Source organism: Stenotrophomonas sp. NY11291 (assembly GCF_023277365.1).
In the GTDB taxonomy this organism is placed as follows: Bacteria; Pseudomonadota; Gammaproteobacteria; order Xanthomonadales; family Xanthomonadaceae; genus Stenotrophomonas; species Stenotrophomonas geniculata.
The window spans coordinates 3,326,820-3,383,822 of record NZ_CP096975.1; the positions used below are offsets into that span (position 1 = coordinate 3,326,820).

52 protein-coding genes and 3 tRNA genes (1 of these 55 cut by a window edge) are annotated in these 57,003 nt (G+C 66.1%); 7 read left to right on the forward strand and 48 right to left on the reverse strand.

Translation table 11 applies throughout. The annotated features are described in order from the left end of the window. The 4 genes from rplT to thrS form a co-directional block, all read right to left on the reverse strand. Positions 1-178, reverse strand: partial view of a 50S ribosomal protein L20 gene (gene rplT / locus M1L61_RS15615; protein ID WP_005410435.1) — the start only. It extends 182 nt beyond the left edge of the window; the window shows 178 of its 360 coding nt (coding positions 1-178); the start codon lies at positions 176-178; its stop codon lies off the left edge, out of view. Between the two features lie 11 nt (positions 179-189). Next, positions 190-387 (reverse strand): 50S ribosomal protein L35, encoded by a 198-nt coding sequence (gene rpmI, locus M1L61_RS15620; protein ID WP_005410436.1) that lies wholly within the window; start codon positions 385-387, stop codon positions 190-192. Positions 388-652: 265 nt separating this feature from the next. Further along, positions 653-1,180 (reverse strand): translation initiation factor IF-3, encoded by a 528-nt coding sequence (gene infC / locus M1L61_RS15625; RefSeq protein WP_345779138.1) that lies wholly within the window; start codon positions 1,178-1,180, stop codon positions 653-655. A 63-nt stretch (positions 1,181-1,243) separates the two neighbouring features. After that, positions 1,244-3,145, reverse strand: a complete 1,902-nt coding sequence (gene thrS / locus M1L61_RS15630; RefSeq protein WP_010486466.1) for a threonine--tRNA ligase — start codon at positions 3,143-3,145, stop codon at positions 1,244-1,246. Positions 3,146-3,573: 428 nt separating this feature from the next. Here thrS and M1L61_RS15635 point away from each other — a divergent pair, with 428 nt between their 5' ends. The 3 genes from M1L61_RS15635 to M1L61_RS15645 are packed head-to-tail and all read left to right on the forward strand — an operon-like array spanning position 3,574 to position 5,703. Continuing rightward, complete coding sequence (locus tag M1L61_RS15635) at positions 3,574-3,870, forward strand: hypothetical protein (RefSeq protein ID WP_005410439.1); 297 nt, start codon at positions 3,574-3,576, stop codon at positions 3,868-3,870. Next, complete coding sequence (locus M1L61_RS15640) at positions 3,870-4,133, forward strand: hypothetical protein (RefSeq protein WP_043401932.1); 264 nt, start codon at positions 3,870-3,872, stop codon at positions 4,131-4,133. Before M1L61_RS15635 ends, M1L61_RS15640 begins: the two co-directional genes overlap by 1 nt. 10 nt (positions 4,134-4,143) lie before the next feature. Continuing rightward, positions 4,144-5,703, forward strand: coding sequence for a PepSY-associated TM helix domain-containing protein (locus tag M1L61_RS15645; protein ID WP_248853755.1), 1,560 nt, complete (start codon positions 4,144-4,146; stop codon positions 5,701-5,703). A 24-nt stretch (positions 5,704-5,727) separates the two neighbouring features. On the opposite strand, the gene M1L61_RS15650 is transcribed toward M1L61_RS15645, so the two are convergent. The 29 genes from M1L61_RS15650 to M1L61_RS15790 form a co-directional block, all read right to left on the reverse strand. Then, a complete protein-coding gene (locus M1L61_RS15650) occupies positions 5,728-6,132 on the reverse strand; it encodes a VOC family protein (RefSeq protein WP_100446314.1) in 405 nt (134 codons plus the stop codon). Positions 6,133-6,222: 90 nt separating this feature from the next. Beyond that, entirely contained in the window at positions 6,223-7,413 is a 1,191-nt protein-coding gene (locus M1L61_RS15655) for a glycoside hydrolase family 18 protein (protein WP_100446316.1), read from the reverse strand. A gap of 277 nt (positions 7,414-7,690) precedes the next feature. Next, positions 7,691-9,799: a polyribonucleotide nucleotidyltransferase gene (pnp, locus tag M1L61_RS15660; RefSeq protein WP_248853756.1), complete on the reverse strand. Its 2,109-nt coding sequence runs from the start codon at positions 9,797-9,799 to the stop codon at positions 7,691-7,693. Between the two features lie 151 nt (positions 9,800-9,950). Continuing rightward, positions 9,951-10,211: a 30S ribosomal protein S15 gene (rpsO, locus tag M1L61_RS15665; protein WP_005410445.1), complete on the reverse strand. Its 261-nt coding sequence runs from the start codon at positions 10,209-10,211 to the stop codon at positions 9,951-9,953. A 173-nt stretch (positions 10,212-10,384) separates the two neighbouring features. Further along, positions 10,385-11,293 carry a tRNA pseudouridine(55) synthase TruB gene (truB, locus tag M1L61_RS15670; protein WP_043401948.1) on the reverse strand — a complete coding sequence of 303 codons (909 nt, stop codon included), beginning with the start codon at positions 11,291-11,293 and terminating at the stop codon, positions 10,385-10,387. 105 nt (positions 11,294-11,398) lie between these two features. Then, entirely contained in the window at positions 11,399-11,782 is a 384-nt protein-coding gene (rbfA, locus tag M1L61_RS15675) for a 30S ribosome-binding factor RbfA (protein ID WP_005410447.1), read from the reverse strand. Positions 11,783-11,914: 132 nt separating this feature from the next. Beyond that, positions 11,915-14,560 carry a translation initiation factor IF-2 gene (gene infB / locus M1L61_RS15680; protein ID WP_248853757.1) on the reverse strand — a complete coding sequence of 882 codons (2,646 nt, stop codon included), beginning with the start codon at positions 14,558-14,560 and terminating at the stop codon, positions 11,915-11,917. 92 nt (positions 14,561-14,652) lie between these two features. After that, complete coding sequence (gene nusA / locus M1L61_RS15685; protein WP_006458580.1) at positions 14,653-16,164, reverse strand: transcription termination factor NusA; 1,512 nt, start codon at positions 16,162-16,164, stop codon at positions 14,653-14,655. 4 nt (positions 16,165-16,168) lie between these two features. After that, positions 16,169-16,759 carry a ribosome maturation factor RimP gene (rimP, locus tag M1L61_RS15690; RefSeq protein ID WP_005410450.1) on the reverse strand — a complete coding sequence of 197 codons (591 nt, stop codon included), beginning with the start codon at positions 16,757-16,759 and terminating at the stop codon, positions 16,169-16,171. Between the two features lie 402 nt (positions 16,760-17,161). Further along, positions 17,162-17,238: transfer RNA gene (locus M1L61_RS15695), tRNA-Met, on the reverse strand. Between the two features lie 82 nt (positions 17,239-17,320). Continuing rightward, a tRNA-Met gene (locus M1L61_RS15700) sits at positions 17,321-17,397 on the reverse strand. Between the two features lie 127 nt (positions 17,398-17,524). Continuing rightward, positions 17,525-18,985, reverse strand: coding sequence for an NADH-quinone oxidoreductase subunit NuoN (gene nuoN / locus M1L61_RS15705; RefSeq protein WP_005410451.1), 1,461 nt, complete (start codon positions 18,983-18,985; stop codon positions 17,525-17,527). 15 nt (positions 18,986-19,000) lie between these two features. Beyond that, a complete protein-coding gene (locus tag M1L61_RS15710) occupies positions 19,001-20,509 on the reverse strand; it encodes an NADH-quinone oxidoreductase subunit M (protein WP_005410452.1) in 1,509 nt (502 codons plus the stop codon). Positions 20,510-20,532: 23 nt separating this feature from the next. Then, positions 20,533-22,698 (reverse strand): NADH-quinone oxidoreductase subunit L, encoded by a 2,166-nt coding sequence (nuoL, locus tag M1L61_RS15715; RefSeq protein ID WP_248853758.1) that lies wholly within the window; start codon positions 22,696-22,698, stop codon positions 20,533-20,535. Positions 22,699-22,705: 7 nt separating this feature from the next. After that, positions 22,706-23,011, reverse strand: a complete 306-nt coding sequence (nuoK, locus tag M1L61_RS15720) for an NADH-quinone oxidoreductase subunit NuoK (protein WP_006381125.1) — start codon at positions 23,009-23,011, stop codon at positions 22,706-22,708. Next, positions 23,008-23,664: an NADH-quinone oxidoreductase subunit J gene (locus M1L61_RS15725; RefSeq protein WP_010486441.1), complete on the reverse strand. Its 657-nt coding sequence runs from the start codon at positions 23,662-23,664 to the stop codon at positions 23,008-23,010. The genes nuoK and M1L61_RS15725 overlap by 4 nt, the downstream gene beginning before the upstream one ends. Before the next feature lie 9 nt (positions 23,665-23,673). Beyond that, positions 23,674-24,162 carry an NADH-quinone oxidoreductase subunit NuoI gene (nuoI, locus tag M1L61_RS15730; protein WP_005417924.1) on the reverse strand — a complete coding sequence of 163 codons (489 nt, stop codon included), beginning with the start codon at positions 24,160-24,162 and terminating at the stop codon, positions 23,674-23,676. Positions 24,163-24,166: 4 nt separating this feature from the next. Further along, positions 24,167-25,261, reverse strand: a complete 1,095-nt coding sequence (gene nuoH / locus M1L61_RS15735) for an NADH-quinone oxidoreductase subunit NuoH (RefSeq protein ID WP_006381129.1) — start codon at positions 25,259-25,261, stop codon at positions 24,167-24,169. Next, positions 25,258-27,492 carry an NADH-quinone oxidoreductase subunit NuoG gene (gene nuoG / locus M1L61_RS15740; protein WP_248853759.1) on the reverse strand — a complete coding sequence of 745 codons (2,235 nt, stop codon included), beginning with the start codon at positions 27,490-27,492 and terminating at the stop codon, positions 25,258-25,260. The genes nuoH and nuoG overlap by 4 nt, the downstream gene beginning before the upstream one ends. Further along, the gene (nuoF, locus tag M1L61_RS15745) at positions 27,489-28,829 is read right to left on the reverse strand and encodes an NADH-quinone oxidoreductase subunit NuoF (protein WP_010486436.1); all 1,341 of its coding nucleotides are present in this window, start codon (positions 28,827-28,829) and stop codon (positions 27,489-27,491) included. Before nuoF ends, nuoG begins: the two co-directional genes overlap by 4 nt. 4 nt (positions 28,830-28,833) lie before the next feature. After that, the gene (gene nuoE / locus M1L61_RS15750) at positions 28,834-29,361 is read right to left on the reverse strand and encodes an NADH-quinone oxidoreductase subunit NuoE (RefSeq protein ID WP_006381132.1); all 528 of its coding nucleotides are present in this window, start codon (positions 29,359-29,361) and stop codon (positions 28,834-28,836) included. Between the two features lie 97 nt (positions 29,362-29,458). After that, positions 29,459-30,766, reverse strand: coding sequence for an NADH-quinone oxidoreductase subunit D (locus M1L61_RS15755; protein ID WP_010486430.1), 1,308 nt, complete (start codon positions 30,764-30,766; stop codon positions 29,459-29,461). Next, positions 30,763-31,512: an NADH-quinone oxidoreductase subunit C gene (locus M1L61_RS15760; RefSeq protein ID WP_010486428.1), complete on the reverse strand. Its 750-nt coding sequence runs from the start codon at positions 31,510-31,512 to the stop codon at positions 30,763-30,765. The genes M1L61_RS15755 and M1L61_RS15760 overlap by 4 nt, the downstream gene beginning before the upstream one ends. A 33-nt stretch (positions 31,513-31,545) precedes the next feature. Beyond that, positions 31,546-32,100 carry an NADH-quinone oxidoreductase subunit B gene (locus M1L61_RS15765; protein ID WP_005410463.1) on the reverse strand — a complete coding sequence of 185 codons (555 nt, stop codon included), beginning with the start codon at positions 32,098-32,100 and terminating at the stop codon, positions 31,546-31,548. Beyond that, the gene (locus M1L61_RS15770) at positions 32,091-32,447 is read right to left on the reverse strand and encodes an NADH-quinone oxidoreductase subunit A (protein ID WP_010486426.1); all 357 of its coding nucleotides are present in this window, start codon (positions 32,445-32,447) and stop codon (positions 32,091-32,093) included. Before M1L61_RS15770 ends, M1L61_RS15765 begins: the two co-directional genes overlap by 10 nt. Positions 32,448-32,558: 111 nt before the next feature. Continuing rightward, positions 32,559-32,643: transfer RNA gene (locus M1L61_RS15775), tRNA-Leu, on the reverse strand. Positions 32,644-32,694: 51 nt separating this feature from the next. Next, on the reverse strand, positions 32,695-33,132 hold the full coding sequence (gene secG / locus M1L61_RS15780) for a preprotein translocase subunit SecG (protein ID WP_010486424.1): 438 nt from the start codon (positions 33,130-33,132) through the stop codon (positions 32,695-32,697). Between the two features lie 31 nt (positions 33,133-33,163). Next, positions 33,164-33,919, reverse strand: a complete 756-nt coding sequence (gene tpiA, locus M1L61_RS15785) for a triose-phosphate isomerase (RefSeq protein ID WP_010486422.1) — start codon at positions 33,917-33,919, stop codon at positions 33,164-33,166. A gap of 685 nt (positions 33,920-34,604) precedes the next feature. Next, positions 34,605-35,540: a 2-oxoglutarate and iron-dependent oxygenase domain-containing protein gene (locus M1L61_RS15790; RefSeq protein ID WP_010483082.1), complete on the reverse strand. Its 936-nt coding sequence runs from the start codon at positions 35,538-35,540 to the stop codon at positions 34,605-34,607. Between the two features lie 194 nt (positions 35,541-35,734). Between M1L61_RS15790 and M1L61_RS15795 the strand changes: the two genes are divergently transcribed. From M1L61_RS15795 to M1L61_RS15805, 3 genes are read left to right on the forward strand one after another with little or no spacing between them, the layout of a single operon-like run. After that, complete coding sequence (locus M1L61_RS15795) at positions 35,735-37,621, forward strand: sulfatase-like hydrolase/transferase (RefSeq protein WP_248853760.1); 1,887 nt, start codon at positions 35,735-35,737, stop codon at positions 37,619-37,621. Between the two features lie 20 nt (positions 37,622-37,641). Then, entirely contained in the window at positions 37,642-38,787 is a 1,146-nt protein-coding gene (locus M1L61_RS15800) for a glycosyltransferase family 4 protein (RefSeq protein WP_248853761.1), read from the forward strand. Beyond that, a complete protein-coding gene (locus M1L61_RS15805) occupies positions 38,780-39,637 on the forward strand; it encodes a polysaccharide deacetylase family protein (protein WP_248853762.1) in 858 nt (285 codons plus the stop codon). Before M1L61_RS15800 ends, M1L61_RS15805 begins: the two co-directional genes overlap by 8 nt. 81 nt (positions 39,638-39,718) lie before the next feature. Here the strand turns inward: M1L61_RS15805 and glmM are convergent, their stop codons facing one another. From glmM to trpB, 5 genes are all read right to left on the reverse strand, one after another. Beyond that, on the reverse strand, positions 39,719-41,080 hold the full coding sequence (gene glmM / locus M1L61_RS15810) for a phosphoglucosamine mutase (RefSeq protein WP_099560518.1): 1,362 nt from the start codon (positions 41,078-41,080) through the stop codon (positions 39,719-39,721). Beyond that, a complete protein-coding gene (gene accD / locus M1L61_RS15815) occupies positions 41,080-41,955 on the reverse strand; it encodes an acetyl-CoA carboxylase, carboxyltransferase subunit beta (protein WP_005410473.1) in 876 nt (291 codons plus the stop codon). Before accD ends, glmM begins: the two co-directional genes overlap by 1 nt. A 215-nt stretch (positions 41,956-42,170) precedes the next feature. Next, a complete protein-coding gene (trpA, locus tag M1L61_RS15820; RefSeq protein WP_248853763.1) occupies positions 42,171-42,980 on the reverse strand; it encodes a tryptophan synthase subunit alpha in 810 nt (269 codons plus the stop codon). 1 nt (position 42,981) lies between these two features. Beyond that, on the reverse strand, positions 42,982-43,659 hold the full coding sequence (locus M1L61_RS15825; RefSeq protein ID WP_043400989.1) for a hypothetical protein: 678 nt from the start codon (positions 43,657-43,659) through the stop codon (positions 42,982-42,984). Then, positions 43,656-44,873, reverse strand: coding sequence for a tryptophan synthase subunit beta (gene trpB, locus M1L61_RS15830; protein WP_019336660.1), 1,218 nt, complete (start codon positions 44,871-44,873; stop codon positions 43,656-43,658). The genes M1L61_RS15825 and trpB overlap by 4 nt, the downstream gene beginning before the upstream one ends. Before the next feature lie 96 nt (positions 44,874-44,969). Between trpB and M1L61_RS15835 the strand changes: the two genes are divergently transcribed. Next, on the forward strand, positions 44,970-45,857 hold the full coding sequence (locus tag M1L61_RS15835) for a LysR family transcriptional regulator (protein ID WP_019336661.1): 888 nt from the start codon (positions 44,970-44,972) through the stop codon (positions 45,855-45,857). Between the two features lie 48 nt (positions 45,858-45,905). On the opposite strand, the gene M1L61_RS15840 is transcribed toward M1L61_RS15835, so the two are convergent. The 10 genes from M1L61_RS15840 to prmB form a co-directional block, all read right to left on the reverse strand. Next, complete coding sequence (locus tag M1L61_RS15840) at positions 45,906-47,762, reverse strand: peptidoglycan-binding protein (RefSeq protein ID WP_010483061.1); 1,857 nt, start codon at positions 47,760-47,762, stop codon at positions 45,906-45,908. Positions 47,763-47,810: 48 nt separating this feature from the next. Next, entirely contained in the window at positions 47,811-48,488 is a 678-nt protein-coding gene (locus M1L61_RS15845) for a hypothetical protein (protein ID WP_099560516.1), read from the reverse strand. A 187-nt stretch (positions 48,489-48,675) separates the two neighbouring features. Next, entirely contained in the window at positions 48,676-49,332 is a 657-nt protein-coding gene (locus M1L61_RS15850; protein ID WP_010483057.1) for a phosphoribosylanthranilate isomerase, read from the reverse strand. After that, the gene (gene truA, locus M1L61_RS15855) at positions 49,329-50,099 is read right to left on the reverse strand and encodes a tRNA pseudouridine(38-40) synthase TruA (RefSeq protein ID WP_010483055.1); all 771 of its coding nucleotides are present in this window, start codon (positions 50,097-50,099) and stop codon (positions 49,329-49,331) included. The genes M1L61_RS15850 and truA overlap by 4 nt, the downstream gene beginning before the upstream one ends. Before the next feature lie 32 nt (positions 50,100-50,131). Further along, positions 50,132-50,494 carry a VOC family protein gene (locus M1L61_RS15860; RefSeq protein ID WP_032952441.1) on the reverse strand — a complete coding sequence of 121 codons (363 nt, stop codon included), beginning with the start codon at positions 50,492-50,494 and terminating at the stop codon, positions 50,132-50,134. A 26-nt stretch (positions 50,495-50,520) separates the two neighbouring features. Next, entirely contained in the window at positions 50,521-52,581 is a 2,061-nt protein-coding gene (locus tag M1L61_RS15865; RefSeq protein ID WP_248853764.1) for a FimV/HubP family polar landmark protein, read from the reverse strand. 130 nt (positions 52,582-52,711) lie between these two features. After that, positions 52,712-53,740 carry an aspartate-semialdehyde dehydrogenase gene (locus tag M1L61_RS15870; RefSeq protein WP_010483049.1) on the reverse strand — a complete coding sequence of 343 codons (1,029 nt, stop codon included), beginning with the start codon at positions 53,738-53,740 and terminating at the stop codon, positions 52,712-52,714. A gap of 92 nt (positions 53,741-53,832) precedes the next feature. Next, the gene (locus M1L61_RS15875; RefSeq protein ID WP_248853765.1) at positions 53,833-54,870 is read right to left on the reverse strand and encodes a D-glycerate dehydrogenase; all 1,038 of its coding nucleotides are present in this window, start codon (positions 54,868-54,870) and stop codon (positions 53,833-53,835) included. Further along, positions 54,863-55,966, reverse strand: a complete 1,104-nt coding sequence (aroC, locus tag M1L61_RS15880; RefSeq protein WP_010483045.1) for a chorismate synthase — start codon at positions 55,964-55,966, stop codon at positions 54,863-54,865. Before aroC ends, M1L61_RS15875 begins: the two co-directional genes overlap by 8 nt. Then, complete coding sequence (gene prmB, locus M1L61_RS15885) at positions 55,963-56,892, reverse strand: 50S ribosomal protein L3 N(5)-glutamine methyltransferase (protein ID WP_010483043.1); 930 nt, start codon at positions 56,890-56,892, stop codon at positions 55,963-55,965. The genes aroC and prmB overlap by 4 nt, the downstream gene beginning before the upstream one ends. Positions 56,893-57,003 lie beyond the last annotated feature (111 nt).

Here is a 57,003-nt window from a genome sequence, read left to right on the forward strand (position 1 = left end):
GCGAACGGAAGTTGCGCTTCTTCTGCTTACGGCCGATGTAGGCGTACTGCTGAGCCTTGATGACCGCCTGCTTGGCGACGCGGAAGACCTTGCGACGGGCGTTGTAATAGCCCTTGGCGAGATCCAGAATCTTCTTGTGGCGGCGACGCGCCTGTACGCCACGCTTAACTCGTGCCATTTTTCAGTTCCTCAGAGGTAAGGGAGCATGCGGTCCAGACGGCCTGCGTCTTCTGCACGGACATGGCCCGTCTGACGCAGATTACGCTTACGCTTGGTCGCTTTCTTCGTGAGGATGTGGCTACGGTTGGCGTGGCCGCACTTGTACTTGCCCGAGGCGGTCTTGCGGAAACGCTTGGCCGCTGCCCGGTTGGTCTTGATCTTGGGCATTGCAATGTCCTTGATGGGATATGACCCTGGTTTCTGACTGATCTGGCGGCGGCTTGGGCCGCTCTTTCCGTCCTGCCATGATCGGCGTACGACCCGTCCTGGGTGGGTCGAGCCGGGCATGATACAGGCAAAACCGCCCTGCCACCAGCCCCTGCAACCCTTTCACGGCAATTCACCGGCATGCCGCAAAAGCGAAGGGGCGCCGATGGCGCCCCTTCACCCTGAACCGTTCAGCCAGGCGCCCCGGAGGGCGGCCCGTCAGGCCTCAGGTCTTCTTCTTCGGCGCGATCATCATGACCATCTGACGCCCTTCCAGGCGCGGACGGGATTCAATGACGATGTCCTCGCCCAGATCGGTCTCGATCCGGTTGGCCATTTCGCGGCCCAGTTCCTGGTGGCTCATTTCACGGCCACGGAAGCGGATGTTGACCTTGATCTTGTCACCATCCTCAAGGAACCCGCGCATCTTGCGCAGCTTGATCTGGTAGTCGCCCTCGTCCGTGACCGGACGGAACTTCACTTCCTTGATCTCGACCTGCTTGGTCTTCTTCTTGGCCTCGCTGGCCTTCTTCTGCGCTTCGAACTTGAACTTGCCGAAGTCCATGATCTTGCAGACCGGCGGATCGGCCTGCGGCTGGATTTCGACCAGGTCCAGGCCTTCATCTTCGGCCATGGACAGCGCTTCGTCGCGCGACAACACGCCGATCATTTCTCCGTCACCGCCGATCACGCGGACGCGCGGCACACGGATTTCCTGATTCTTGCGGTTCTGTTTGTTGTCAGGGGTGCTGATATTACGTTCTCCCAAGGGTATCGAACCGGTCCGGGTGCCTGTGCGCCCGGACCGGACCTTTGCTTACGCGCCCTCGGCGTGGAGCCGCTCGATGAAGGCCTGCAGGCTCATGCTGCCCAGATCTTCGCCAGAACGCGTACGCACCGCCACAGCCCCATTTTCCTTCTCGCGGTCACCAATGACCAGCAGGTAGGGCACGCGCTGCAACGTATGCTCGCGGATTTTATAGCCGATCTTCTCGTTACGCAAATCCGAGCTGACGCGGAAGCCTTGCTCCGCAAGGGTTTTGGTCACGCCCGAGACGTAGTCGGCCTGGGCGTCGGTGATGTTGGCCACCACCACCTGGGTCGGGGCCAGCCAGGCCGGGAACTGGCCGGCATGGTGCTCGATCAGGATGCCCAGGAAGCGCTCCATCGAGCCGACGATGGCCCGGTGCAGCATGACCGGGTGCTTCTTCTGGCTGTTCTCGTCCACGTACTCGGCGCCCAGGCGGCCCGGCATCATGAAGTCGACCTGCATGGTGCCCAGCTGCCAGGTACGGCCGATGGCGTCCTTCAGGTGGTACTCGATCTTCGGGCCATAGAAGGCACCCTCGCCCGGCAGCTCCTGCCATTCCACGCCACAGGCGGTCAGCGCCGAGCGCAGCGCGCCCTCCGCTTTGTCCCAGGTCGCATCGTCACCCAGGCGCGATTCCGGGCGCAGGGCGATCTTGATCTGGATGTCGTCGAAGCCGAAGTGCTGGTAGACCGCCAGCGCCTGCTGATGGAAGGCCGTCACTTCCGACTCGATCTGGTTTTCCGTGCAGAACACGTGGCCGTCGTCCTGGGTGAAGCCACGCACGCGCAGGATGCCGTGCAGCGCGCCGGACGGCTCGTTGCGGTGGCAGGAACCGAACTCACCGTAGCGGATCGGCAGGTCGCGGTAACTGTGCAGGCCCTGGTTGAACACCTGGATGTGGCCCGGGCAGTTCATCGGCTTGACCGCGTAGGTGCGCTTCTCCGATTCGGTGAAGAACATGTTGTCCTGGTAGTTGTCCCAGTGGCCGGACTTCTTCCACAGGCTCACGTCCAGGATCTGCGGGCAGCGCACTTCGCCGTAGCCGCTGTTGCGGTAGACCTTGCGCATGTACTGCTCGACCACCTGCCACAGCGCCCAGCCCTTCGGGTGCCAGAACACCAGGCCCGGCGCTTCTTCCTGCAGGTGGAACAGGTCCTGCTGCTTGCCGATGCGGCGGTGGTCGCGCATCTCGGCTTCCTCGATGCGCTTGATGTACGCCTCAAGCTGCTTCTTGTCCGCCCAGGCGGTGCCGTAGATGCGCTGCAGCTGTTCGTTCTGCGCGTCGCCACGCCAGTAGGCGCCGGAGATGCGGGTCAGCTTGAAGGCCTTCAGGAAGCGCGTGTTCGGCACGTGCGGGCCGCGGCACATGTCCACGTATTCCTGATGGTAGTACATGCCCATCGCCTGGATGTCGTCGGACATGTCCTCGATCAGGCGCAGCTTGTAGTCCTCACCACGGGCCTTGAAGATCTCGATCACTTCGGCGCGCGGCGTCATCTTCTTGATGACGTCGTAGTCCTGGGCGATCAGTTCACCCATGCGCTTCTCGATCGCGGCCATGTCGTCCGGGGTGAACGGGCGCTCGGAGTAGATGTCGTAGTAGAAGCCTTCGGCGATCACCGGGCCGATCACCATCTTCACATCCGGGTACAGCTGCTTGACGGCGTGGCCGACCAGGTGGGCGCAGGAGTGGCGGATGATCTCCACGCCCTCCTCGTCCTTGGCGGTGATGATGCGCAGGCTGGCATCGTGGTCGATGACGTCGCTGGCATCGACCAGCACGCCATCCACGGCACCGGCGATGGTGGCCTTGGCCAGGCCGGCACCGATCGACTGGGCGACGTCCATGACGCTGACGGGGTTTTCAAACTCGCGGCGGCTGCCGTCGGGGAGGGTAATGTTGATCATCGGAGTGGCTTCGTGCGGGGCCCGCTGGGCGGGCTGGAAAGCGCTCCCGGGGCGGCGCCCGGGCAATAAAAAAGCGCCACGAGGGCGCCAGGGACACAGGGCCTTCGGGGGCAGGTCAACAGTGGGCGGTGGTAGTGCTCATGTCGCACGCTCGGCCGGCGCTGGGCGCGGGCCACCTTGTTCCAGTCAGGGAGTGTGATGATCTTAAACCAGCGCACCGGAAAGCCCAAGGGCTACCGTACGGTACGCTGAATGGCCCTCGCTGGCGGCGTGAAAACGCAATGATTACCATGTCCGCGCAGCCCGCCCCGTGCCAGCCTGCCCGCTTCCCCCCAGGACCTCGTGATGCGCCACCCGCTCCGACCGGCTCCCGCCGGCCCCGCCCGTGCCCCGCGTTCGCTGGCCCGCTGCCACGGCGGCCGCCCGCAATGATCACCGTCGGCCTTTCCACCCTGGGCTTCTGCAGCCTGGGCATGCTGGCGGCGATGTTCTCCGCGCTGGCCTTCTATGCCGCCTCGCCGCACTGCCGCTGGCCGCGCCTGCGCCGGGCCGGCCGCCTGGGCCGCCAGATCGGCCTGGTCGCGGCCGCCGCCGCGCTGTGGCTGTGGATGGCCGAGCTCGGCTTTGCCGCCGGCCTGGTGGCCATGCTGTGCACCTGGATGCTGGCGGCGATGCTGCTGCCGGCACTGGCCGCCTGGCATCGCCCGGGCACGGAGTCGCCCTGATGTGGCCGCGCGCCTTCGCCGGCATCGTCGCCGGCTTCTTCCTGGCCGCGGCCGCGACCGGCCTGCTGGCATGGCTGCCGCCCGGCCCCTGGCAGCGGGCGCTGGTGCCGACCCTGATCGCTTTCATCCCGCTGTGGATGCTGGCCGCCCTGTGGGCGTTCAGTTTCCGCAGCGCGCTGCGTGCCTGGCTCGTGCTGGGCGGCAGCGCCGCCGCCGGCTTCGCCGTGCTCGGGCTGCTGCGCCTGACCGGCGCGGTGCAATGAGACCTCTCCCATGAAGTTCAGTTCGCAGACGCTGCGCACGTTCACCACCCTGCACACCTGGGTCGGCCTGGTCGCCGGGTTCGGCCTGTTCGTGGCCTTCTACGCCGGTGCGCTGACCCTGTTCCATCACGACCTGCCGCTGTGGCAGACCCCGGGCGCGGCCACCGCACTGCCAGCCGGGCTGGACGATGCGCAGTACCTGCTGGAAGACGTACTGGCGACACACCCGGAAGCCCGCCGCCACGTCGGCATGACCTTCCCCGGCGCCGACCACCCGCAGCCACTTGCGTACTGGCAGGCCGATGATGGCAGCTGGCGCTATGCCTGGCCGGGGCAGATTGGCGGCAGCCCGACGCCGCCGCAGACCGGGCTGGCCGAGCTGGTCAACGAGCTGCACTACAGCCTGGGCCTGCCCGTGGCCGGCATCTACGTGATGGGCATTGTCAGCCTGCTGTACGGCATGGCGCTGCTCAGCGGCCTGGTGATCCATCTGCCGAAGCCGCTCGGCGACCTGTTCGCGCTGCGTCCGGGGCGCAACCTGAAACAGCTGTGGCAGGACGCGCACAACGTGATCGGCGTACTGAGCCTGCCCTTCCACCTGATGTTCGCGGTGACCGGCGCCCTGCTCTGCCTGGTGTTCGTGCAGATGGCCCTGCTCAACCCCCTGATCTTCGACGGCAAGGCCCTGCAGGCCGTGCCAACAGCGATGGACACCGCACCGGTGCGTGAAGCGACCGGCATCCCCTCGCCGCCGGGCAGCCTGCGCGTGCTGCAGGCGCGGGCGCTGGAGGTGGCGCGCGCACAGGGCGTGACCAGCTTCGAGCCGGCCTACCTGAAGCTGGCCAACGCGGGCGACACCAACGCCACCATCGAGATCACCGGCGAATCCACCGGCACCCTCGGCCCGCTCGGCGCCGTGGCGCTGGATGTCGCCACCGGCCAGGTACTGGCCACCCAGCTGCCAGGCCAGCGCGACGCCAACCACGCCACGCTCAGCGCCGCCTATGCGCTGCACTTCGGCGAGTTCGGCAACGGGGTGGTGGTCTGGCTGTACTTCCTGCTCGGCCTGGGCGGTGCGTTCCTGTTCTACTCGGGCAACCTGCTGTGGATCGAGTCGCGGCGCAAGCGTCGCCAGCCGCAGCAACCGCGTGCCGGAGTGAACATGGCACGGGCCACGGTCGGCGTGTGCATCGGCCTGTGCGTGGCGATCTCGGTCGCGTTCCTCACCGCGCTGGTGCTGGAACGGCTGGCGCCGGCGGCGGTCGACCACGGCATCCGCTGGGCCTGCTTCGGCAGCTGGGCGGCCTGTGCGCTGTGGGCCGCGCTGCGTCGCCCGGCACAGGCCGCACGCGAGCTGCTGTGGGCGGCGGCAATCAGTACCGCGCTGGTGCCGATCCTGCACGGCGCACTCAATGGTGACTGGCTGTGGCGTGCGGCCGCGCGTGGCCACTGGCCGCTGTTCTGGGTCGATGCCATCGCGCTGGCCATGGCCTTCGGCTTCGCCCGCCTGGCAGTGGCCAGTCAACGCCGCGCCCGCAACGGCGATCCGAACAGCGTCTGGGCCAACTGAGCCTTCGCCGGGCATGGCCCGGCGCTACCGGAGCAGGTGCGCTGGGTCCAGGTAGCGGCTGACTTCGATCAGGTTGCCATCCGGGTCGCGGAAGTACACCGATTCGATTGGACCCAGTGCGCCGGTGCGGGCCACCGGCCCCTCCTCCACCGCGACGGCCTGCGCCTGCAGGTGTGCCAGCACATCGATTGCCGCCGTATGCGTGACCAGGCACAGGTCGGCGCTGCCCGGCGTGGGTCGTAACGCATGCGGCTGCAGCGGGGCACTGGCCGGATGCAGATTGATCTTCTGCTGGCCGAACTGCAGCGCGGTACGTCCCGCGCCGAAGCGCACGACCTGCATGCCGAGCACGCGCTGGTAGAAATCACAGCTGCGGTCGATGTCGGCGACGGTGAGGACCAGATGGTCCAGGCGTTCGAGATGGATCATGCCCGCAGCGTAACGCTGCGGGCGTGGACATGCTGTGCGGGGTTGGGCCGATGGCGTTGCGGCATTGCGCCGGGCATCGCCTGATGCAGCTCAATCGCCGATGCGCGCCTTCTGCCAGGGGCCCAGCATGGCGTTGAGCAGGCTGGCCTGCTCGTCGTCGCCGGTCAGCTCCCACATGAATACACCGGCCAGGCCCTGCTCGCGGGCGAACTGCGCACGCAGCCCGATCGAGCGCGGGTCTTCATAGCTGATGAAGACCTTCTGTTCGGCGTTGTACAGCCACGGGCTCTGCGCCTGCGGCTGCCAGTGCTTCGTCCAGCCCGGCTGGTCGAGATAGCGCGCCTTGATCACCCGCCAGTCGCCTGCATCGGCCGGTGCGCTGTAGGGCTGGTACAACCCATCCGGGGCATCACCTGTAACCTTGAAGCCGCGCCCGTAGAACGGCACGCCCAGCACCAGCTTGTGGGCCGGTACGCCGTGGTCGCGGTAAAACTGCACAGCACCGGCCACGTTGTTCCAACGGCGCAGCTCCGGCGCCAGTGGATCGGCCGCCACCTCAAGCAGCGGTGCGTTGAAGGTCGACACCGCCGAGAAGCCGGTGCCCATGTCGTAGCTCATCAGGTTGATGAAATCGAACACCTTGGCCAGCGCCGGCAGGTCGTAGCTCGCCGCCGGATCGTAGGGGCCATCCGTCTGCAGGCGACCGGCGGCCAGCGCGGCGGTCAGCAGCATCGGCTGCCCCGCCTTGCGACCGCGCGCATCGAGTGCCACGCGGAACGCCTGCGCGAGCCGGGTCAGGTTGGCGCGATCCTGCGGGCGGTGCGCCAGTTCCTTCGGCCCACCACTGACCGGGAATTCCCAGTCGATGTCCACACCATCGAAGCTGCCTGCATGGCGCTCGAAGAACAGCGTCATGCATGAGTCGACCAGGCGCTTGCGGCTGGTTTCGGTCAGTGCCGCATCGGAGAACCCGCCTGCGCCCCAGCCGCCGATCGAAATCAGCGTGCGCAGGTGCGGATGCGCCTTCTTGAGTTCGGCCAGTGCGGCGAAATGCTTCGGCGCTTCCGCACCGATCGTGCAGCGCCCGTCCTCGATGGTCGAGAACGCGTAGAACAGGTGGGTCAGGCGCTCGGCCGGAATGCTCGACACCGGATAGCGCTCGGCGGAACCACCAGGGTAGTAGGCACCGAAGATCGGCGGCTGCGCGGGCGCAGCGTGCGCGGCAATGGGCAGGGCGCCGGCAATCAGTCCGGCAAGGACGGCCACAGTCTGGCGGAACATGGAATCTCCCGGTTCGAAGGCGCCGCCACGTTAGCAAACCGATGGGGCTGTGGGACCGATGTCGTGGCATGTCGTCCGATGGACAGGCGCGATCCGTGCAACGGTGACAGAACAATGGCTGCGTAGCGCCTCTCATGCACCGCAGCAGGACATGCGGCGACCTGGGTGAGCGGTTGTTCGCAACTTCGAGGCAAAGAAAAAGCGGGCCGAAGCCCGCTTTTTCATTTCAGCGATTCCAGGAGCGTGTCAACCAAGCAAGGTTGACACCCACCGCCGATTATTCGGCGCTGACGGCGTCGCCTTCTTCCACGGCCTTCATCGACAGGCGGATACGGCCCTGCTTGTCGACTTCCAGCACCTTGACCTTGACCACATCGCCTTCCTTCAGCACGTCGCCGACCTTCTCGACGCGATCGCTGGAGATCTGCGACACGTGGACCAGACCGTCCTTGCCCGGCAGGATCGTGACGAACGCACCGAAGTCCATGATCTTGGCGACCTTGCCTTCGTAGATGCGGCCCGGCTCGACGTCCGAGGTGATCTGCTCGATGCGGGCCTTGGCGGCCTGGGCAGCGATGGCGTTGACCGATGCGATGACGATGGTGCCGTCGTCCTGGATGTCGATCTGGGTGCCGGTTTCCTTGGTGATGGCCTGAATGGTCGAACCACCCTTGCCGATCACTTCGCGGATCTTGTCCGGGTGGATCTTGATGGTCAGCAGGCGCGGCGCGTAGTCCGACAGCTCTTCACGCGGAGCGGTCAGGCCATGGGCCATTTCGCCCAGGATGTGCAGACGGCCAGCCTTGGCCTGCTGCAGCGCCTGCTTCATGATCTCTTCGGTGATGCCTTCGATCTTGATGTCCATCTGCAGGGCGGAGATGCCCTCAGCGGTACCGGCCACCTTGAAGTCCATGTCGCCCAGGTGATCTTCGTCACCCAGGATGTCGGACAGGACGACGAAGCGCTCGCCTTCCTTGACCAGACCCATGGCGATACCGGCAACCGGCGCCTTCACCGGCACGCCGGCGTCCATCAGGGCCAGCGACGAGCCGCAGACCGAGGCCATCGACGAGGAACCGTTCGACTCGGTGATTTCCGAGACGACGCGGATGGTGTACGGGAAGGCTTCCAGCGAGGGCATGACAGCCAGCACGCCGCGCTTGGCCAGGCGACCGTGGCCGATTTCGCGGCGCTTCGGGCCCATCATACGGCCGCACTCACCCACCGAGAACGGAGGGAAGTTGTAGTGGAACAGGAAGTTTTCCTTGTACTCACCGGCAACGGCGTCGATGACCTGGCCGTCACGGGCGGTGCCCAAGGTGATGGTCACAATGGCCTGGGTTTCGCCGCGGGTGAACAGCGAGGAGCCGTGGGTACGCGGCAGCACGCCGGTCTTCACGGTGATCGGGCGGACGGTGTCCAGCGCACGGCCGTCGATGCGCACCTTGGTGTCCAGCACCGAGTCACGCATGGTGCGGTATTCCAGCTCGCCGAATTCCTTCGACAGCTCGGCCGGGTTCCAGCCTTCGGCGGCCACGCGGCCTGCCAGGGCTTCGACCACGTCCTTCTTGATTGCCGAGATGGCGTCGCGGCGCTGCAGCTTGTCGCGCACCTGGAAGGCTTCGCCCAGGCGCGGGCCGATGGCTTCCTTCAGGGCGGCGATCAGCGCGTCGTTCTTGGCCGGAGCTTCCCAGGTCGACGGCTTGGTACCGGCTTCGACGGTCAGCTCGTTGATCGCGTTGATGACCTTCTGCATCTCGCGGTGACCGAAGGTCACGGCGCCCAGCATCACTTCTTCGGACAGCAGCGCGGCTTCGGATTCAACCATCAGCACGGCGTTGGAGGTGCCGGCGACGACCAGTTCCAGCTGCGAGTCAGCCAGTTCGCTGACGGTCGGGTTCAGGATGTACTCGCCGTTCCTGTAACCGACCTTGGCAGCGCCGATCGGACCCATGAACGGGGTGCCGGCCAGGGCCAGGGCAGCCGAGGCGCCGATCAGGGCCGGGATGTCACCGTCCACGTCCGGGTTCAGCGACATGACCGTGGCGATGATCTGCACTTCGTTCTTGTAGTCTTCGGGGAACAGCGGGCGGATCGGACGGTCGATCAGACGCGAGATCAGGGTTTCCTTCTCGGTCGCACGGCCTTCACGCTTGAAGAAACCACCCGGGATACGGCCGCCGGCGTAGAACTTTTCCTGATAATCGACGGTCAGCGGGAAGAAGTCCTGGCCTTCGCGCGCGCTCTTGGCGGCGACGGCGGTGACCAGCAGTACGGTGTCGTCCATCTTGACGATGACGGCACCGCTGGCCTGACGGGCGACTTCGCCGGTCTCGAGCGTGACGGTGTGCTTGCCGTACTGGAAGGTTTTGGTGATTTTTGCCACGGAGGGTGTCCTTGGGGATGCTGTCTGCGAATTTGGACCGTCGGCGACCCTTGCCGCCAGCGGGTGGCCGGATCGTTCCGGCCTGAATCGGGGATTGCGGTGCTACAAAACAAAACCGCGGCGCATCGCTGCGCCGCGGGGGATTCGTTGCTTAGCGACGCAGGCCAAGCTTTTCGATCAGGGCCTTGTAACGCTCGACGTCCTTCTTCTTCAGGTAGTCGAGCAGGCTGCGACGGCGGTTGACCATCTGCAGCAGGCCGCGGCGGCTGTGGTGGTCCTTCTTGTGGGTCTTGAAGTGGCCGGTCAGCAGTTCGATGCGGGCGGTCAGCAGTGCAACCTGGACTTCCGGGGAGCCGGTGTCAGCCGAGCTGCGCTTGTTGTCTTCAATGACCTTCTGGGTGTCGATCGACATTTCTTTTTTCTCTGTGATGCGTGGCCGGCAGGAACGCGCTTCGCGCACCGCCAGGCTCGCCGTGGACTACGAGGATGAAACCTGCGCGAGGCAGGCTGCCGGAAAACGGCCGCGAAATTGTAACGGTCGGGGGGCCTCGGAACAAGGTCCGGGGCTGAACCGTCCGGGCCCGGTCAGAGGTTGAAACGACGCTGCGGAGCCAGCAGGCCACTGTCATCGACCTGACCCAACCCCTGGACAGCATCGTCCGGACCGAACACGGCCACCAGACCACGGGGCCACGACAGATCGCGCTGGCGCTGGCCGACGCAGAAGCGGTGGGCCTGGTCGGCATCGAGGTCGACCCGCGGGTATTCAGCCAGGCCGGCCGCCAGCGGCAGCAGCAGCGCGTCCATGCCCGCCTCGTCACCCGCCTCGACCATCGCCCGCAGCTGATCCAGGGTGACCATCGCCGGTTCACGGAACGGCTCCACCCAGAGCCGGCGCAGCGCACTGATATGCGCGCCACAGCCCAGCGCCTCGCCCAGATCGCGGGCCAGGCTGCGGATATAGGTGCCCGAACCGCAGGTCACACGCAGCCGCAACCGCTCCGGCTGCTGCTCGAGCACCTCGATGGCGTGCACCTGCACCTCGCGCTCCGGCGCTTCAATGACGTCACCGCGGCGGGCCTTCACATACAGCGGCTCCCCGCCCTGCTTCAGCGCCGAATAGATCGGGGCGCGCTGGCGGATGCTGCCGGTCAGCGGCGCCAGCGCCGCCTGCAGGGTCTCGGCACTGATCGAAGGCACCGGGCGCTGCAGCAGCACCTGGCCTTCGGCATCGTCGGTGTCGGTGGTCTGGCCCAGCATGATCTCGGCGTCGTAGGCCTTGGCCGAGCCGAGCAGCAGGCCGGCAATCTTGGTCGCCTCGCCGAAGCACAGCGGCAACAGGCCGGTGGCCAGCGGGTCGAGACTGCCGGTATGGCCGCCCTTTTCGGCACGGAACAGGCGACGAGCCACCTGCAGGGCAGCGTTGGAACTCATGCCGGTCGGCTTGTCTAGCAGCAGGATGCCATCCAGGCGGCGGAACTGAATTCGGGTCATGACAGGACGTTGTAGAGCCGAGCCATGCCCGGCTGCCGCAACGCGGCCCGCACAGGCGTCGCGTTGCCGGAATGAAAAGACGCCGGGCATGGGCCCGGCGCTGGCTTATTCTTCGTCGCTCTCGCGACGCTTCTCCGCGGCCAGCGTATCGGGCAGGTCGCGCAGGATGTTGTCGATGTGCTCACCACGGTCGACCGAGTCGTCGTAGTGGAAATGCAGCTCCGGCACGTGGCGCAGCTTCATCGCGCGGGCCAGATCCATGCGCAGGCGGTAGCCCAGCTCCTTCAGGCCTGCCACGGCTTCAGCCGAACGTTCCGGCATCAGCGCGGTGACGAACACCTTGGCATGGGCCATGTCGCGGGTGATTTCCACGTCGGACACGCTCACCGAGGGCAACCCATGCTCGCGCACGGCGTTGTGCACCAGGGTGCCGAGTTCACGGCGCAGCTGGGCGGAGACACGGTCGGTTCGATGGAAAGTCTTGGGCACGAGGAGCTCTTGGTTCAGTTGTCGCCCGACCAACGGTTGGGCGCTACCTTTGATTCGATTGTCGCCCGACCAACGGTCGGGCGCTACAGGTACATGGTAGGGCCCGACCGTTGGTCGGGCCACCTTGCAGCATTACAGGGTGCGCGGCACTTCGATACGCTCGAAGCACTCGATCTGGTCACCCGGCTTGACGTCGTTGTAGGCCTTCACCGCGATACCGCATTCGGTACCGTTGCGGACTTCCTCGACGTTTTCCTTGAAGCGGCGCAGCGATTCCAGTTCGCCTTCGAAGATCACCACGCTGTCGCGCAGCACGCGGATCGGCTTGTTGCGCTTGACCACGCCCTCGATGACCATCGAGCCGGCAACGGCGCCCAGCTTGGAGCTGCGGAACACGTCGCGGACCTCGGCGATACCGATGATCTCTTCGCGGATCTCCACGCCCAGCAGACCGGAGGCCACCTGCTTCACCTGATCGATCACGTCATAGATGATCGAGAAGTAACGCAAGTCGACGCCGTTGGATTCGATGATGCGACGGGCCGAAGCATCCGCACGCACGTTGAAGCCGATGACGGTGGCCTTCGAAGCAGCCGCCGAGTTGGCGTCCGATTCGGTGATGCCGCCCACGCCGGAGTGGATCACGTTGATGCGGATGTCGTCGTTGGACAGCGCGACCAGTGCCTGGCTCAAGGCCTGCACCGAACCCTGCACGTCGGCCTTGATGACCAGGTTGAGGACCTGCTGGCCCTCGCCCTTGCCCAGGGTCGCCATGATGTCTTCCATGCGGCTGCCAGCGGTGGCCACCAGGCGCGATTCACGGCGCTTGGTCTCACGCTGCTGGGCAACGTCCTTGGCCAGGCGCTCGTCCTCGACGACCACGAAGTCGTCACCGGCTTCCGGCACGCCGGACAGGCCCAGGACCTGCACCGGGATGGACGGGCCGGCGAACTCCGGCTGCTTGCCGGTTTCGTCGAACAGCGCACGCACGCGGCCGTACTGGATGCCGCACACCAGGTAGTCGCCCTTCTTCAGGCGGCCCTGCTGCACCAGCACGGTCGCGACCGGGCCACGGCCCTTGTCCAGCGACGATTCGATCACCACGCCCGCGGCGCGGCCTTCGTCGACCGCCTTCAGTTCCAGCAGTTCGGCCTGGATCGAGATGGCGTCCAGCAGGTCGTCGATGCCCAGGCCGGTCTTGGCCGAGATCTCCACCATCTGGGTGTCACCACCGAAGTCTTCGGCCACGACCTGCTCGGACAGCAGTTCGTTCTTGACCCGCATCGGGTCGGCGTCGGACTTGTCGATCTTGTTGATCGCCACGATCAGCGGCACACCCGCCGAACGGGCGTGCTGGATCGCTTCCTTGGTCTGCGGCATGACGCCGTCATCGGCGGCCACGACCAGCACCACGATGTCGGTCAGCTTGGCGCCGCGGGCACGCATCGAGGTGAAGGCAGCATGGCCCGGGGTATCCAGGAAGCTGATCACGCCCTTCGGCGTATCCACGTGGTAGGCACCGATGTGCTGGGTGATGCCGCCGGCTTCGCCGGTGGCGACCTTGGTACGGCGGATGTAATCCAGCAGCGAGGTCTTGCCGTGGTCGACGTGGCCCATGATGGTGACCACCGGCGGACGCTGGGTGGCTTCGCCCTGGTTTTCACCGGTCGAGGCCAGCAGTGCGTCTTCGGCGTCGTTGTCATTGGCACGGATCGCCTTGTGGCCGAGCTCTTCGGTCACCAGCGCAGCGGTGTCATGGTCGATGGACTGGGTGATGGTGGCCATCACGCCCATCTTGAACAGCGCCTTGACCACCTCGCCGCCCTTCAGCGCGAGCTTCTGCGCCAGGTCGGCCACGGTGATCGTGTCGCCGATCGCCACTTCACGCACCACCGGCGCGGTCGGACGCTCAAAGGCGTGCGGACCGGCGTTGTTGCCACCGCGCGACATGTCGCGACGGCCACCCGCCTGGTTACGCCCGCCCGGACGACCACGGGTGTTGCTGTTGTTGCTGTTGCCACGACGCGCGCGGTCGGCCGCCGACAGGTGCATCTGGCCGGCGAAACGGTCGCCCGGGCCACGCTCGTTGCGCGGCGCGCTGCGGTTGTTGCGGTCGTCGTTGCGCGGCGGCGGCGGCGCACTGCGCGGCGCAGCCGGCGCGGCGGCCGGAGCACGCGGCGGGCGCGGCGCGGTTTCATCGATCGGAGCGCGCTTGGGCTTGGTGGCAGCCAGTGCCTCGGCAGCCTTGGCGGCGGCCGCAGCTTCCTCGGCCGCCTTCTTCTCGGCCTCTGCGCGTTCCTTGGCCGCAATCTCTTCCTCACGGGCACGGACGATGGCTTCGTCACGCAGACGATCCTTTTCGGCCAGCGCCTGCTGTTCGGCGAGATTGCGCGCGCGCGACTCTTCCAGCTTGCGCAGGATGTCGGCGCGCTCTTCGTCCGGCGTCATGGCGCGCGCACCATCCTTGACGTAGGTGCGCTTCTGGCGCACCTCGACATTCACGGTCGTCTTGCTGCGACCGGAATTGACCGTCACTTCCTGCTGCTTCCGGCGGTTGAGCGTGATCTTCTTTGCAGACTGATCGGTCTCTTCCGGGGCCTGCTCGGGCTTGCCGTGCGAACGACGAAGGAAGCCCAGGAGCTTCACCTTCTCGGAGCTGGTCACGACCTGGTCGGGACCGCTGAACTTCATGCCGGCACCGGCCAGCTGTTCCAGCAGTTTTTCGACCGGCGTGTTGACCAGTTCGGCAAGCTTGCGGATGGTGGTTTGCTGCGACATTCGGATCCTATGATCTTGTGGGCGCCCCCCCGCATCTGGAGGTGGCGCGGATTCTACGCCCTGAGCGGCTCAGGGCCCTGTTCATTGCCGGCTCATTCGCCGCGTTCCAGTCGGGCGATCTCTTCGGCACGGGCGGCCAGGATCAGCGCAGCGGCGCGCGCCTGATCCAGTCCTTCGATGCCGAAGTCCATGACCTCGTCGGCGGCCAGGTCGGACAGGTCCTCGCTGGTACGCACGCCGTGGCCGGCCAGCGCATATGCGGTGGCTTCGTCCATGCCCTTCAGGGACAGCAGGTCCTGCGCCGGCTGGCCGTCTTCAAGGCCTTCTTCGACTGCCAGGGCCTCATTGAGCAGCGCATCGCGGGCACGAGCGCGCAGCTCTTCGACGATGTCTTCGTCGAAACCTTCCACGGCCAGCAGTTCGCCGACCGGGACATAAGCGATTTCCTCGACGGTGCCGAAGCCTTCGCTGACCAGGATGCCGGCGATCTCTTCGTCCACTTCCAGCTTGTCCATGAACAGCTGGCGGGCCGACGCCTGCTCGGCTTCCGACTTGGCGGTGACCTGGTCCTGGGTCATCACGTTGAGCTGCCAGCCGGTCAGGCGGCTGGCCAGGCGCACGTTCTGGCCGCCCTTGCCGATCGCCTGGGCCAGGCGGTCTTCAGCGACAGCCAGGTCCATCGAGTGCTTGTCTTCATCAACGATGATCGACTGCACTTCGGCCGGCGCCATCGCGTTGATGACGAAGTTGGCCGGGTTGTCGTTCCACAGCACGATGTCCACGCGCTCGCCATTGAGCTCGTTGGACACGGCCTGCACGCGCGAACCGCGCATGCCGATGCAGGCGCCGATCGGATCGGTGCGCTGGTCGTGGGCGAGCACGGCGATCTTGGCGCGGTCGCCCGGATCGCGGGCACAGGCCTTGATTTCCACCAGGCCCTGGCCGACTTCCGGCACTTCCAGCTTGAACAGCTCGATCATGAATTCCGGGGCGGCACGGCTGATGAACAGCTGCGGGCCACGCGGTTCCGAACGGACTTCGGCCAGGTAGCCGCGCACGCGGTCGCCGGCGCGCAGCACGTCGCGCGGAATGCCCTTGTCCTTCGGGATGAAGCCTTCGGCGTTGCCACCGAGGTCGACGTAGATGTTGCCGCGCTCGGCGCGCTTGACCACACCGGTGATCAGCTCACCCACGCGATCCTTCCATGCATCCACGACCTGCTGGCGCTCGGCTTCGCGCACGCGCTGGACGATGACCTGCTTGGCGGCCTGGGCAGCGATGCGGCCGAAATCCGGGTTCTCGATCTGCTCTTCGATGTAGTCGCCGACGTCCACGCCTTCGGCTTCATCGACCGCGTCCATCAGGCGGATCTGGCGATCCGGCGATTCCATGACCACGTCATCGGCCACCACTTCCCAGCGGCGGTAGGTTTCGTAGCTGCCATCCTTGTGGTCGATGACCACGCGGGTCAGCACTTCCTCGTCGGGATAGCGCTTCTTCGCTGCCGAGGCCAGGGCGGCCTCGATGGCATCGAAGATCACTTCACGCGGCACGCCCTTCTCGTTGGCGACTGCGTCGACTACCAGCAACAGTTCCTTGCTCATTGGCTCACTCCGCGCGCGGCTTCTTTGCCGCCGGCTCGTTGGAAGAAGAATTCGTGTTCGGCTTCGGACGCTTCGGTGCCGGACCGGTCGGCTTGCTCGGGGCCAGCCCCAGCGCCACCCAGTCGGGCATGATCCGTGCCTTGTCGATGTTGTCGGCCGACACCACCACTTCGGTCTTGTCGACGATGAAGGTGATGGTGCCAGCGGCCTCGTCGGTCGCCTCGATACGGCCCTGCAGGCGACGACGGTTGTCCTGCGGCAGCTTCAGCGTGACCTTGGCCGATTCACCCTGGTGGCGGGCGAACTGCTCCAGGTTGAACAGCGGGCGATCCACGCCCGGCGAGGACACTTCCAGCGTGTAATTGCCGCTGATCGGGTCTTCGACGTCCAGCTGCGCCGACACTTCGCGGCTGACCCGCTCGCAGTCGTCGACATTGATGATGCGCTCGGGCTGTTCAGCCAGCGGCACGTCGATGTAAAGGCGCAGGGTCGCACCGCCGGGGGCCGGCAGATACTCAACGCCCAGCAGCTCCAGGCCCAGCGACACAACGGTCGGGGCGAGCAGATTCGCGATGTCGGTTGCCTTGTCGCTCACAGCCTGCCTTGATCTCTTGGTTGGGTGCCGGCCTTGGCCGGCGTGAAAACATGACGCCCCGGAAACGACAAAGGGCCCGCTGGGCCCCTTTTTCCGGAAAGACTCCGGTGACTGGATTCCGGTTGCAACCCGCATTGCCTGCCGGTTGCGGCCCTCCTTCCGGGTCTGGACTCCCGCTGGGGAGGCCACCTTCAGGGGTATTGCTAGGTCGCTGATGATAGCGGCTGCACCGCGCTGGTGCAAGGTGCGGGGCTACCCCGAAGCGTCCGCTGCGCTCGCCGGGCATGGCCCGGCGCTACCACCGTGCGGCGTACGGGTAGCGCCGGGCCATGCCCGGCGGATCGAGCACCGCCCCAAAGAAAAACGCCTTCGAAGCAGGACTTCGAAGGCGATTTCTTTACTTGGTAGCGGGGGCAGGATTTGAACCTGCGACCTTCGGGTTATGAGCCCGACGAGCTGCCAGACTGCTCCACCCCGCATCAGAAGCGGAATTATGAGCGATAACTTCAAAACATGCAAGCTTTCCCTCATTCATCAGACCGGTTGGCGCCGATCTGAAGTTGGTAGCGGGGGCAGGATTTGAACCTGCGACCTTCGGGTTATGAGCCCGACGAGCTGCCAGACTGCTCCACCCCGCACCGGAAGTGTTTGAACTGCTGCCCTGCTCTTTCGAGGAGGGCTACCGCAACGATGTTCTGGCTGAACCGCTGCAGTGACAACTCAGGCTGCGCATATTACACGAATCGCGCAGCTTTGTGTCAACTTTTATGCAAGATGCGCAAATGCCTGCTGGCACCAGACCATGATCGGGTTCCAGGCCAGGCCCAGCGCCAGCAGTGCCAGCGCGTTCACGCCCAGCACCAGGCCCAGCACGCGGTCGTTGCTGCGCGGCATGGCCTCGCCCACCGGCTCATCGAAGTACATGACCTTGATGACGCGCAGGTAGTAGAAGCAGCCGACCACGGCGCACAGCACGCCGAGGATGGCCAGCCACAGCAGGCCGCCATTGACGGCAGCGCCCAGCACGGCCAGCTTGGTCCAGAAGCCCAGGAACGGCGGGATGCCGGCCAGCGACGCCATGATGCACAGCACCAGGCCGGCCATCCACGGGTTGCGGGCGTTCAGGCCCTTGAAGTCCTCGATGTTCTCGGCTTCAAAGCCGGCACGCGACAGCGCGATGATCGCGCCGAAGGCGGCGGTGGACATGATGGCGTAGGCCAGTGCGTAGAAAAGCGCTGCGGCATAGCCCTGCGCGCCACCACCGGCGATGCCCATCAGCAGGAAGCCGATGTGCGAGACGGTGGAGAACGCCAGCATGCGCTTGAGGTTGCTCTGCGCGATGGCCATCAGGTTGCCGATGACCAGCGAGACCGCGGCCAGGCCGGCGATCAGCAGCTGCAGTTCGGTCGACAGCGGGCCCACGCCCATCTCCAGCAGGCGGTAGGCCATGCCGAAAGCGGCCAGCTTCGGCGCCGAGCTGATGAACAGCGCGATCGGTGCCGGGGCACCCTGGTACACGTCCGGCAGCCACATGTGGAACGGTGCGGCACCCAGCTTGAAGGCGACGCCGGCGATCATGAACACCGCACCGGTGATCAGCAGCACGCGCTCTTCCGAGTGCGGGATGGCGTCGCGGATGACGTCCAGGTGCAGGCTGCCGGTGGCGCCGTAGATCAGCGACATGCCGTACAGCAGCAGGCCCGAGGCCAGCGAGCCGAGCACGATGTACTTCATCGCCGCTTCCGAGGCCAGGCCGTTCTCACGGTTGCTGGCGACCAGGGCGTAGGAGCACAGCGCCAGCAGTTCCAGGCCCAGGTAGACCATCAGCAGGCTGCCGGCCGACACCAGGATCATCATGCCGGCGGTGCCGAACAGGATCAGCACCGGGATCTCGCCCTGGAACAGGTTGCGGTCACGCAGGTAACGCCAGCCATAGACCAGGGTCAGGCCGCTGAGCAGCACGATCCCGGTCTTCATCACGTCCGCAGCGGTATCGCGCACGAACATGCCATGGAAGACCTCCCCCTGCCCGCCCACGCCGGTGGCCAGCATGAACAGCACCACGGCCAGCGCAGCGAGCGAGAACAGGTGGGTGACGATCTTGTTCCGGTTGCTGACGAACAGGTCGAGGATCATCAGGGCGAAAGCGCTGCCGATCAGCACCAGCTCGGGAGCGAGCGGTGGCAGGTCAGCGGCGGTCAATGGCAGCAGCGGCGAGGTGGTCATCATCAAATCCTGGAATTACAGCAGCTTGCTGGATGCGATCTGCATCGCCAGCTTCGCGATCGAGGGCTCCATCAGGTCGGTCAGCGGCTTGGGGTAGATGCCCAGCGCCAGCACGCCGATGGCGAACACGCCCAGCACCAGCCATTCGCGGCCGTTGATGTCCTTCAGTTCGGCCACGTGGCTGTTGGCCACCTCGCCGAAGAAGATGCGCTTGTACAGCCACAGGGTGTAGGCGGCACCGATGATCAGGGTGGTGGCCGCGCCCAGTGCGATCCACGGATTACGCTGGAAGGCCGACAGGATGACCATGAACTCACCGACGAAACCGCTGGTGCCCGGCAGGCCGGCATTGGCCATGAAGAACAGCATGGCGAAGGTGGCGAACCACGGCATCACGTTGACCACGCCGCCGTAATCGGCGATGCGGCGGCTGTGCATGCGGTCGTACAGCACGCCGACGCAGGAGAACATCGCACCGGACACGAAGCCGTGCGAGATCATCTGCACCATGGCGCCCTGCAAGCCCAGGCGGGCGGCATCGGCGTTGCCGGCCTCACGCACCAGCCACAGGGCGATGAAGGTGCCCAGGGTGACGAAGCCCATGTGCGCGATCGACGAATAGGCGATCAGCTTCTTCATGTCGTCCTGCACCAGAGCGACCAGGCCGACGTAGATCACCGCGATCAGCGACAGCGCGATCACCAGCCAGGCCCATTCCTGCGACGCGTCCGGGACGATCGGCAGGTTGAAGCGCAGGAAGCCGTAGCCACCGATCTTCAGGGCGATGGCGGCGAGGATCACCGAACCGGCGGTCGGCGCTTCCACGTGCGCGTCCGGCAGCCAGGTGTGCACCGGGAACATCGGCACCTTGACCGCGAAGGCGATCAGGAAGGCGAAGAAGATCCAGGTCTGTTCCTTGGCCGACAGCGGCAGCGCGTACAGGTCGGCCAGCTGGAAGCTGCCGCCCTTCATGTACAGGTAGATCAGCGCCACCAGCATCAGCACCGAGCCGAGGAAGGTGTACAGGAAGAACTTCAGCGCGGCGTAGATGCGGCGCGGGCCGCCCCAGACACCGATGATCAGGAACATCGGGATCAGCATCGCCTCGAAGAACACGTAGAACAGCATCGCGTCCGTCGCGGCGAAGATGCCGACGGTGACGCCTTCCAGGATCAGGAAGGCCGCCACGTACTGGTTCACGCGCTTGTCGATGGCGCTCCAGGCGCCGATCAGGGCAAGCACGCTGACCAGGGTGGTCAGCAGGATCAGCGCCACGGCAATGCCGTCCACGCCCAGGTTGTAGCCGATCTTGTACGCCGGGATCCAGGCATGGGTCTCGACGAACTGCAGGCCGTCGATGCCCGCGTTGTAGCCGCTCAGCAGCGAGAGGCTTGCAACGAAGGTGAGCACCGCGACACCCAGCGACGCCCAGCGGGCGGTCTGCGCATCACGGATCGCAAGGATCAGGGCACCACCGATGATCGGCAGCCAGATGAGGACACTGAGTAGAGGCCAGTTCGACACGTCTTCTTATTCCGTACAGGTCATCAACGCAGGTAATGCATCAGCACGCCCAGCAGGGCAATCAGGCCGATGATCATCGCGAAGGCGTAGTGATAGAGGAAACCGGATTGGGTACGACGCAGCACGCCGGCTGCAACGTCCACAACACGTGCCGAGAGATTGACCACGCCGTCGACGATGTTGCTGTCGATCCAGCGCGAGACCTTGCCCAGCTTGACGCTGCCGCCGGCAAAGCCATCGATCCACAGCTTGTCGAAGCCGTACTTGTTTTCCAGCACCGAAACGATCGGGGCGAAGGTCTTGCGCGCCTTGCCCGACAGGTCCGGCTTCCAGAGGTAGAACAGCGCGGCCAGCAGGAAGCCCGCGAGGGTCAGCCAGAACGGCGGCAGCATCATGCCGTGCAGCGCGAACGCGACCGGACCATGGAACTCTTCACCCAGGAACGCGACGGTGTTCTTGGCCGGATCGTAGAAGTCGACGATGCCGGTGAAGAACGTCTGCGCCTGGCCCTTGATCGCCTCGTGCGCATGCTGGCCCGCCCAATCGGTGCCATGCAGCATCGGGCCGATGCTGAAGAAACCGATGGCGATCGACGGGATGGCCAGCAGGATCAGCGGCAGGGTCACCACCCACGGGGTTTCGTGCGGCTCATGCGGACCGTGGCCATGGCCGTGGTCGTGGTCGTCATGGGCATCGCCATGGTGGGCGTCGGCGGCGTGGTGATCGTCATGGCCATGGCCATGATCGTCGTGCGCGTCGCGGAAGCGTTCCTTGCCATGGAAGGTCATGAACAGCAGGCGGAAGCTGTAGAAGCTGGTCACCAGCACGCCACCCAGCACTGCCCAGTAACCATAGGTGGCCACCCAGCTGTTCTGCATGTGGGCGTGGATCTCGGCCGCCTCGATGATGGTGTCCTTCGAATAGAAGCCGGAGAAGAACGGCGTACCGACCAGGGCCAGCGTACCGATCCACATGGTGACGAAGGTGATCGGCATGTACTTGCGCAGGCCGCCCATCTTGCGCATGTCCTGCTCGTGGTGCATCGCGATGATGACCGAGCCGGCGCCCAGGAACAGCAGCGCCTTGAAGAAGGCGTGGGTCATCAGGTGGAACACGGCCGCCGAATAGGCCGACACGCCCAGGGCGACGGTCATGTAGCCCAGCTGCGACAGCGTGGAGTACGCGACGACGCGCTTGATGTCGTTCTGCACGATGCCGATCAGGCCGGTGAAGAACGCGGTGGTGGCACCGATGAACAGCACGAAGTTCAGCGCGGTCTGCGACAGCTCGAACAGCGGCGACATGCGGGTGACCATGAAGATACCGGCGGTCACCATCGTCGCGGCGTGGATCAGTGCCGAGATCGGGGTCGGGCCTTCCATCGAGTCCGGCAGCCACACGTGCAGCGGGACCTGGGCCGACTTGCCCATGGCGCCGATGAACAGGCAGATGCAGATGACGGTGGCGATCGACCAGATCACCGGCTCGTTCAGCAGCTGCATGCCCAGGATCGTGCCGTCCCAGATCTGCAGCTGGGCGCGCGGGTCAGCCAGCATGCCGGCCTGCGAGAACACCTGCGAGTAGTCCAGGGTGCCGAACACCCACAGCACGCCGGCGATGCCCAGCAGGAAGCCGAAGTCACCGACGCGGTTGACCAGGAACGCCTTCATGTTGGCGAAGATCGCGGTCGGGCGCTTGAACCAGAAGCCGATCAGCAGGTACGACACCAGGCCCACCGCTTCCCAGCCGAAGAACAGCTGCAGGAAGTTGTTGCTCATCACCAGGGTGAGCATCGAGAAGGTGAACAGCGAGATGTAGCTGAAGAACCGCTGGTAGCCCGGATCGTCCTGCATGTAGCCGATCGTGTAGATGTGGACCAGCAGCGACACGAAGGTCACCACCACCATCATCATCGCGGTCAGCTTGTCGACCATGAAGCCGACGTGGGCCGAGTACTGGCCGACTTCAAAGAACGTGTAGATGTTCTGGTTGAACGGCTGCGCACCGCCCCAGAGCAGCTGGTAGAGCGTGTACATCGACAGGCCGCAGGCAACCGCAACGCCGAGGATGGTGATGGTCTGCGCGCCGAAGCGCTTGACCTGGCGACCGAACAGGCCGGCGATGATGCTGCCGAACAGCGGTGCAAGCACCACTGCGATCAACAGACTCTTGGAGAGAGTGATTTCCATCTGTGGATCAGCCCTTCAACGAATCGACTTCGCCGACATTGATCGTGCGGCGGGTACGGAACAGGGTCACCAGGATCGCCAGGCCGATGGCGGCTTCCGCGGCGGCGACGGTCAGGATGAAGAACACGAACAGCTGGCCGGACGGATCGCCCAGCTGACGCGAGAACGCGACGAAATTGACGTTCACCGACAGCAGCATCAGCTCGATCGACATCAGCAGGACGATGACGTTCTTCCGGTTGAGGAAGATGCCGGCCAGGCTGATGGCGAACAGCACCGCGCCCAGCGCAAGCATGTGGCCAAGGGTAATCACGGCTGGGTCTCCTCGCCGGTGGCCGGCTTGCTGTTGCTGTGCACGACCGGCGCTTCGGCGCCCATCTTGACCATGCGCAGGCGCTGGCCGGCCTTGACCATGGTCTGCTCGCCCGGGTTCTGGCTCTTCACGCCGGTACGGCGACGCAGGGTCAGCATCACGGCGGCAACCACGGCCACGGTCAGGATGACCGCAGCGAACTCGAACGGCAGCAGGTATTCGGTGAACAGCGTGCGCGCAAGCCAGGTGACGTTGGAGCTGTCGGCAGCGACCGCGGCGGCGTTGTCGGCGGGGAACGGGGTAACCGCCCTGCCCTTCACGCCGATCAGGATCAGCATCTGGACCAGCATGGCCACGGCAACGATCAGGCCGACCGGCAGGTAGCGGACCCAGCCCTCACGCATCTTGGTGGGATCGATGTCCAGCATCATCACCACGAACAGGAACAGCACCATCACCGCGCCGACATACACCAGCACCAGTGCCACACCGAGGAACTCGGCGCCGACCAGCAGCCAGACGCAGGCGATGGAGAAGAAGGTCAGCACCAGGCAGAGCACGGCGTGAACCGGGTTGCGCACGCTGATCACCGCACCGGCCGAAACCGTTGCCGCGATGGCGAACACCCAGAAAGCGATATTTACCCAATCCATCTCTCGACCTCAGCGGTAAGCGGCATCGGCGGCGCGACGCTCGGCGATCTCGGACTCGAGACGGTCGCCCAGGGCCAGCAGCTGCGGCTTGGTAACGATGTTTTCGCCACGATTCTCGAAGTGGTACTCGAGGATGTGGGTTTCGACGATCGAGTCCACCGGGCAGCTTTCTTCACAGAAGCCGCAGAAGATGCACTTGAACAGATCGATGTCATAGCGCGTGGTACGGCGGGTGCCGTCTTCGCGCTTGGCCGAGTCGATGGTGATGGCCAGTGCCGGGCACACCGCTTCGCACAGCTTGCAGGCGATGCAGCGCTCTTCACCGTTGGGGTAACGGCGCAGGGCGTGCAGGCCACGGAAGCGCGGCGACTGCGGGAACTTCTCCATCGGGTACATCATCGTGTACTTGGGCTTGAAGCTGTACTTCAAGGTCAGCCAGAGACCGGCCAGCAGTTCGAGCAGCAGCAGGCTCTTGAAGTAATGGGTAATCCTGTTCATCACTTTAGACGCCCTTTTGAATCACGCCGAAGAACACCATGACGGCGGTAACCGCGATCCACAGAATGGCCAGCGGGATGAAGACCTTCCAGCCCAGGCGCATGATCTGGTCGTAGCGGAAGCGCGGGAAGCTGGCACGGAACCAGATGTAGGCACTGGCGAAGAAGAACACCTTGACGAACAGCCACGGTGCACCGCCCTTCCAGATCCAGTCGACCAGCGGCGAGACATCGCCGAAGTTGACCCAGCCCTGGATCGGGCTCAGCCAGCCGCCGAGGAAGAAGATCGAGATCAGGAAGCTGATCAGGATCATGTTCGCGTATTCGGCCAGGAAGAACAGGGCGAAGGCACCGCCGGAGTACTCGACCATGTGGCCGGCGACGATTTCCGACTCGCCTTCCACCACGTCGAACGGCGCGCGGTTGGTTTCAGCCACGCCCGACACCCAGTAGATGACGAACAGCGGGAACAGCGGCAGCAGGAACCAGTCGAAGAAACCGGAATTGCCGGCCTGCGCCATCACGATGTTGCTCAGGTTCAGGCTGCCCGACGCGATCATCACGCCAACCAGGGCGAAGCCCATGGCGATTTCGTAGCTGATCATCTGTGCCGAGGCGCGCATCGCACCCAGGAACGCATACTTCGAGTTGGATGCCCAACCGGCCAGGATGATGCCGTAGATGCCCAGCGAGGTCATCGCCAGCAGATACAGCAGGCCGGCGTTGGCGTTGGACAGCACGATCTGCGAATCGAAGGGCACCACCGACCAGGCCGCGAAGGCCGGCGCCAGGGTGATCAGCGGTGCCAGCAGGTAGATCGCCTTGTTGGCACTGCTCGGCTGGACCACTTCCTTGAACAGCAGCTTGAAGACGTCGGCGAAGGCCTGGAAGATGCCCATGCCCACGTACATCGGGCCGTGGCGGACGTGCATCCAGCCGATCAGCTTGCGTTCCCAGACCACATAGAAGGCCACCGAGATGATCACCGGAACGGTGATCACCAGGATCTTCAGGATGATCCAGATCAGCGCGCCGATGTCACCGAGGCCAAGCAGCCACTGGTGCAGCGGGTCGACCGCGTTCAACAGCAATTCGTTCATGCAGCCACCACCGATACGCGAGCGGCACCCAGCGGCGCGGTCGCGCCGTGGCCCGATTCAATCCAGACCGAACCCGCAGCGACGCGGGCGTCGACCACCACCGGCAGGGTGGCCTTGCCGGCATCGGTGCCGACCTTGGCCATCTGCCCTTCCTGCAGCTGCAGGCGAGCGGCATCTTCAGCGTTCAGCACGATGCGCGGGGCGTTGTTGAGCGGATGCGACTGCAGCGCCGGGGCGCGACGGACCACCGCATCGGTGCGGTAGATCGCGGCGGTCGAAGCCACTTCCAGGCCTTCGCCGGCGACCACAGGCTGCGCCGAAGCGGCAACGGCGACCGAAACCGGGGCCAGGCTGGCACGCAGGCCGGCCAGGTCGGTGAAGTCGAAACCGGCCACGGCCAGCTCGCCGCCCAGGGCGCGCAGCACGCGCCAACCCTCACGGGCCTCGCCCGGCAGCTTGCCGCCGGCACGGGCCAACTGCTCGCGACCATCGAGGTTGGTCAGGGTGGCGTCGATTTCCGGCAGCGCACCGATCGGCAGGATCACGTCGGCGACGTCGCGGGTCGAGGTACAGGCGAACTGACTGAAGGCCACCACCTGGGCACCCACCAGCGCCTTGCGCGCGGCGGGTGCGTCGGCGAAGTCCAGGCCCGGCTCCAGGCCGTACACCACGTAGGCCTGGCGCGGCTGCGCCAGCATGGCGGCCACGTCCTTGCCGGCCGGCAGCACGCCGGCGCGGGTCAGGCCCACGGCATTGGCGCCCTGCGGGATGCGGCACAGCTTGGCACCGGTGGCGGCAGCGAAATCACGCGCAGCGGCGCGGATCGCGGCAGCCTGCGGGTGGTTCTCGGCGATGCCACCGACGATCAGTACGGTGTTGTTGCCGCCCTGCACTGCCGAGCGCAGCTCTGCGTTGGCCAGCGCGTCGACGAACTTCGACGGCGCAACGATCTGCTTGCCGGCGATGCTGAAGGCGAAGTCGAAGTCCACCGGGTTGACGACGTGGATCTTCGCGCCGTTGGTGGTCTGCGCCTTGCGCAGGCGGGCGTGCAGCAGCGGCAGTTCGTGGCGGATGTTGCTGCCCAGAACGACGATGCGGTCGGCGCCTTCGATTTCGGCCAGCGGCAGGCCGAACACTTCGGCGGTGGCGGCGTCGGAGAAATCGCGGTTGTTGATGCGGTGGTCGATGTTGCTCGAGCCCAGGCCCTTGGCCAGGCGGGCCAGCAGCGCACCTTCCTCGTTCGAGGTGGACGGATGCACCAGCACGCCCAGGTTGTCGCCCTGGTTCGTCTTGAGAATCTCGGCGGCCGCGGCCAGGCCTTCGGCCCAGCTCACTTCCTTCCACTCGCCATTGACCTTGCGCAGCGGCTTGACCGCACGGTCTTCGCTGTACAGGCCCTGGTGCGAATAGCGGTCACGGTCGGACAGCCAGCACTCGTTCACCGCTTCGTTGTCGCGCGGCACGGTGCGCAGCACTTCGCCGCGACGTACGTGCAGGAACAGGTTCGAACCCATCGCGTCGTGGTAGCCCAGCGATTCGCGCGCGGTCAGTTCCCACGGGCGGGCGCGGAACTGGAACACCTTGTTGGTCAGCGCACCGACCGGGCAGACGTCGACGACGTTGCCCGACAACTCGGTGGTCAGCGGCTTGCCGTCGAAGGTACCGATCTGCAGGTTCTCACCGCGGTACATGCCACCCAGTTCGTAGGTACCGGCAACGTCGGCGGTGAAGCGGACGCAGCGGGTGCACTGGATGCAGCGGGTCATCTCGGTGGCGACCAGCGGGCCCATGTCCTCGTCCGGCACCACGCGCTTGCGCTCGTTGAAGCGGCTGACCGAACGGCCATAGCCCAGCGACACGTCCTGCAGCTCGCACTCGCCGCCCTGATCGCAGATCGGGCAGTCCAGCGGGTGGTTGATGAGCAGGAACTCCATCACCGAGCGCTGGAACTTCAGTGCCTTTTCGCTGCGGGTGGCGACCTTCATGCCGTCCATCACCGGGGTAGCGCAGGCCGGCGCCGGCTTCGGCGACTTCTCCACGTCCACCAGGCACATGCGGCAGTTGGCGGCAATCGGCAGCTTCTCGTGGTAGCAGAAGCGCGGAATCGAAATGCCGGCCTTGTCGGCCGCCTGGATGATCATCGAACCCTTGGGCACGACCAGGGACTTGCCATCGATTTCGATGGTCACGTGATCCGGTGGCACGTTCGGGTTTACGGGTTGCGCGCTCATGCGGCGGCTGCCTCCACCTTCTTGCCGTCAACCATCGAATGACCGTTGACGATGTAGTACTCGAATTCGTCCCAGAACTGGCGCAGGAAGCCCTGGATGGGCCATGCAGCCGCTTCACCGAACGCACAGATGGTGTGGCCTTCGATCTGGCCGGCCACCGCCTTCAGCTGGTGCAGGTCTTCCATCGTGGCCTTGCCGGCGACGATGCGCTCCAGCACGCGGTGCATCCAGCCGGTACCTTCACGGCACGGGGTGCACTGGCCACAGGATTCCTTGTGGAAGAACTGGCTGATGCGGCAGGCGAACTTGACGCAGCACACGCTGTCGTCGAGCACCACGATCGCACCCGAACCCAGGCCGGAGCCCAGCGCACGGATGGTGTCGTAGTCCATCGGCAGGTCCTTCAGCTCGGCCGCGGTCAGCACCGGCATCGACACGCCGCCCGGGATCGCGCCCTTCAGGGTGCGGCCCGGACGCAGGCCACCGGCCATTTCCAGCAGATCGTGGAATTTGGTGCCCAGCGGCACTTCGAAGTTGCCGCCGTTCTGAACGCAGCCGGACACCGAGAAGCACTTCGGGCCGCCGTTGGCGGTCAGGCTCAGGCCCTTGAACCACTCCGGTCCGTTGCGGATGATCGCCGGCACCGAACCATAGGTTTCGGTGTTGTTGATCGTCGACGGCTTGCCGTACAGGCCAAAATTGGCCGGGAACGGCGGCTTGTAACGCGGCTGGCCCTTCTTGCCTTCCAGCGATTCCATCAGCGCGGTTTCTTCGCCGCAGATGTAGGCGCCAGCGCCCAGCGCGCCGTAGATGTCGATGTCCACGCCGCTGCCGAGGATGTTCTTGCCCAGCCAGCCGTTCGCATAGGCATCGGCCAAGGCCTGTTCGAAGTGCTCGAACGGCTCATGGTGGAACTCACCGCGCAGGTAGTTGTAGCCCACGGTCGAACCGGTGGCGTAGCAGGCGATCGCCATGCCTTCCACCACCGAATGCGGGTTGTAGCGCAGGATGTCGCGATCCTTGCAGGTGCCCGGCTCGGATTCGTCCGAGTTGCAGAGGATGTACTTCTGCATGTTGCCCTTGGGCATGAAGGACCACTTCAGGCCGGTCGGGAAGCCTGCGCCACCGCGGCCGCGCAGGCCCGAGGCCTTGACCATCTCGATGACCTGCTCCGGCGGGATCTTCTCTTCGAGGATCTTGCGCAGGGCGGCGTAGCCACCGGTCTTCAGGTAGCTTTCGTACGACCACGGGGTGTCGTAATGCAGGGTGGTGTAGACCACCTGGTGCGGCAGCGGCGCGGGGCCGACCGGACCCTTGGATTCGTGGTGATGTGCCATGCCCTTACTCCAGCCCGTCCAGCAGCTCGTCGACCTTTTCCAGGGTCAGACGCTCATGGTAGTGACCGTTGATGACCATCATCGGCGCGCCACCGCAACCGGCCAGGCACTCTTCCTCGCGCTTGAGGTAGACGCGGCCGTCCGGGGTCGATTCACCGTGTTTGATGCCCAGCTTCTTCTCGCAATGGCGGACGATGTCCTCGGCGCCATTGAGCCAGCAGCTGATGTTGGTGCAGATGGCCACGTTGTTGCGGCCCACCTTCTCGGTCTCGAACATCGAGTAGAAGCTGGCGACCTCGTAGGCCCACACCGGCGGCAGATCAAGGTACTTGGCCACGCCGGCGATCAGCTCGTCGGTAAGCCAGCCCTCGTTCTGTTCCTGGGCCGCATGCAGGCCCTGCAGCACGGCAGAGCGCTTGCGGTCCGGCGGGAACTTGGACAGCCAGTGATCGATGTGAGCGCGGGTCTTGTCGCTCAGCACCACCATCGGGTCGACGTCGCGCGCCGCCTCGAAATTACCTGTCGCCTTCATCGGCCGACCTCAGCGAAATGCATAACGTGAAATTCCAGAAACTGCGGCGCCGGCTTGCGCCGGCTGCCTGCAGCGGGCGTTGGCGTGGCGGACGGCATTACCGGTCAACCTCGCCGAACACCAGGTCGTAGGTACCGATCATCGCCACCACGTCGGCCAGCATGTGGCCGCGCACGACCGAATCGATCGAGGACAGGTGGGCGAAGCCCGGTGCGCGCAGGTGCACGCGGAACGGCTTGTTGGCGCCATCGGAGACCAGGTAGCAGCCGAACTCGCCCTTGGGCGCTTCCACTGCCGCATAGGTCTCGCCGGCCGGCACGCAATAGCCTTCACTGAACAGCTTGAAGTGATGGATCAGCGCTTCCATGTCGTCCTTCATGTCCTCGCGCTTGGGCGGAGCGACCTTGAAGTTCTTCACCATCACCGGGCCCGGGTTGGCCTTCAGCCACGCCACGCACTGCTTGATGATGCGGTTGGATTCGCGCATTTCGGCAACGCGGACCAGGTAACGGTCGTAGCAGTCGCCTTCCTTGCCCAGCGGGATGTCGAAATCGACGGCATCGTACTTGGCGTACGGACGCTTCTTGCGCAGGTCCCAGGCAATGCCCGAGCCGCGCAGCATCACGCCGGTCATGCCCCACTGGTGGGCCAGTTCCGGAGTGACCACGCCGATACCGACGGTACGCTGCTTCCAGATGCGGTTGTCGGTCAGCAGGGTTTCGTATTCGTCGATGCGCTTGGGGAACTCGACGGTGAAGTTCTCCAGGAAGTCGAGCAGCGAGCCTTCACGCGAAGCATTGAGCTGCTTCAGCGCCTTGCCCTTGTGCCAGCGCGATTCCTTGTACTTCGGCATGTGGTCCGGCAGGTCGCGGTAGACACCGCCCGGACGGTAGTACGCCGCGTGCATGCGCGCGCCGGAGACCGCTTCATAGCAGTCCATCAGCTCTTCGCGCTCGCGGAAGGCGTACAGCATCACCGCCATCGCACCCAGGTCGAGCGCGTTGGAGCCCAGCCACATCAGGTGGTTGAGGATGCGGGTGATTTCGTCGTACATGGTGCGGATGTACTGCGCACGCTCCGGCGCCTCGATGCCCATCAGGGTCTCGATCGCGCGCACGTAGGCGTGCTCGTTGCACATCATCGACACGTAATCCAGGCGATCCATGTAGCCGATCGACTGGTTGAACGGCTTGGACTCGGCCAGCTTTTCGGTACCACGGTGCAGCAGGCCCACGTGCGGGTCGGCGCGCATGATGGTTTCGCCGTCCATTTCCAGGATCAGGCGCAGCACACCGTGCGCGGCCGGATGCTGCGGGCCGAAGTTCATGGTGTAGTTGCGGATTTCCTGCCGGCTTTCGGCGGCGTTGCTGGCGAATGCTTCGCCGGCCTGGTGTACGTGGCTCACTTCACTGCCTCCTGCGCGCGCTCACCTTCTGCGGTCTGCAGACGGGCGTCGTCGCGGATCACGCGCGGCACGCCGACGCGCGGCTCCACCGAGGTGACCGGTTCGTAGATCACGCGCTTCTTTTCTTCGTCGTAGCGGACTTCGACATTGCCGATCAACGGGAAGTCCTTGCGGAACGGATGGCCGACGAAACCGTAGTCGGTCAGGATCCGGCGCAGGTCCGGGTGGCCTTCGAAGATCACGCCGTACAGGTCGAACGCTTCGCGCTCGAACCAGTTCAGGCCCGGCCAGATGCTGGTCAGCGACGACACCACCGGCAGCGCTTCGTCAGGGGCGAAGCACCGCAGGTGCATCATCAGGTTGTGCTGGTACGAGCGCAGCTGGGCGACCACGGCGAAGCGCTGGGTCGGCATGTGCTGCGGGCGGGCACCGTCGGCGCCGTTTTCCTCGGTGGGGAACTCGCCCCACGCGAAGCGGCCCTGGGCCTTGCCTTCGACGCCGCGACTGAAGCCCTGAGAAGACACGTCGGCGGTGTCCCATTCGTCGGAGCCATAACCAAGGTAGTCGACGCCGCAGAGATCCACGGCCTGTTCGAAACCAAACTCGTCACGCAGCGCCAGGGCGGTGGCGTGCCACTCGGCGGCAGGCACTTCCAGCGTCACTTCGCCGCGGGGTTCGACCACGATGACTTTCGCACCAGCGAAACGTGCGGACAGTCGGTCGATGAAGGATGCTTGCTCTGCCATGGGGGCTTGGCGCGCTCTTGTCAGGTGAAGGGGTCAGCGGGCGATGGTCTGTGTACGCCAGATCTTCTTCTGCAGCTGCAGGATCCCGTACACCAGCGCCTCGGCGGTCGGCGGGCAGCCCGGGACGTAGACGTCCACCGGCACCACGCGATCACAGCCGCGCACCACAGAATAGGAGTAGTGGTAATAGCCGCCACCGTTGGCGCAGCTACCCATCGAGATGACCCACTTCGGGTCCGGCATCTGGTCGTAGACCTTGCGCAGCGCGGGGGCCATCTTGTTAACCAGGGTACCGGCCACGATCATCACGTCGGACTGACGCGGCGACGGGCGGAACACCACGCCGTAGCGGTCAAGGTCCAGGCGCGCGGCGCCGGCGTGCATCATCTCGACCGCGCAGCAGGCCAGACCGAAGGTCATCGGCCACATCGAGCCGGTGCGCGCCCAGTTCAGCAGTGCATCGACGCTGGTGGTGACGAAGCCCTTTTCCAGCAGCGGGTTGTCGCCTTCCGGCCGCAGGATGTCATCAACCCGGCCTTCCGGCGTGGGGTTGTTCATTAGGCCATCGAGAGTCTGAATCACTCCCATTCCAGCGCTCCCTTCTTCCAGACGTAAATGAAACCGAGGAACAGCATGCCGACGAACAGGCCCATGGTGATGAGCGAACGGGCACCCAGCTCCATGAAGACCTGGGTCCACGGCACGATGAAGATGATTTCCAGGTCGAAGACGATGAACTGGATCGCGATCAGGTAGTAGCGCACGTCGAACTTCATGCGCGCGTCTTCGAAGGCCTCGAAGCCGCACTCGTACGGCGACAGCTTTTCCAGATCGGGGCGGCGGGGACCGAGGAATCGACCAACCAGCATCAGCGTAACGCCGATACCGGTGGCAACGATCAGAAACAGCAGAGACGGCAAATATTCGGCCAGCACAGCGATTCTCTCTTGCCTCTGCCGCCGCGCCTGCAGGCGCTTTGGCATGGGGGAGTGGACGGGAATCTGCCTGGCGCCTTGCGCGCCAGACGAACCCGCTTTACTTACAAATGGTGCCCAAGAGGGGACTCGAACCCCTACGACTTGCGTCGCTACCACCTCAAGGTAGTGCGTCTACCAATTCCGCCACCTGGGCAAACGATCACATCAGACTATCTTCCCGATGCGCCGCGTATTGTAACCGGCTTCAGTCTTTCTGGGAGCCTTCCGAAGGCTTTTCTTCACCAGAAACCGAAGATTCCGCCTGAGCCGGCACATTCGCGGCCGGAACCGGGGCGGCCGGGACCGCATCGGCCTTCGGAACGGCCGGCAGCTCGCCCGCCGGAGCCGCCGGAGCGACGGCCGCCGGAGCGGACATCAGGCCCAGATCCTGGTCGGCCGCCGGGCGGCTGCCATGACCGGCATACCAGGCCATGAAGAGGCTGATGCCGAAGAACACGACAGCCAGCCACTTGGTCGATTTGGACAGGAAGTTCGAGGCGCCACGCGCACCGAACACCGTACCCGAGGCACCGGCACCAAAGCCCGAACCCGCCGCCGCACCCGAACCACGCTGCATCAGGATCAGCGCGATCATGGCCACAGCGACCAGCACGTAGACGACATTGAGGATCAACATCAGCATTGGAAACCGCCCTCGGACAAAACTTCTAGGATTAGTTCGCGGCCGCCGCCCTTGCGATGGCCAGGAAGTCCGCGGCCACCAGGGAGGCGCCGCCGACCAGCCCACCATCGACATCCGGCTGCGCGAACAGTTCCCCGGCATTGTCGGGCTTCACGCTACCGCCGTAAACAATGGGCAGTGAATCAGCGATTCTAGCATCGATGCGCGCGACTTCGCCACGGATGAACGCGTGCACCTGCTGCGCCTGCTCCTTGGTGGCGGTACGGCCGGTACCGATGGCCCAGACCGGCTCGTAGGCGACCACGGCCTTGGCGAAACCGGCCGCGCCGACCAGCTCCAGCACCGGCGCCAGCTGGCTGGCGATGACCGCTTCAGTCTGCCCGGCCTCGCGCTGTTCCAGGGTCTCGCCCACGCACAGCACCGGCACCAGGCCGGCGTGCTGGGCGGCGGCGAACTTGCGTGCGACCAGCTCGCTGCTTTCATGGTGGTACTGGCGACGCTCGGAATGGCCGACCAGGCCATAGCGGGCCCCGACCTCGACCAGCATGGCCGCGCAGACTTCGCCGGTGTAGGCGCCCTTCTCGTTGCTGCTCACGTCCTGTGCGCCAAAGGCCAGGCCGGCCTCGCCGAAGTCCTCGACCAGCTCCCCCAGGTAGGGCAGCGGCGGCAGGATCACCACGTCCACCCCCTCCAGCGGCAGCCCGGCGGCCACCTGCCCCAGCAGTTCATTGGCGAATTGACGGCTGCCATGCAGCTTCCAGTTTCCGGCGACGATCTTGCGGCGCATGAGCGGGTGGCTCCTGTGTGAAGTCAGCCGGTCATGATACCCGTTACGGCAAAAATCCGTTTCCGTGTAAGCGGTTACATGGATTTTCAGCCAACGGCGCGGCCCCTCGTGGCGGGGCTTGGTTAGGTTGGTCGCGGAGAGCCCGGTTGGATGGGTGGGCTTGGCCGGGCGGGTGGGGATGGCGGGGGACGCCGTAAACCCTTCCCTGGGGGCTTGGCCGCGGCATCCATGCCGCGGACACCCCCGCCAGCCCCGCCCGCCCGGCCCCTGACACATTCCGGCGGTTCCGCCCGCCACGGAAAGAAAAAGAAGATCAAAAGCAAAAGCGGCATTGCGGGTGGCTGCCGGGCTGGACCAGCCCCCTACCCCGCTTCGATCTGACAGATCTCCTCCACGCATGGCGTGGATCTACCGTGTCGACCAAGGTCGACACCTACCCACCGTCACCGGGAGACTGTCGAAGGCGGGGCGGTGTGGGTTGGCAGGACCGTTGGCGCCATGGATGGCGCCATCGAGCCCCCATGGACGGGTTCACGGCGTGTCCTGCCAACCCACGCCGCCCCGCCCAACACGCAGAAACCCAGAGCCGATCTGGCTTTGGGCCTTGGCTTTGGCTTCGGCCTCTGCGGGTGCAGGGTGCAACCCTGCAAAGAAAAAGGCCGCCTTTCGGCGGCCTCACTTCTCTTTACTTCAGCTTGATCTCGCGCAGGCGTTCCTCGAGGAAGCCGTGGGCGGTGATCGCCTCCGGGTACCGGCTCGGGTTCTCCGGGGTGATGCAGGACGGCAGCACGTCGATCAGGAAGTCCGGGTTCGGGTGCAGGAAGAACGGCACCGAGTAGCGCGGCTGGCGCGCCAGCTCACCCGGAGGATTGACCACACGGTGGATCGTCGACGGATACACGTGGTTGGTCAGGCGCTGCAGCATGTCGCCGATGTTGACCACGATCGTGTCCGCGTCTGACGTAAACGGCACCCACTCGCCCTCATGCGACTGCACTTCCAGGCCCGCGGCGCTGGCACCGACCAGCAGGGTGATGAAGTTGATGTCGCCATGGGCACCGGCACGCACGTTCGGGATGTCGTCGGTGGTGATCGGCGGGTAATGGATCGGGCGCAGGATCGAATTGCCGAAGTTGGTCTTGTCGGCGAAGAAGTCTTCCGGCAGGCCGATGTGCAGGGCCAGCGCCGACAGCACGCGCGAACCCAGATTATCCAGCGCCTGGTACAGCCCGTAACCGCGCTCACGGAAGCCCTCGACCTCGGTCGGCCACAGGTTCGGCGCCATCACGTCACGATACTTGGAGTCGTCGGCGATCTCGCGACCGATGTGCCAGAACTCCTTCAGGTCGAAGTGCTTGGAGCCCTTGGCGGTCTCCACGCCGAAGGGGGTATAGCCGCGGGCGCCGCCGCTGCCGGCCACGTGGTACTTGCGCTTGACCTCCTCCGGCAGGGCAAAGAAGGCCTTGAAGGCATCGTAGGCAGCGTCGATGTCGGCCTGCGGGATGCCGTGGTTGCGGATGCCCGCGAATCCCCATTGGCGGTAGGCCGCGCCCAGCTCGGCCACGAAGGCCTCGCGGTCGCTGTCAAAACGGGTGATGTCGAGGGTGGGGATCTGGCTCACAGCGGTTCCTGGCTTGTCGTTGGGTCTGGGAGGGCCAGCGCATTCATGGCCCACCTGAACATTGTGACAGATCGCCCCGGGGACGCCACTCGATACGAAGAAACAAACCGATACAATGCGCAACCCGCGCGCGGATTAACGATTCCGTCACAACCGGGACTCCCGCCCTGTTCCACCTGCCCCCTCCGTCCTTCATGCGTCCTGCTGCTCCTTCTGCCGACACCTCCCTGCCCTCCGGCCCGGCACGCCATTGGCGACGACTGGCCTGGTGGTCGCTGTTCGTGGCCGGCAACGCATTGCTGGCCATGGCGATCACGCTCGGCAACGTGCCGTTGGCCGACAACCCAGGTGGCAGCGTGGGCCTGGCCTATCTGGCCGTCGCCCTGCCCGGCCACCTGCTGGCCTTCGGCGCCCTTGCCGGCCTGCTGCCTCTGCTGCTGGGCCTGTGGCCGCGCAGCGCACGCACGCTGAGCATCAGCGCCGTGCTGCTGCAGGGCCTGTGGCTGTGCCTGTTGCTGGTTGATGCGAAGGTTTTCACTCTGTATCGGTTCCACCTCAATGCCATGGTCGTGAACATGGTGTTCGGCGGTGCGCTGCAGGACCAGGTCGCGTTGTCGTGGAAAACCTGGCTGCAGGCCGGACTGCTGGTAGCCGCCATCTTCGCTGCCGAAGGCTTGTTGGCCTGGGCCTGCTGGAAGCTGCTGCCTGCCCCGCCGCGCCGCCGCCGGGTCCTGCAGGCCTGGGCCGTGGTTGCACTGCTGATGGCCGGCGGCCAGGTCGCCACGGCCTACTACGATGCCCGCGGCGACCGCGACGTCATCGCGCAGTGGAACTACCTGCCCTGGGCACAGCCGATCACCGCCAAGAGCTTCATGCGCAGGCTCGGGGTCATCAGCGAACAGCAGGCCGGCCTGCCCGACCCGCGCCATGCGCAGCTGCTGTATCCGCTGCACCCCCTGCGCTGCCAGAACCCACACCGGCCGAATGTGCTGATGGTGGTGCTGGAGTCGCTGCGTCAGGACGCCATGACCCCCGAGCTGATGCCCAACACGACGGCACTGGCCCGGACCGCGCGCGTGTACGACCAGCATTTCAGCACCGGCAATGCCACCCGCTACGGCCTGTTCGGCCTGCTCTACGGCCTCCCCGGCGGCTACTGGCAGAGCATGCTGGACGAACAGCGCGGCTCGCAGCTGTTCCAGGTGCTGGGCCAGCAGGGCTACGACCTGCACCTGTACGGCAGTGCACCGCTGTACAGTCCGGAGTTCGATCGCACGGCCTTCGCCGACGTGCGCGACCAGCTGCACCAGGGCCCCTCCGCCCTGACGCCCGACAAGCGTGACGCAGCCATCGTCGCCGCACTGCAGACCGACATCCGCACCAGCCAGGCCGCGCAGCGCCCGTGGTTCGGCTTCGTGTTCCTCGACTCCACCCACGCCGGCTACCACCTGCCCACCGGCTACCCGCCGGTGGCCACACCGATGGCCAAGGAGATCGACTTCCTGTCCTTCGGACCGGACCACGACCCGACGCCGGAGCTCAACCGCTACCACACCGCCGTGCACTACGCCGACAGCCTGATCGGCTCGCTGCTGGACGACCTTCGCGCGCAAGGCCTGGCCGACGACACCATCGTGCTGGTCACCGGTGACCATGCCGAAGAGTTCAACGACCTCAAGCTGAACTACTGGGGCCACAACGGCAATTTTTCCGACTACCAGTTGCAGGTGCCGTTCGTGCTGCACTGGCCCGGCCAGGCCAGCGGCCATGAGGCGCGCACCAGTTCGCATGAGGACTGGGTGCCGACGTTGATGCGCCACGCACTGGGCTGCGAGAACGCATTGAGCGACTTCAGTACTGGCCAGGACCTGCTGGCGGCACCCACCACCGGCAAACGTGCGCTGGTGGTGGAGAGCTGGTCGCAGCGCGCGGTACGCCATGGCGATGCCATCTACGTATTCGACAAGTTCGGCAACGCCACCGCGCTCGACCGGCACTACCGCCCGCTGCCGCAGCAGGCTCCGGACGCCTCCGCCATCCGCTCCGCATGGGAAGCGCTGACCCGCTTCCGCAACCGCTGATTTTCAAGGGCCGATCCTGCATGAACCGTCCGCTGCGCATCCTGCATACCGAAGCCGCCAAGGGAATGGGCGGGCAGGAGATCTACATCTTCCGGCACATGCAGGTGATGCGCGCGCGTGGCCATGAGGTGTCGTTGCTGTGCCAGCCCGATGCGCGCCTGGCCACACTGGCACGCGATGACGGTTTCACCGTGCATACGCTGCGCATGGGAGGCCTGGCGCGCCTGCTGCGTGGCGTGTGGTCGGTATCGCGACTGGTGCGCCGCGAACATTACGACGTGGTCAATACCACCAGCCGCCGCGATGCGCTGATCGCCGCCGCCGGTGCACGCCTGGGCGGCACGCCGCTGGTGGTGCGCTCGCGCCATCTGATGAGCCCGGTCAATTCGCTGCTGACCTATACCGGGCTTCCACACCGGGTATTGACCGTCAGCAGCTTCGTCAAGCAGCTGCTGGCCGACCGCGGCATTCCGACCGAGCGCATCGGCATCGTGCCGCCGATCGCGGTTCCGCCGCGCTGGAGCGAGATCCGCAAGGCCGACCCCTGGCAGTGCCTGCAGGAGGTGCGCGCGCAAGTACGTGCCGAGCTCGGCTTCGGCGAACAGGACATCGTGGTCGGCTGCGTGGCGGTGCTGCGCGAGCCCAAGGGCCACGCCGACCTGCTGCAGGCGATGGTGCCGTTGTGCAAGGCCAACCCGGACCTGCACCTGGTGATCGTCGGCGATGGCCAGGCCGTGGCGGAACGACTGCAGGCGATGTGCGCCGAGCACGGGCTGCAGCGCCAGGTGCACCTGCTCGGCTACCGCGATGGAGCCTGCCGGCTGATGGCCGGCTTCGACATCTTCGCACTGGCCTCGCACAAGGAAGCAGCCGGCACCGTGTTCCTGGAAGCGGCTTACGTGGGCGTACCGATCGTGGCCACGCGAGTGGGTGGCGTGCCGGAGATGGTGGTCGATGGCAGCAATGCGATCCTCACCCGTTTGGGTGACAATGCCGCCCTGACAGGTGCATTGCGCCTGCTGGTGGACGACCCGGAACGGCGGCGGCAGATGGGGCGCGCTGGCTGGGACTGGATGCACGGCGCACATCGCTTCACGCCGGACGGCCACGGTGAAGCCACCGAACACTACTACCACCAGTGGCTGAAGGAGCTGGGACATGGCTAATGCGCGAACCGTTCCGGTGCTGATGCACCACCATGTCAGCCCCTCGCCGGGCATGATCACCGTGTCGCCGGAAAACTTCGAAAGCCAGATCGCGTGGCTGGCAGGCAATGGCTGGACCTCACTGACGTTGGACCAGTACGCAGGCTTCCTGGCCGGCAAGCCGGTGCCGCGCAGGTCGATCGTCATCACCTTCGACGATGGCTACCTCGACAACTGGGTGTATGCCCATCCGATCCTGCAGAAGTACGGCATGCATGCGGTGGTGTTCGTGGTCACCGGCTGGATGGGCGAAGGCCCGGAACGTCCGCACGCGGGCATTGCCGGGGCGACGCTGCCGCCGACGCCGGACCATCGTAGCTGCGAAGCAGCGATCTACGAGCAGGACCGCAGTGACGATGTGATGATGCGCTGGAGCGAAGCACGTGCGGCCATCGCCGCCGGCACCTTCGAAGTGCATTGCCACACCCATACCCATACCCGCTGGCTGCGCCGCGACGATCTGGACCGTGCGCAGCGCCGCGCAGGCCTCAGCCGGGATCTGGCGATCTCGCGCGAAGTCCTGCAGGACAAGCTCGGCGACGTGTCCGATACGCTGTGCTGGCCGTACGGTGATTTCGACCAGGATCACATCGAAGTGGCGCGCGAGCAGGGCTTCCGCTACCTGCACACCACCCACCCGTTCGGCCGCAACGTGATCGGCGGCGACCCGGAACGCATCTATCGTTTCGCGATCCGCAACCGGCCGGCCAACTGGCTGCGCAAGCGCATCCGCCTGAGTTACAACCCGCTGATCGCGCCGCTGTTCAATGGGTTCAAGGCACGCCAGAAAAAGATGGTGCCGGGGCCGTAGGCGCGGCACAGCCCTGCCCGCAAACAGAGAACGCCCCGGGATTCCGGGGCGTTTTTTTTCCTGTACCGACGGGCAGGCGCCTCAACTGGCGGCATCACGCACCGCAGCGGACAAGCGGTCCAGCGTCTGCTGCATCAGCGTGGCGTCATCGGCCTCCACGGTGACCCGCACCACCGGTTCGGTACCGGACGGACGCAGGAACGCGCGGCCACGGCCGGCTACGGCCTGCTGCGCCACAGCCAGCGCGGACTGCACGCTTTCAGACTGCACCGTGGCCTTGGCCGAGACATTGCCCAGGCGCACGTTGACGGTCTTCTGCGGCACCCGTACCAGGCCCTTCAGTGCCTGGCGCAGGGTCTGCCCACTGTTGCGCAGCGCGACCAGCACCTGCAGGGCGCTGACAATGCCATCGCCGGTGGTGGCCCGGTCCAGGCACAGCAAGTGGCCCGAGGCTTCGCCACCGAGTACACCACCGCCCTCGACCAATGCCTGGTGCACGTAGCGGTCACCGACGTTGCTGCGCACGAACGGGATCTGCAGATCGGCGAAGGCCTTCTCCACACCGTAGTTGCTCATCAGCGTGCCGACCACCGGGCCGCGCAGGCGGCCTTCGTCCTTCCAGGCGCGGGCCAGGATGTACAGCAGGTCATCGCCGTCGACCGGGTTGCCCTGGTCGTCGGCCATCAGCACACGGTCGCCATCACCATCGAAGGCGATGCCAAGATCGGCGCGGGTCTCGCGGACCTTGGCCGCCAGGTTGTCGATGTGGGTGGAGCCCACGCCGGCGTTGATGTTGACGCCATTGGGCTCGGCCCCGATGCCGATCACTTCGGCACCCAGTTCGCGGAACAGCAGCGGTGCGATCTGGTAGGTGGCGCCGTGTGCGCAATCCAGTACCAGGCGCACGCCACGCAGGTCGAACGCGCGCGGCACGCTGGCCTTGCAGAACTCGATGTAGCGGCCGACCGCTTCGCGCGCGCGCGACGCCTTGCCCAGCTTCTCCGATTCGGCGGTGGTGAACGGAATGTCCAGCGCCGCTTCCAGGGCCAGTTCGGTGGCGTCGTCGAGTTTCTCGCCCTGGGCGGAGAAAAACTTGATGCCGTTGTCGTAATGCGGGTTGTGCGAGGCGCTGATGACGATGCCGGCGTCCACACCCAGCGTACGGGTCAGGAACGCCACCGCCGGGGTCGGCATCGGGCCGAGCAGCTGCACGTCGGCACCGGCGGCCACCAGGCCTGCTTCCAGAGCCGCTTCGAACATGTAACCGGAAATGCGGGTGTCCTTGCCGATCACCACGATCGGCCTGCGCCCGTCCTGGCCGCGCTGGGCGACCAGGACACGGCCCAGGGCGTTGCCCAGGCGCAGCACGAAGTCGGCCGAGATCACGCCCTGGCCGACCCGCCCACGGATGCCATCAGTACCGAAGTACTTGCGGCCTCCCATCAAGCCACCTCCGGCGCCGGCTGACGGCCCAGCATCGCCAGCAGATCGGACAGGCGGTCGCGCATCTCGCGGCGGTCGCAGATCTGGTCGATGGCACCGTGCTCCAGCAGGAACTCCGAACGCTGGAAGCCTTCCGGCAGCTTCTCGCGCACGGTCTGCTCGATCACGCGCGGGCCGGCAAAGCCGATCAGTGCCTGCGGTTCGGCGATGTTGATGTCGCCCAGCATTGCGAACGAGGCCGACACGCCACCGGTGGTCGGGTGGGTCAGCACCGAGATGTACGGCAGGCCAGCTTCACGCAGCTTGCCCAGCGCGGCCGAGGTCTTGGCCATCTGCATCAGCGAGAACAGGCCTTCCTGCATGCGCGCGCCGCCACTCTGCGAGAAGCACACATACGGGGCACCGATCTCGACTGCGGTTTCGGCGGCCAGCGCGAAACGCTCCCCCACCACCGAGCCCATCGAGCCGCCCATGAAGGCGAAGTCGAACGACGAGGCCACCAGCGCACGGCCCTTGAGCAGGCCGCGCATGGCGATCAGCGCGTCATATTCGCCGGTGTTCTTCTGCGCGATCTTGATGCGCTCGCTGTACTTCTTCTGGTCCTTGAACTTGAGCAGGTCGGTCGGCCCCAGGCGCGCACCGATCTCGGTGGTGCTGTCGGCGTCGAACAGGGCGGCCAGGCGCGCGCGCGCGCGGATCGCCATGTGGTGGCCGCACTTCGGGCAGACCTCCAGATTCTCTTCCAGTTCCGGACGGTACAACGCGCTGCCGCAGTTGCTGCACTTTTCCCACAGGCCCTCGGGGACACTGCGCTTCTTGCTGGGGGTGTTGTCGGTGCGGATGCCGGACGGCATCAACTTGCTGAGCCAACTCATGCGGGAGGACACTTCCGTTCAGGGCGGCCCAAGGGCCGCAAAGGCGGACAGTCTAGCTCCGCTTTCCCCGCCCGTGCACCCCCTTGCCGGCCACGGGGCAGCCTGAAAAAACCATGCTGGGACGTACGTTTAGGTGCTGGGTCGTGCCGGCCGCTGGCCGGCAGCCCTTGCATGCGAGCCGTCAGGAGGATGCCGGCCAGCGGCCGGCACCACCGTTACGCATCCAGCGCCTGCCGCAGCGGGGCCAGGAAGGCTCCAGCGCGCTGCGCGGCCTCTTCAGCCGAGCCCGCTTCGGCCAGCACCGCCACCAGAGCGCTGCCGACCACCACGCCATCGGCCTGGCGCGCCATCGCCGCCGCACTGGCGGCATCCTTGATGCCGAAGCCAGCCACCACCGGCACCGACGCGCGCGCACGCAGGGCCTGCAGGCGGGCGCTGGCAGCATCACTGTCCAGCCGCTCGGACGCGCCGGTGACACCGGCAAAGCTGACGTAGTAGAGGTAGCCACGGGCCAGTGCCAACAGCTTGTCGGCCCGCGCTTCGCTGGTGGTCGGCGAGGCCAGCAGGACCAGTGCCAGGCCCGCTGCATCAAAGGCCTGCTGCGCTTCACCGGCTTCTTCCGGTGGCAGGTCGACCAGCAGAACGCCGTCCACGCCTGCGTCCACGGCGGCCTTGGCGAAGTCCGCGTAACCGTGGATCTCCACCGGGTTCAGGTAGCCCATCAGCACCACCGGGGTCTGCGCATCGCGCTCGCGGAACTGCGCCACGGCCTGCAGCACGTAGCGGCTGCCCGCCCCGCGTGCCAGCGCACGCTCGGAGCTGCGCTGGATGGTCGGGCCGTCGGCCATCGGGTCGGAGAACGGCACGCCCAGTTCAATCACGTCGGCACCGGCATCGACCAGCGCGTGCATCACCGGCACGGTGGCCTCCAGCGAGGGATCACCGGCAGTGATGAAGGGAATCAGCGCCTTGCGCTGCTGCTCGCGCAGTCGCTGGAAACAGGCATCGAGTCGGGATACAGGCATCTCAGGCACATCCTTCAATCAGTTCAATCGCATCGCTGGTCCCCCAGTACATCCGGGTGACCTTCCCTTCAAACAGTTCCAGGCGGATGCCCAGGTCCGAACCCGGGTCCTGCCAGGTGAGGTACTCGCCCTGGTCACCGTCGTAGGCATGCGGGCTGGACACCGGCGGTTTCGGGAACTGGGCCACGGCCTGGGCTCGGGTCATGCCGATGCGCAGGCCGAACGGCCCCGGCTGTTCGACCGGCAGTTCCGGCTCATCGCCCGGCTTAAGATCAAAACGGACCACGCGGTCGTCGTCGGTCATCATCGACACGCCCGGCGGCAGCCCCTTGCCGTCGTAGTACTCGCAGTCGCCTTCGAAGAATTCCTTCGCGCCCTGCGCCTTCCAGGGACCCAGCGCCTTCAGGTCAGTCATGTGCTGGCCAACCAGCACGTCACCGGCATGGTCCAGTGCCACCGAAGCCACCGCGGGCGCGTCATCGCCGCTCGTCCCTTCTTCGGAGGGGGCATCGACAATGGGCGTACGCGCCATCGGGTCAAGATCATCGTTGGCAGCCTGCTGCACAGGCTGCGTGGTGGCCTTGGCGGCCGGTGCCAGCACCGGCGGCTCCGGCGGCTGGCACGCGGCCAACCCCAGTGCCAGCAGCAGCACGCCACTGTTCCGCAGCAGCGCGCTCACAGCACCAGCCCTTCGCGCGCGGCGATGGTATGCACGTCCTTGTCGCCACGGCCGGACAGATTGCAGAGCACGATCTGGTCACGCGGACGCTCACGCGCCAGCTTGATCGCCTGCGCCAGCGCATGGCTGGATTCCAGTGCCGGCAGGATGCCTTCGGTGTGCGCCAGCAGGTGGAAAGCCTGCAGCGCTTCCTCGTCAGTGATGCCGAGGTACCGTGCACGACCGGTATCGGCCAGGAATGCGTGCTCCGGGCCGACGCCCGGGTAGTCCAGGCCGGCCGACACCGAGTGGGTCTCGATGATCTGGCCGTCGTCGTCGCACAGCACATAGGTGCGGTTGCCGTGCAGCACGCCGGGGCGACCCGCCGCGATGGAGGCGGCATGGCGACCGGTGCTGATGCCATCACCGGCAGCTTCGGCGCCGACGATCTCGACCTGGCGATCGTTGAGGAAGGCATGGAACAGGCCGATGGCATTGCTGCCGCCGCCCACGCAGGCGGTGATCGCATCGGGCAGGCGACCGTATTCGGCCAGCATCTGCTCACGCGCTTCGCGGCCGACGATGGCGTTGAAGTCACGCACCATGCGCGGGTACGGATCGGGGCCGGCCACGGTGCCGATGATGTAGAAGGTGTCCTGCACGTTGGTCACCCAGTCGCGCATCGCTTCGTTGAGCGCGTCCTTCAGGGTGGCCGAGCCGGAAGTGACCGGTACCACCGTCGCGCCCAGCAGCTTCATGCGGTAGACGTTGATCTTCTGCCGCTCGATGTCGGTGGCGCCCATGTACACCACGCATTCCAGGCCCAGGCGCGCGGCAACCGTGGCACTGGCCACGCCATGCTGGCCGGCACCGGTCTCGGCAATGATGCGCTTCTTGCCCATGCGCGCGGCCAGCAGCGCCTGGCCGATGGTGTTGTTGATCTTGTGCGCGCCGGTGTGGTTCAGGTCCTCGCGCTTGAGCAGGATCTGCGCGCCGCCGACGTGATCGCTCAGGCGCTGGGCGTGATAGATCGGGCTCGGCCGGCCCACATAATGCGCCAGGTCGCGGTCATAGGCCGCCTGGAATTCGGGGTCCTGGCGGGCCTGGTCATAGGCCTGGGCCAGTTCCTGCAGCGGGCCGACCAGGGTTTCGGCAACGAAGCTGCCGCCGTAGCGGCCGAAGTGGCCCTGGGCATCCGGGAAGGCGTGGTAGTCGGCAATGGGGGAGGCAGACATGGATACGACCGGTGGTTCAGACAGGTGGATACTCTAGCGCACGGGTCGTGACCGGAAAATGGATATTATCTGGCGCATATCGTCAGGAAATCTCACATGAGCCGTTCCCTGCTTCCGCCGCTCAATGCACTGCGCGCGTTCGAGGCCACCGCACGCCTCGGTGGCGTGGGCCGCGCCGCACAGGACCTGCATGTCACCCACGGTGCGGTCAGCCGGCAACTGAAGCTGCTGGAGGATCACCTGGGCCTGGCACTGTTCCAGCGTGCCGGCCGCGGGCTGCGCCTGACAGCGGCCGGCACCCGCCTGCAGGCGGCGTGCAGCGAGGCCTTCGGCGGGATCGAGGACTGCGTGCGCGAGCTGCGCCGGCCAGCGGCCTCCCCAGCACTGGTACTGGGCTGCAGCGGCAGCGTACTGGCGCGCTGGATGATTCCGCGCCTGCCCGTGCTGCAGGCCGCCCTGCCCGGCGTGCGCCTGCAGTGGTCGGCGCTGGATGGCAGCTTCACCGAAGCGCAGGCGGCGCTGGACGCCGTGCTGCTGCTGGCGCAGGGTCCGTGGCCACGGGGCTGGCAGGTCCGCGAGCTGGCACCGGAGCGGGTTGGCGTGGTGGTGGCCCCGTCACATCCGGCGGCGCAGCGCCTGCGGCAGGCACCGCCCTCGGCACTGCTGCAGGAAACAGTGCTGCACACCAGCTCGCGGCCACAGGCGTGGCCGGCATGGGCGCAGGCACATCGCCTGGACCCAGCAAAGCTGCAGCTGGGCACCGCTTTCGAACATCTCTATTACCTGCTGGAAGCAGCAGTCGCCGGGCTGGGCCCGGCGATCGCGCCCGAGCCGCTGGTAGCCGAAGATCTGGCAGCAGGCCGGCTGGTCGCACCGTGGGGGTTTGCCGCCACCGGCGGCTTCTGGGTGCTGGCGCGGCCGGATGGCCCGGCCGATGCAAGGGTGGACGCCCTGGCCGAGTGGGCAGCAGCGCAACTGCGATGAGACGAGGCCCCGGGCGGCATTCACCTCCCGGAGCCGGCAACGCAGGCCTCAGCGACCGCCCATCGCGACCCGCTGCTGCTCCTCATGCACCTGCTGCTGGTGCGACGGATCTGCCAGCAGCTTGGCACTGGTCTGCTCCAGCGACGGCGGCGCCTGGGCCAGATCGACAGCGGTGCGGAAGCCCGGCGTCGTGCCCATCACGAACGCCTTGCCATCCTGCACCGTGATGCTCTGCAGCTTGTCGGCCGCGTCGATACCGTTCTGCTTTGCATGCAGGGTGATATTGGCCGCAGCCTCTTCGGAAAACACGCTGGGAAGCTTGCTGCGGACGGCGTTGTGCAGTGCGTGGTCCGGATGCGATGCATCGTTCAGCGACGGCCCCTTCGGCGCAGCCGCTGCAGGTTCATGGCCCTGCGCACGGCCCGCCGCCAGTGCGGCAGTGGTCTGGCGACCGACAATTCCATCGGCCGCCAGCCCCTGCTGCTTCTGGAACGCGATCACCGCTTCGCGGGTGTGGTCACCGAAACGGCCATCCTCCGACAACCGATGGCCCTGCGCATCACGCACGCCGAGCTGATTGAGGGTCTGCTGCAACGCCTGCACGTCGGTGCCACGCTGCCCCTGCTTCATCACCTCGCTGGCCGCCGGGTGTGATGCAGCCGGCTGCACGGTGGCGCCAGGCCGGGACAGCGCAGGTTCGCCATTGCCATGCAGCGGCGCGCGCACCTGGAATTCCGGCTTCGGTGTCAGCGCACCAACGATGCGGGTGCTTCCGCCATCCCAGTACCCGCCCGGCCGGATGGTGACTTCGGCCGGCCCCGTGCTTCCCTGCGAACCGATGAACTGGATGTTTCCCTGCGCGTCGTAGCCTTTGAAAATACCGACATGCTGGCCCTGCGACGAGGAGAACATCAGGATGTCGCCCTGCTTCAGCGATCCGTTCGGCTTGCGTGCTTCGGCAGCCGAGGTCACGTCGAAATGCTCGCGTGCGTAAGCGGTCGTGTTCGCGCCATTGAACAGCGTCGAGGTAGTGAACCCTGCGGCGTTCTCGCCACGCACGTCGTAACCCGCGTTCTTCAGGCCACGCCATACGAATGCCGAGCAATCCACGCCCAAGCGTCCGTCACCATCGAGATCACGCTCCAGCCGGCTGCTGTCGCGACCGGGACGCGGATGGTCGGGGCGCCCGTATTCGTACTGGCGGCCCGAGGCCATGAAATGCTGATAGGCCTCGTTGTAGAGCGCGGCACTGCCGACTGCAGCCGCGGTCTGGCCCGCCGCGGGCGCAGCTGCCGAAGGCGTCTGTACCTGCGTTTGGGCCTGGGCCTGCACGGGCGTGGCCGCCTGTGCGCGCGTGGGTGGCTGCTGCGTGGCAACCTCACCCGGCTGCCAGCCCTCGAAACGGCGAATGCCGTCGGCCAGCACTTCACGCTCGCGCACGCTCATCTGGCCGACGGTCTTCGAACGCAGATCGACACCCTGGCGATCGCCTTCGGCATAGATGGTGGCCGCCTGCTCCTTGTGGTGGGTGGTGCCGCTGTAATCCTTCGTGGAGTAGCTCGGCAGCATTTCCTCCACGGTCTTGTCGCCGAACCGGCGTTCGAGCAGCTGGATCTTCGCCACCCGGCCCGCTTCATAGCTTTCGAAGACCGCGTTGCCCCATTGGTCGAGATCGACCACGCCCTTGTAGCGCCCCTGCGCCGATTCCAGCGCCTGCTCGCGGGTACGCGGATTGGTCACCGTCTTGTCCGCGCTGCCGGCGAATTCAAACTTGAGATTGCCAGGATTGTTGTTGCGCCACGAGACGCTGCCACCTGATCGTTCGATGACACTGCCATCGTCCATTTCCAGCGTGCGCGTGGTACCTACGCTGCTGACCAGCCGGGTGATTTTTGGATCCGACATGAGCTGTTCCTTTGCCAGTGGTTGATTGGACCGCTCCCCTGGCGGTGATTACATTCCGTTGGAAAACACGTCGAGCACGTCCGCACTGACCCAGCCCTGTGCGCAGTTCCCGGCGTAACGTCCCGGCGCCGCCGCATGGCAGGCCTCGCCCCCTGTGCTGGCCAAGCCAGTGATCGGCCTGTCGCCATAGGTGTCACACAACGTGTTGCCCTTGCACTTGCCGACCGTCGCGGCGGGAACCGCAACGACGTAATAGAACAGGGGATTCTGTCCGGTGCGCCCGATGCCCTGCACGCAGACCAGCTGCCCCTTCGACAGCTTCGCGGTCACGCTGGCCTTGCTGCCGGTGGATGGCACCGCATTCAACGTTTCCACGCCTTTGGCGTCGGCTACGCCGGCGAAGAAACCCTGGTCGCCACAGTCCGGCGACAGTTCAACATCGTAGAAATCGCCGCTGTCCACATCACCGGCCGTGCAGCCGCTGCCCGTACTGGCGTTGCTGCATTTCACGCCACTGGCCTGGATCAGCGCAGCCAGGCCGTCGGCAGCCGGAGCCGTGGCCGGCGCTGCGGCAGGTGCGGCCGCCGGTGCTGCAGCGGCCGGTGCCGACGCTGTCGGGACGGATGAGTCACCGGCCGCACATGCGCCCAAGGCGAGCAGCAGGCCGGGCACGAGCGTCAGGCGGGCCAGGCGGAGACGGTGGGAAGAAAGATGGGGCATATCCATTGCGTCCTCGTTCGAAAGGTAGGGCATATCTCAAGGGTGCGGCCAGCGACACGCACACGGCATCGCACCCGGCCAGGTAAGGCTGGGCGCATTGTGTCCGATCAGATGTTCGGGGGGTGTCGACTTTTTGGCGCTGGAACCTGAATTACCCGGAAGCGTGACTCCCATCACACCCAGGTGACGCGGATCACTCCAGAACGGTGCAATCCGCGCGACGCACTTCCTCGACGAAGGTGCGCATCCTGTAGCCGTCCTTGATGCCCGGCTCCAGTTCGATGCCACTGGAGACGTCCACGCCCCACGGCAGCGTCGCCAGCACGGCGTCGTAGACATTTTCCGGGTTCAGGCCACCGGCCAGCAGGAACGGCCGGTGCAATCCGGTCGGAACGCGGCCCCAGTCGAATGCCACGCCGGTGCCGCCGCCACCACCCGGGGCGTGGCTGTCGAACAGGAAGCCGGCAGCGCTGGGATAGCGTAGCTGCAGGGTGCGGGCGTTGACCTCTTCACGACCCCCCATGGCGATCGCCTTCAGGTAAGGCATGTTGAAGCTGCGGCAGAAGCTCTCGTCTTCCTCACCGTGGAACTGCAGCAGGGTCGGCCGCACCGTGCGCAGGACCTCGCGCACTTCTTCCTTGCTGTTGTTGCGGAACAGCGCCACCACGTCGACCATCGGTGCGATCGCCTGGCGCATCGCGCGGGCCTCAGCCGGTGCGACCCGGCGGCTGCTCTCGCGGGCAAAGATGAAACCCACTGCGTCCACGCCCAGCTCACCGGCCAGGCGGACGTCGCCGGCACGGGTCATTCCACAGAACTTGATGCGCGTACGGTAGTAGGAACGGCTCATAGCGTGACCTCGGCGGGCAGATGCCAGTTGTCGGGGTACAGGGGCCCAAGGAACACCAGGCCCTGCGGCGGTGCGGTGGGACCAGCTACGGTGCGGTCGCGCCCGGCCAGCAGTTCGGCGATCCATTCCACCGGTTTTTCACCGCTGCCCACCAGGATCAACGATCCGACGATATTGCGGACCATGTGATGAAGAAATGCATTGCCACGTACTGCGACTTCGATCACTTCGCCATCGCGGCTGACCTGCAACGACTGCAGTTCACGCCGCGCATGCAGCGCCTGGCACTGCACCGAACGGAACGCGCTGAAGTCGTTCTCGCCAAGCAGGGCCTGGCCGGCGGCGTGCATCAGGGTCTCGTCCAGCGCCCGGCGCTCCCAGCTCAGGGTCTGCCGGTCCAGTGCCGGCCGTACCTCACGGTTGAGCAGCCGATAGCGGTAGCGGCGCGCACGTGCGGAGAAGCGGGCGTGGAAATCATCGGCCACCGGCACGCACCAGCGCACCGCGATCGAGCGCGGCAGGCGGGTGGTGGTGCCGAGCATCCAGGCGCGCGGATCGCGCACCACGTCGGTATCGAAATGCACGACCTGGCACTGGCCATGCACGCCGGCATCGGTGCGGCCGGCGCAGACCACCTGCAGCGGCGCATCAGCCACCGATGACAGGGCCTGCTCGAGGCTGGCCTGCACGCTGGGACCACCCTCGCCCAGGTTCTGCCAGCCCCTGAAATCGCTGCCGTCGTACTCGACGCCAAGCGCATAACGCATGTGCTACCTCGATGTTGCGGATGGGGCGGCGCTCAGGCCGGATCGCGTTCGGACCAGACCGCCAGTTCGTTGCCACCGGGCTCGACGAACTGGAAGCGGCTGCCACCGGGGAAGGAGAACACCGGGCGCACGATCTCGCCGCCGGCGTCGCGCACGGCGGCCTCGACCGGTGCCAACTGGTCGGCATACAGCACCAGCAGCGGTGCACCGCTGTCGCTGGCCCGCTGCGGCTGGCCACGGAAGAAGCCGCCCTGCAGGCGGCCATCGTCGAACGCCGTGTAGTCGCTGCCGTAGTCGACGAACGACCAGTCGAACACCTTCTCGAAGAAGGCGCGGCTGGCGGCCGGGTCGCTGGACGCGAATTCAACGTAGTCGATGCGGCGTTCGCGGCTCATGGCAAGGCCCTTGTCGGCAGGTTCGGTCACGGCAGGCGCGCCAGCAGTTCGCGGGCCTGGGCCTGGCTGTGCAGGTCGCCGCCTTCGGCGACTTCCAGCAACAGGGTGCGCGCGGTCTGTGCGTCGCCCAGATCGAGGTAGGCAATGGCCAGTTCCAGGCGCTCCTGGCCGGCACGTGGCGACCAGCCCGCGTCGCCGGCAGGCGCAGCCGCGCTCGACGCGATGTCGTCGGAATGAGAGGCCTCGACGGCGCCATGGTCGATGCCGTCGATGGCTTCGCGACGGGCGGCGTCCACCGGAGCCTCGTTCTCATGCGCGTCGGCCGGCAGATCGAACACGCCGCGGAACTGCGGCTGCTGTTCGGCATGCAGTGCGTAGTCCGGCACCACCACTTCGACCGGCGCCTGCGGTGCAACGCGCTCGTCCTGCAGCGGCTCGGCGACGACACCCTCGTCGCCGGTGGTTGCGGGATCGTCCCAGCGCGGCAGATCGGTCACCGCTTCGGGCAATGCCACCGCGTCCTCCTCGCGCAGCGTGTCGGTCTGCCAGCCGGCCCGCGCCAGGTCCTCGGCAACGGGTTCGGCGACCACCACGTCATGCACTTCGGTTTCGGTGGCCCAGGCGGGCATCGCCGGTTCCTGGCGGCCATTGTCGGCAACAGCCGACGACCATGAGGACTGCTCGGCCAGCGTATCCAGCGCCGCACCCGCCGGCACCGCCGCGGTCAGGCCGGCGGCATCGTCTTCCTCACGCAGCGGCGGCAGCGGCGACGGCTTGCGACGACGCAGCAGCCAGGCCGCGCCCGCCGCCAGCAGCAGTACCGGCAGCCCCAGCCAGTACCACGGCGTTGCCGCATCGCGGGCATCCGGTGCCTGCGCCAGGCGCTGCTGCGCGGCGGCCAGGTCGTTGTCCTTCATCGCGATCAGCGACTGCTGCTGTTCCTTGAGTTTCTCAAGGTCGGCCACGCGCTGCTTCAGCTCGCCGATCTCGGCATCGCGGGTGGCGATGTCCTCACGCGCCTGGCGCAGTTGTTCGTTGCCCAGCATGTCACCCTCGCTGCCGGCAGCGGTGCCGGTGGTTGTGCCCGCGTGCGCGGCGTCGGACGCCAGCGCCGGAGCGATCTCAAGTCGTGCCCCGTTGGCGGCAGGCGGGGAAGAAGCGTTCGTGGTTGCGGCCTTGGCGACCGGGGCGACGGTACCCGCGGGTTGCGGCACGGTACGCGCCTGCCGCCATTGCGCAGCGTGCTCGCGCACGAGCGCCGCCGCTTCGGCAGCGTCGACCGCAGCAAGCGCATCGCTGCCTGGCATGCGCAGCACCGCCCCCTGCTTGAGCAGGTTGACGTTGCCCCGGATGAAGGCTTCGGGATTGGCACGCAGCAGGGCGATCATCGCGCGGTCGCGACTGACCTGGTTGCCACGTGCCACTGCACTGGCGATCTGCGACAGGGTCTGCCCGCGCTGCACGGTGATGCTGCCATCGGCCGCCGGTGCAGCAACCGGCGCGGAGGCCGCACGCGGGCGTGCCGGTGCAGGCACCACCGCAGATGGCGGCGTAGTGGGCGTCTCTGCTGCCGGCACCGTTGCCGAAGCCGGTGCAGGTTCGCGCACGATGGTATTGGAGAGCGTGCCGGCCGGTGCGACGATCTCCGGCTCGGCCACGGCCAGCGCACTGGGCGGCGCATCGACCAGCGCCGAGTACTCACGCACCAGGCGGCCCTGACCCCAGTCGGCTTCGATCAGGAAGCTCAGCGACGGCGTCTCCACCGGCGCGTGCGAGGTGACGCGCACCACTGCCCTGCCCTGCGTGTCGCGGGTCAGTTCGAACTGCAGTTCACTGACCAGTCCGGTTGGCCGCTGCAGGCCGACACGTTCGAAGGTGACCGGTGAGGCAAGCGCCACCCGCAGGTTTTCCAGCTCGGACGGATCGGCCGAGACCACCGGGATTTCAGCCAGCAGGGGCTGGCCCGGCTTGGACAGGACCCGGATGTCACCCAACCCCAGGGCGAGCGCCGAACTGCTGGCCAAGGCGAGCAGTGCGGCGGACAGATAGGTGAGCGGGCGCTTTGCGCCCTTGGCCCGTTTATTCATGGGCGACACTATAAAGCGTGCGGACCGGGGTCCGCACCCATGTAGAGCCGAGCCCATGCTCGGCTGCATGGCCTGAGCCGAGCGTAGGCTCGGCTCTACAGAAAAGGCCGGGCATTGCCCGGCCTCTCCATCAGCGCTGCTCGGCGGCGACCAGCTCGGCCAGCTGCACGGCATTCAACGCCGCGCCCTTGCGCACGTTGTCCGACACGATCCACAGGTTCAGGCCGCGCGGATGCGACAGGTCTTCACGGATACGGCCGACATACACCGCATCGGTGCCCGAGGCATGGGTGACCGGAGTCGGATAACCACCGGCTTCATGGCGGTCCACCACTTCAACGCCCGGCGACTGTTCCAGCAGCGCGCGCGCTTCGGCCACGGTCACCTTGTCGCGGGTTTCGATCGCCACCGATTCGGAGTGGCCGTAGAACACCGGCACGCGCACCGCGGTCGGGTTCACCAGGATGCTGTCGTCACCGAGGATCTTGCGGGTCTCCCAGATCAGCTTCATCTCTTCCTTGGTGAAACCGTTGTCCTGGAAGTCATCGATGTGCGGGATCAGGTTGAAGGCGATCTGCACCGGGAAGCGCTGCGGATCGATCTCCTGGAAGCTCAGCAGCTGGCCGGTCTGCTTGCCCAGTTCCTCGGTTGCCGAACGGCCGCCGCCAGACACCGACTGGTAGGTGGAGACGTTGATGCGCTCGATGCCGTACTTGCGGTGCAGCGGTGCCAGTGCCACCAGCATCTGCATGGTCGAGCAGTTCGGGTTGGCAATGATGCCGCGCGGACGGTTGGCGACCTGCTCTGGGTTGACCTCGGACACCACCAGCGGCACGTCATCGTCGTAACGGAAGGCCGAGGAGTTGTCGATCACCACAGCGCCCGCTGCTGCGAACTTCGGCGCGTATTCTTTGGACACGCTGCCGCCGGCCGAGAACAGGGCGATCTCGACGCCGCTCGGGTCAAAGGTAGCCAGGTCCTGGACCTTGACCTTCTGGCCGTTGAACTCGATCTCGCCGCCAGCCGAACGCTCGGAAGCGAGAACGCTCAGGGTACCGACCGGGAAATCACGCTCGGCCAGGATCGACAACATGGTCTCGCCGACCGCACCGGTGGCACCGACGACGGCGACGTGGAAACTGCGCTGTGCATTGCTCATGGGGGAAACTCTCACGAAAACGGGGATGGGGAAGAAACACGCACGACAGCTGGGTTCGGGGAACCTCCTCAAGCGGGGCGCGCGGAGGTTCCCTATCGTTTCCCGGTTTTTTTGCCCAGAGTCACGCGCGCGGCCATCGCCGCGTCAGCGTTGATCGCGCTCGGCATGCGCGATAGGCCGCCGTCCAGGCCTAGCCCGGCAACCAGATTATCCACGGCCAGCTGTACCATCGCCGTGCGCGTGGCCAGCGAGGCGCTGCCGATATGCGGAGTCAGCACGACATTGCGCAGCGCCAGCAGTTCGAGGCGCACCTTCGGCTCGCCTTCGTAGACATCCAGGCCGGCAGCGGCAAGGCGACCGTTGGCCAGCGCATCGGCCAGCGCGATCTCATCGACCAGGCCACCGCGGGCGATGTTCACCAGCGTCGCCGACGGCTTCATCTTCGCCAGCGCGGCGGCATCGATCAGGTGGTGCGAGGCCGGGGTATACGGCAGCACCAGCAGCAGGTGATCGGACTGCGCCAGCAGCGTGTCCAGGTCAACGTAACGGGCCCCCACCTCGGCCTCGGTCGCGGCGGGCAGCTGCGAGCGGTTGTGGTACAGCACCTTCATGCCGAAACCGTGTGCGCCGCGGCGGGCGATCCCCTGGCCGATGCGGCCCATGCCGAGGATGCCCAGCGTGCTGCCATGGATGTCGGCACCGAGCATGGTCTGGAACGACCACTGCTGCCACTGGCCGTCGCGCAGCCAGCGCTCGGACTCGGTAATCCGGCGTGCGGTCGCCATCAACAGGGCGAAACCGAGATCGGCGGTGGTTTCAGTAAGGACGTCCGGCGTGTTGCTGGCCAGGATGCCGGCCGCGCTGAGCGCGTCGACGTCCAGGTTGTTGTAGCCGACGCCGACATTGGCAATCACCTGCAACTGTACGGCGTCGGCCACCTGGGCCGCACCAATGCGCTCGTTGAGGGTGATGATGGCGCCGTCGGCGCTGGCCAGCTGTTCGGCGATCTGATCGGGCGACCAGGCGGTGACGGTGTCGGTGCTGCGCAGCTGTACGCGATCGCGCAACGGCGCGATGGCCGCGTCGATCAGCGGCTGGCTCACCCACACCGTCGGCCGCGTGTCAGCCATCGATCTGCCCGGGAATGCGCGGGGTGATCGTGCCGACATCGCCACACTGCGCGCGATGGCGCAGCGCCTGGTCCATCAGCACCATCGCCACCATCGCCTCGGCGATCGGGGTGGCACGGATGCCGACGCAGGGATCATGGCGGCCGGTGGTGACCACCTCGACCACGTTGCCGGCCGTGTCCAGCGAAGGGCCCGGCAGGCGCAGGCTGGAGGTCGGCTTCAACACGATCGAGGCGACCACCGGCTGGCCGGTGGAAATGCCACCGAGGATGCCGCCGGCATGGTTGCTGGCGAAGCCCTGCGGGGTCAGCAGGTCACGGTGCTCGGTGCCCTTCTGCGCTGCGCTGGCGAAACCGTCGCCGATCTCCACCCCCTTCACCGCGTTGATGCTCATCAGCGCAGCGGCCAGTTCGCCATCGAGCTTGCCGTAGATCGGCTCGCCCCAGCCCGGCGGCACGTTGTCGGCGACCACGTCCACGCGCGCACCGACCGAATCACCGGACTTGCGCAGCGCATCCATGTACGCCTCCAGTTCCGGCACCTGTGCGGCGTGCGGCCAGAAGAACGGATTGTCTTCCACCGCCGACCAGTCGAAACCGGCCGGCGTGATGTCGCCCAGCTGCGACAGGTAGCCACGCACGGTCACGCCGAAGCGCTCGGCGAGCCACTTCTTGGCGACCACGCCGGCGGCCACGCGCATGGTGGTCTCGCGTGCCGAGGAACGGCCGCCACCGCGCGGGTCGCGGATGCCGTACTTGTGCCAGTAGCTGTAGTCGGCATGACCCGGCCGGAACTGCTGGCCGATGTTGGCGTAGTCCTTGCTGCGCTGGTCGGTGTTGCGGATCAGCAGCGCGATCGGCGTGCCGGTGGTCAGGCCCTCGTACACGCCGGACAGGATCTCGACCTCATCGGCTTCGCGACGCGCCGAGGTGTGCCGGCTCTTGCCGGTTGCGCGACGCTGCAGGTCGTGGGCGAATTCGGCCGCGTCCAGCGCCAGCCCCGGCGGGCAGCCATCGATCACGCAGCCGATGGCCGGCCCGTGCGACTCGCCGAACGTGGTGACGGTGAACAGCTTGCCGAACGAATTGGAGCTCACGGGCGCTGCGCCGCCAGTTCGGTGATGCGGGCGCTGTGGGCGATCAGTTCGCGGCACTCGACCGCGAAGATGCCCATCTGGCCAACCTTGAACTCGATCCAGGCGAAATCGACTTCCGGCAGCAGCTTGACCAGATGCTGTTCGGACTCGCCCACTTCACAGATCAGCAGACCGTCTTCGCTCAGGTGCAGCGGGGCATCGCGCAGGATCTTCAGCACCAGGTCCAGGCCGTCATCGCCGGCACGCAGACCCATCTCCGGCTCGTAGGAGTATTCCTGCGGCAGGGCATCGGTCTCGTCGTTGGTGACGTACGGCGGGTTGGTGACGATCAGGTCGTAGTGGCGGCCGGTCAGGCCGTTGAACAGGTCCGACTTGAGCAGGGTGACGTTGTGCGCCTGCAGGCGTTCCTTGTTCTCTTCGGCCAGCGACAGCGCGTCGTCGCTCAGGTCGACGCCATCCACTTCCCAGTTCGGGTAGTAATGGCCCATGGCGATGGCGATGCAGCCCGAACCGGTGCAAAGATCCAGCGCGCGGCTGACATCGCGGCCGGCCAGCCACGGCTCGAAGCCGCATTCGATCAGTTCGGCGATCGGCGAACGCGGCACCAGGGCGCGCTTGTCGCTCTTGAAGCTCAGGCCGGCGAACCAGGCCTCACCGGTCAAGTAGGCGGCCGGGATGCGTTCATCGATGCGACGCTGGAACAGTTCCAGCACGCGCAGCTTTTCGGCCTGCAGCAGGCGCGCCTGGCCATAGGCCGGGCCCAGATCGTGCGGCAGGTGCAGGCTGTGCAGCACCAGCTGGGTGGCCTCGTCCAGCGCATTGTCGTAGCTGTGACCGAAGGTCAGCCCGGCTTCGTTGAAACGGCTGGTGCCGTAGCGGATCAGATCGATGATCGTGTGGAGTTCGGCGGCCGTTTCAGCGGTCATGGCGGTACTGCGGGCAAAGTGGCCCCCGATTATAGGGGCTGGCGCCCGCGGCGGCATCCGTTGCGGCAGAAACGATCGGGCCGCAGCCGGTATGATGGAGCCCACTTCGCG

What these genes read in the sequence shown, in the direction of transcription:
- rpmI (WP_005410436.1), bottom strand. Translation starts at nt 387, where the DNA reads ATGCCCAAGATCAAGACCAACCGGGCAGCGGCCAAGCGTTTCCGCAAG.
- M1L61_RS15800 (WP_248853761.1), top strand. Translation starts at nt 37,642, where the DNA reads ATGAACCGTCCGCTGCGCATCCTGCATACCGAAGCCGCCAAGGGAATG.
- M1L61_RS15875 (WP_248853765.1), bottom strand. Translation starts at nt 54,870, where the DNA reads ATGGCTGACACGCGGCCGACGGTGTGGGTGAGCCAGCCGCTGATCGAC.
- M1L61_RS15645 (WP_248853755.1), top strand. Translation starts at nt 4,144, where the DNA reads ATGAAGTTCAGTTCGCAGACGCTGCGCACGTTCACCACCCTGCACACC.
- tpiA (WP_010486422.1), bottom strand. Translation starts at nt 33,919, where the DNA reads ATGCGCCGCAAGATCGTCGCCGGAAACTGGAAGCTGCATGGCAGCCGT.
- thrS (WP_010486466.1), bottom strand. Translation starts at nt 3,145, where the DNA reads ATGATCAACATTACCCTCCCCGACGGCAGCCGCCGCGAGTTTGAAAAC.
- nuoE (WP_006381132.1), bottom strand. Translation starts at nt 29,361, where the DNA reads ATGAAGGCGACAGGTAATTTCGAGGCGGCGCGCGACGTCGACCCGATG.
- nuoN (WP_005410451.1), bottom strand. Translation starts at nt 18,985, where the DNA reads ATGACCACCTCGCCGCTGCTGCCATTGACCGCCGCTGACCTGCCACCG.
- M1L61_RS15840 (WP_010483061.1), bottom strand. Translation starts at nt 47,762, where the DNA reads ATGTCGGATCCAAAAATCACCCGGCTGGTCAGCAGCGTAGGTACCACG.
- M1L61_RS15650 (WP_100446314.1), bottom strand. Translation starts at nt 6,132, where the DNA reads ATGATCCATCTCGAACGCCTGGACCATCTGGTCCTCACCGTCGCCGAC.
- prmB (WP_010483043.1), bottom strand. Translation starts at nt 56,892, where the DNA reads ATGACCGCTGAAACGGCCGCCGAACTCCACACGATCATCGATCTGATC.
- nuoI (WP_005417924.1), bottom strand. Translation starts at nt 24,162, where the DNA reads ATGAACAGGATTACCCATTACTTCAAGAGCCTGCTGCTGCTCGAACTG.
- nusA (WP_006458580.1), bottom strand. Translation starts at nt 16,164, where the DNA reads ATGAGCAAGGAACTGTTGCTGGTAGTCGACGCAGTCGCCAACGAGAAG.
- M1L61_RS15865 (WP_248853764.1), bottom strand. Translation starts at nt 52,581, where the DNA reads ATGAATAAACGGGCCAAGGGCGCAAAGCGCCCGCTCACCTATCTGTCC.
- M1L61_RS15640 (WP_043401932.1), top strand. Translation starts at nt 3,870, where the DNA reads ATGTGGCCGCGCGCCTTCGCCGGCATCGTCGCCGGCTTCTTCCTGGCC.
- M1L61_RS15845 (WP_099560516.1), bottom strand. Translation starts at nt 48,488, where the DNA reads ATGGATATGCCCCATCTTTCTTCCCACCGTCTCCGCCTGGCCCGCCTG.
- truA (WP_010483055.1), bottom strand. Translation starts at nt 50,099, where the DNA reads ATGCGTTATGCGCTTGGCGTCGAGTACGACGGCAGCGATTTCAGGGGC.
- nuoG (WP_248853759.1), bottom strand. Translation starts at nt 27,492, where the DNA reads ATGAGCGCGCAACCCGTAAACCCGAACGTGCCACCGGATCACGTGACC.
- nuoH (WP_006381129.1), bottom strand. Translation starts at nt 25,261, where the DNA reads ATGAACGAATTGCTGTTGAACGCGGTCGACCCGCTGCACCAGTGGCTG.
- M1L61_RS15805 (WP_248853762.1), top strand. Translation starts at nt 38,780, where the DNA reads ATGGCTAATGCGCGAACCGTTCCGGTGCTGATGCACCACCATGTCAGC.
- glmM (WP_099560518.1), bottom strand. Translation starts at nt 41,080, where the DNA reads ATGGGAGGCCGCAAGTACTTCGGTACTGATGGCATCCGTGGGCGGGTC.
- M1L61_RS15760 (WP_010486428.1), bottom strand. Translation starts at nt 31,512, where the DNA reads ATGGCAGAGCAAGCATCCTTCATCGACCGACTGTCCGCACGTTTCGCT.
- accD (WP_005410473.1), bottom strand. Translation starts at nt 41,955, where the DNA reads ATGAGTTGGCTCAGCAAGTTGATGCCGTCCGGCATCCGCACCGACAAC.
- M1L61_RS15765 (WP_005410463.1), bottom strand. Translation starts at nt 32,100, where the DNA reads ATGGGAGTGATTCAGACTCTCGATGGCCTAATGAACAACCCCACGCCG.
- M1L61_RS15870 (WP_010483049.1), bottom strand. Translation starts at nt 53,740, where the DNA reads ATGAGCAATGCACAGCGCAGTTTCCACGTCGCCGTCGTCGGTGCCACC.
- rpsO (WP_005410445.1), bottom strand. Translation starts at nt 10,211, where the DNA reads ATGTCGATCGACACCCAGAAGGTCATTGAAGACAACAAGCGCAGCTCG.
- infB (WP_248853757.1), bottom strand. Translation starts at nt 14,560, where the DNA reads ATGTCGCAGCAAACCACCATCCGCAAGCTTGCCGAACTGGTCAACACG.
- trpB (WP_019336660.1), bottom strand. Translation starts at nt 44,873, where the DNA reads ATGTCTGCCTCCCCCATTGCCGACTACCACGCCTTCCCGGATGCCCAG.
- secG (WP_010486424.1), bottom strand. Translation starts at nt 33,132, where the DNA reads ATGCTGATGTTGATCCTCAATGTCGTCTACGTGCTGGTCGCTGTGGCC.
- M1L61_RS15860 (WP_032952441.1), bottom strand. Translation starts at nt 50,494, where the DNA reads ATGAGCCGCGAACGCCGCATCGACTACGTTGAATTCGCGTCCAGCGAC.
- nuoL (WP_248853758.1), bottom strand. Translation starts at nt 22,698, where the DNA reads ATGGAAATCACTCTCTCCAAGAGTCTGTTGATCGCAGTGGTGCTTGCA.
- M1L61_RS15655 (WP_100446316.1), bottom strand. Translation starts at nt 7,413, where the DNA reads ATGTTCCGCCAGACTGTGGCCGTCCTTGCCGGACTGATTGCCGGCGCC.
- M1L61_RS15850 (WP_010483057.1), bottom strand. Translation starts at nt 49,332, where the DNA reads ATGAGCCGTTCCTACTACCGTACGCGCATCAAGTTCTGTGGAATGACC.
- M1L61_RS15835 (WP_019336661.1), top strand. Translation starts at nt 44,970, where the DNA reads ATGAGCCGTTCCCTGCTTCCGCCGCTCAATGCACTGCGCGCGTTCGAG.
- truB (WP_043401948.1), bottom strand. Translation starts at nt 11,293, where the DNA reads ATGACCCGAATTCAGTTCCGCCGCCTGGATGGCATCCTGCTGCTAGAC.
- nuoF (WP_010486436.1), bottom strand. Translation starts at nt 28,829, where the DNA reads ATGGCACATCACCACGAATCCAAGGGTCCGGTCGGCCCCGCGCCGCTG.
- M1L61_RS15725 (WP_010486441.1), bottom strand. Translation starts at nt 23,664, where the DNA reads ATGGATTGGGTAAATATCGCTTTCTGGGTGTTCGCCATCGCGGCAACG.
- M1L61_RS15795 (WP_248853760.1), top strand. Translation starts at nt 35,735, where the DNA reads ATGCGTCCTGCTGCTCCTTCTGCCGACACCTCCCTGCCCTCCGGCCCG.
- M1L61_RS15635 (WP_005410439.1), top strand. Translation starts at nt 3,574, where the DNA reads ATGATCACCGTCGGCCTTTCCACCCTGGGCTTCTGCAGCCTGGGCATG.
- trpA (WP_248853763.1), bottom strand. Translation starts at nt 42,980, where the DNA reads ATGCCTGTATCCCGACTCGATGCCTGTTTCCAGCGACTGCGCGAGCAG.